The 57,671-nt window shown below is 41.0% G+C and carries 57 protein-coding genes (1 of these 57 running past the window's edge); 41 read left to right on the forward strand and 16 right to left on the reverse strand.

What is annotated here, in order from left to right:
• The first annotated feature begins 127 nt into the window (after positions 1–127).
• The 9 genes from H5163_RS14785 to H5163_RS14825 all read left to right on the forward strand — a co-directional run bounded on the left by H5163_RS14785 (position 128) and on the right by H5163_RS14825 (position 9,625).
• Entirely contained in the window at positions 128–1,192 is a 1,065-nt protein-coding gene (locus H5163_RS14785; RefSeq protein WP_404936314.1) for a hypothetical protein, read from the forward strand.
• A 2-nt stretch (positions 1,193–1,194) separates the two neighbouring features.
• Positions 1,195–1,557, forward strand: a complete 363-nt coding sequence (locus H5163_RS14790; RefSeq protein ID WP_182735442.1) for a hypothetical protein — start codon at positions 1,195–1,197, stop codon at positions 1,555–1,557.
• Positions 1,558–1,614: 57 nt separating this feature from the next.
• Positions 1,615–2,685 carry a hypothetical protein gene (locus H5163_RS14795; protein ID WP_404936315.1) on the forward strand — a complete coding sequence of 357 codons (1,071 nt, stop codon included), beginning with the start codon at positions 1,615–1,617 and terminating at the stop codon, positions 2,683–2,685.
• A gap of 435 nt (positions 2,686–3,120) precedes the next feature.
• A complete protein-coding gene (gene leuA / locus H5163_RS14800; RefSeq protein ID WP_182735444.1) occupies positions 3,121–4,674 on the forward strand; it encodes a 2-isopropylmalate synthase in 1,554 nt (517 codons plus the stop codon).
• A complete protein-coding gene (gene leuB, locus H5163_RS14805; RefSeq protein ID WP_182735445.1) occupies positions 4,671–5,747 on the forward strand; it encodes a 3-isopropylmalate dehydrogenase in 1,077 nt (358 codons plus the stop codon). Before leuA ends, leuB begins: the two co-directional genes overlap by 4 nt.
• 75 nt (positions 5,748–5,822) lie before the next feature.
• On the forward strand, positions 5,823–7,223 hold the full coding sequence (leuC, locus tag H5163_RS14810) for a 3-isopropylmalate dehydratase large subunit (RefSeq protein WP_145242429.1): 1,401 nt from the start codon (positions 5,823–5,825) through the stop codon (positions 7,221–7,223).
• The gene (gene leuD / locus H5163_RS14815) at positions 7,223–7,822 is read left to right on the forward strand and encodes a 3-isopropylmalate dehydratase small subunit (protein ID WP_182731715.1); all 600 of its coding nucleotides are present in this window, start codon (positions 7,223–7,225) and stop codon (positions 7,820–7,822) included. The genes leuC and leuD overlap by 1 nt, the downstream gene beginning before the upstream one ends.
• Positions 7,823–7,940: 118 nt before the next feature.
• Complete coding sequence (locus tag H5163_RS14820; RefSeq protein WP_182735446.1) at positions 7,941–8,906, forward strand: SRPBCC family protein; 966 nt, start codon at positions 7,941–7,943, stop codon at positions 8,904–8,906.
• A 125-nt stretch (positions 8,907–9,031) separates the two neighbouring features.
• Positions 9,032–9,625, forward strand: a complete 594-nt coding sequence (locus H5163_RS14825) for a hypothetical protein (RefSeq protein WP_182735447.1) — start codon at positions 9,032–9,034, stop codon at positions 9,623–9,625.
• 3 nt (positions 9,626–9,628) lie between these two features.
• On the opposite strand, the gene H5163_RS14830 is transcribed toward H5163_RS14825, so the two are convergent.
• The gene (locus H5163_RS14830; protein WP_145242437.1) at positions 9,629–10,000 is read right to left on the reverse strand and encodes a hypothetical protein; all 372 of its coding nucleotides are present in this window, start codon (positions 9,998–10,000) and stop codon (positions 9,629–9,631) included.
• Positions 10,001–10,096: 96 nt separating this feature from the next.
• On the opposite strand from H5163_RS14830, the gene H5163_RS14835 reads away from it, so the two are divergent.
• Positions 10,097–10,540, forward strand: coding sequence for a TerB family tellurite resistance protein (locus tag H5163_RS14835; RefSeq protein ID WP_182735448.1), 444 nt, complete (start codon positions 10,097–10,099; stop codon positions 10,538–10,540).
• A gap of 4 nt (positions 10,541–10,544) precedes the next feature.
• Here H5163_RS14835 and H5163_RS14840 read toward each other — a convergent pair whose 3' ends face one another.
• Positions 10,545–11,717: an MFS transporter gene (locus tag H5163_RS14840; protein ID WP_182731718.1), complete on the reverse strand. Its 1,173-nt coding sequence runs from the start codon at positions 11,715–11,717 to the stop codon at positions 10,545–10,547.
• Positions 11,718–11,792: 75 nt separating this feature from the next.
• On the opposite strand from H5163_RS14840, the gene H5163_RS14845 reads away from it, so the two are divergent.
• Complete coding sequence (locus H5163_RS14845) at positions 11,793–12,599, forward strand: helix-turn-helix domain-containing protein (RefSeq protein ID WP_182731719.1); 807 nt, start codon at positions 11,793–11,795, stop codon at positions 12,597–12,599.
• 59 nt (positions 12,600–12,658) lie between these two features.
• Here H5163_RS14845 and H5163_RS14850 read toward each other — a convergent pair whose 3' ends face one another.
• A complete protein-coding gene (locus H5163_RS14850) occupies positions 12,659–13,228 on the reverse strand; it encodes an NADPH-dependent FMN reductase (RefSeq protein ID WP_182731720.1) in 570 nt (189 codons plus the stop codon).
• 126 nt (positions 13,229–13,354) lie between these two features.
• Here H5163_RS14850 and H5163_RS14855 point away from each other — a divergent pair, with 126 nt between their 5' ends.
• On the forward strand, positions 13,355–14,251 hold the full coding sequence (locus H5163_RS14855) for a LysR family transcriptional regulator (protein ID WP_145242443.1): 897 nt from the start codon (positions 13,355–13,357) through the stop codon (positions 14,249–14,251).
• Positions 14,252–14,334: 83 nt separating this feature from the next.
• On the opposite strand, the gene rsgA is transcribed toward H5163_RS14855, so the two are convergent.
• Positions 14,335–15,384, reverse strand: coding sequence for a ribosome small subunit-dependent GTPase A (rsgA, locus tag H5163_RS14860; protein WP_182735449.1), 1,050 nt, complete (start codon positions 15,382–15,384; stop codon positions 14,335–14,337).
• A gap of 234 nt (positions 15,385–15,618) precedes the next feature.
• The gene (gene norR, locus H5163_RS14865) at positions 15,619–17,187 is read right to left on the reverse strand and encodes a nitric oxide reductase transcriptional regulator NorR (protein WP_182735450.1); all 1,569 of its coding nucleotides are present in this window, start codon (positions 17,185–17,187) and stop codon (positions 15,619–15,621) included.
• A 166-nt stretch (positions 17,188–17,353) separates the two neighbouring features.
• Here norR and H5163_RS14870 point away from each other — a divergent pair, with 166 nt between their 5' ends.
• Together H5163_RS14870 and hmpA are read left to right on the forward strand one after the other, a co-directional pair.
• A complete protein-coding gene (locus tag H5163_RS14870; RefSeq protein WP_182735451.1) occupies positions 17,354–18,586 on the forward strand; it encodes an NnrS family protein in 1,233 nt (410 codons plus the stop codon).
• A 10-nt stretch (positions 18,587–18,596) separates the two neighbouring features.
• Positions 18,597–19,778 carry an NO-inducible flavohemoprotein gene (hmpA, locus tag H5163_RS14875; protein ID WP_182735452.1) on the forward strand — a complete coding sequence of 394 codons (1,182 nt, stop codon included), beginning with the start codon at positions 18,597–18,599 and terminating at the stop codon, positions 19,776–19,778.
• A gap of 67 nt (positions 19,779–19,845) precedes the next feature.
• Here the strand turns inward: hmpA and H5163_RS14880 are convergent, their stop codons facing one another.
• Both H5163_RS14880 and H5163_RS14885 read right to left on the reverse strand, forming a co-directional pair.
• The gene (locus H5163_RS14880) at positions 19,846–20,499 is read right to left on the reverse strand and encodes an endonuclease (RefSeq protein ID WP_145242452.1); all 654 of its coding nucleotides are present in this window, start codon (positions 20,497–20,499) and stop codon (positions 19,846–19,848) included.
• 112 nt (positions 20,500–20,611) lie between these two features.
• Positions 20,612–21,328 (reverse strand): hypothetical protein, encoded by a 717-nt coding sequence (locus tag H5163_RS14885; protein WP_182735453.1) that lies wholly within the window; start codon positions 21,326–21,328, stop codon positions 20,612–20,614.
• Positions 21,329–21,495: 167 nt separating this feature from the next.
• Here H5163_RS14885 and H5163_RS14890 point away from each other — a divergent pair, with 167 nt between their 5' ends.
• A complete protein-coding gene (locus tag H5163_RS14890) occupies positions 21,496–21,876 on the forward strand; it encodes a hypothetical protein (RefSeq protein WP_145242456.1) in 381 nt (126 codons plus the stop codon).
• Here the strand turns inward: H5163_RS14890 and H5163_RS14895 are convergent.
• Complete coding sequence (locus H5163_RS14895; RefSeq protein WP_149980420.1) at positions 21,873–22,316, reverse strand: PaaI family thioesterase; 444 nt, start codon at positions 22,314–22,316, stop codon at positions 21,873–21,875. The genes H5163_RS14890 and H5163_RS14895 overlap by 4 nt on opposite strands.
• Before the next feature lie 121 nt (positions 22,317–22,437).
• On the opposite strand from H5163_RS14895, the gene H5163_RS14900 reads away from it, so the two are divergent.
• From H5163_RS14900 to H5163_RS14925, 6 genes are all read left to right on the forward strand, one after another.
• On the forward strand, positions 22,438–23,232 hold the full coding sequence (locus H5163_RS14900) for a hypothetical protein (protein WP_149980421.1): 795 nt from the start codon (positions 22,438–22,440) through the stop codon (positions 23,230–23,232).
• A 74-nt stretch (positions 23,233–23,306) separates the two neighbouring features.
• On the forward strand, positions 23,307–23,924 hold the full coding sequence (gene lexA, locus H5163_RS14905) for a transcriptional repressor LexA (RefSeq protein ID WP_145237778.1): 618 nt from the start codon (positions 23,307–23,309) through the stop codon (positions 23,922–23,924).
• Positions 23,925–24,345: 421 nt separating this feature from the next.
• Positions 24,346–25,488: a cytochrome c oxidase subunit II gene (gene coxB / locus H5163_RS14910; protein WP_145237781.1), complete on the forward strand. Its 1,143-nt coding sequence runs from the start codon at positions 24,346–24,348 to the stop codon at positions 25,486–25,488.
• Positions 25,488–27,086: a cytochrome c oxidase subunit I gene (ctaD, locus tag H5163_RS14915; RefSeq protein WP_145237784.1), complete on the forward strand. Its 1,599-nt coding sequence runs from the start codon at positions 25,488–25,490 to the stop codon at positions 27,084–27,086. Before coxB ends, ctaD begins: the two co-directional genes overlap by 1 nt.
• Complete coding sequence (locus H5163_RS14920) at positions 27,086–27,613, forward strand: cytochrome c oxidase assembly protein (RefSeq protein WP_149980422.1); 528 nt, start codon at positions 27,086–27,088, stop codon at positions 27,611–27,613. The genes ctaD and H5163_RS14920 overlap by 1 nt, the downstream gene beginning before the upstream one ends.
• A 35-nt stretch (positions 27,614–27,648) precedes the next feature.
• Positions 27,649–28,524 carry a cytochrome c oxidase subunit 3 gene (locus H5163_RS14925; RefSeq protein ID WP_145237792.1) on the forward strand — a complete coding sequence of 292 codons (876 nt, stop codon included), beginning with the start codon at positions 27,649–27,651 and terminating at the stop codon, positions 28,522–28,524.
• Here H5163_RS14925 and H5163_RS21470 read toward each other — a convergent pair.
• Positions 28,424–28,738: a DUF2909 family protein gene (locus tag H5163_RS21470; RefSeq protein ID WP_145237795.1), complete on the reverse strand. Its 315-nt coding sequence runs from the start codon at positions 28,736–28,738 to the stop codon at positions 28,424–28,426. The genes H5163_RS14925 and H5163_RS21470 overlap by 101 nt on opposite strands.
• 12 nt (positions 28,739–28,750) lie before the next feature.
• On the opposite strand from H5163_RS21470, the gene H5163_RS14935 reads away from it, so the two are divergent.
• The 13 genes from H5163_RS14935 to H5163_RS14995 all read left to right on the forward strand — a co-directional run bounded on the left by H5163_RS14935 (position 28,751) and on the right by H5163_RS14995 (position 41,270).
• Complete coding sequence (locus H5163_RS14935) at positions 28,751–29,491, forward strand: SURF1 family protein (RefSeq protein WP_145237798.1); 741 nt, start codon at positions 28,751–28,753, stop codon at positions 29,489–29,491.
• Complete coding sequence (locus H5163_RS14940) at positions 29,488–29,982, forward strand: transmembrane cytochrome oxidase associated protein (RefSeq protein WP_145237802.1); 495 nt, start codon at positions 29,488–29,490, stop codon at positions 29,980–29,982. The genes H5163_RS14935 and H5163_RS14940 overlap by 4 nt, the downstream gene beginning before the upstream one ends.
• Before the next feature lie 17 nt (positions 29,983–29,999).
• Positions 30,000–30,989, forward strand: coding sequence for a heme A synthase (locus H5163_RS14945; RefSeq protein WP_145237805.1), 990 nt, complete (start codon positions 30,000–30,002; stop codon positions 30,987–30,989).
• An 8-nt stretch (positions 30,990–30,997) separates the two neighbouring features.
• Positions 30,998–31,906, forward strand: coding sequence for a heme o synthase (cyoE, locus tag H5163_RS14950; RefSeq protein ID WP_179959138.1), 909 nt, complete (start codon positions 30,998–31,000; stop codon positions 31,904–31,906).
• Positions 31,903–32,526 carry an SCO family protein gene (locus tag H5163_RS14955; RefSeq protein ID WP_145237811.1) on the forward strand — a complete coding sequence of 208 codons (624 nt, stop codon included), beginning with the start codon at positions 31,903–31,905 and terminating at the stop codon, positions 32,524–32,526. Before cyoE ends, H5163_RS14955 begins: the two co-directional genes overlap by 4 nt.
• 169 nt (positions 32,527–32,695) lie before the next feature.
• Entirely contained in the window at positions 32,696–32,968 is a 273-nt protein-coding gene (locus tag H5163_RS14960; RefSeq protein ID WP_145238313.1) for a lipid asymmetry maintenance protein MlaB, read from the forward strand.
• A gap of 9 nt (positions 32,969–32,977) precedes the next feature.
• Positions 32,978–33,340 carry a response regulator gene (locus tag H5163_RS14965; RefSeq protein ID WP_145237813.1) on the forward strand — a complete coding sequence of 121 codons (363 nt, stop codon included), beginning with the start codon at positions 32,978–32,980 and terminating at the stop codon, positions 33,338–33,340.
• 15 nt (positions 33,341–33,355) lie between these two features.
• Entirely contained in the window at positions 33,356–35,458 is a 2,103-nt protein-coding gene (locus H5163_RS14970) for a chemotaxis protein CheA (protein WP_182735454.1), read from the forward strand.
• Positions 35,455–35,940: a chemotaxis protein CheW gene (locus H5163_RS14975; protein ID WP_145237819.1), complete on the forward strand. Its 486-nt coding sequence runs from the start codon at positions 35,455–35,457 to the stop codon at positions 35,938–35,940. The genes H5163_RS14970 and H5163_RS14975 overlap by 4 nt, the downstream gene beginning before the upstream one ends.
• A 47-nt stretch (positions 35,941–35,987) precedes the next feature.
• Complete coding sequence (locus H5163_RS14980; RefSeq protein ID WP_182735455.1) at positions 35,988–38,675, forward strand: methyl-accepting chemotaxis protein; 2,688 nt, start codon at positions 35,988–35,990, stop codon at positions 38,673–38,675.
• 121 nt (positions 38,676–38,796) lie between these two features.
• Entirely contained in the window at positions 38,797–39,618 is an 822-nt protein-coding gene (locus H5163_RS14985; RefSeq protein ID WP_145237825.1) for a protein-glutamate O-methyltransferase CheR, read from the forward strand.
• Entirely contained in the window at positions 39,611–40,228 is a 618-nt protein-coding gene (cheD, locus tag H5163_RS14990; protein WP_149980431.1) for a chemoreceptor glutamine deamidase CheD, read from the forward strand. The genes H5163_RS14985 and cheD overlap by 8 nt, the downstream gene beginning before the upstream one ends.
• A gap of 10 nt (positions 40,229–40,238) precedes the next feature.
• Positions 40,239–41,270, forward strand: coding sequence for a chemotaxis response regulator protein-glutamate methylesterase (locus H5163_RS14995; RefSeq protein ID WP_182731731.1), 1,032 nt, complete (start codon positions 40,239–40,241; stop codon positions 41,268–41,270).
• A 64-nt stretch (positions 41,271–41,334) separates the two neighbouring features.
• Here H5163_RS14995 and H5163_RS15000 read toward each other — a convergent pair whose 3' ends face one another.
• A complete protein-coding gene (locus H5163_RS15000; protein WP_145237834.1) occupies positions 41,335–42,366 on the reverse strand; it encodes a polysaccharide deacetylase family protein in 1,032 nt (343 codons plus the stop codon).
• Between H5163_RS15000 and dinF the strand changes: the two genes are divergently transcribed.
• The 3 genes from dinF to H5163_RS15015 all read left to right on the forward strand — a co-directional run bounded on the left by dinF (position 42,343) and on the right by H5163_RS15015 (position 45,956).
• On the forward strand, positions 42,343–43,677 hold the full coding sequence (dinF, locus tag H5163_RS15005) for an MATE family efflux transporter DinF (protein ID WP_182735456.1): 1,335 nt from the start codon (positions 42,343–42,345) through the stop codon (positions 43,675–43,677). The two genes, H5163_RS15000 and dinF, sit on opposite strands and share 24 nt — an antisense overlap.
• Positions 43,678–43,793: 116 nt before the next feature.
• On the forward strand, positions 43,794–44,408 hold the full coding sequence (locus tag H5163_RS15010) for a trimeric intracellular cation channel family protein (RefSeq protein WP_145237840.1): 615 nt from the start codon (positions 43,794–43,796) through the stop codon (positions 44,406–44,408).
• Positions 44,409–44,441: 33 nt separating this feature from the next.
• Positions 44,442–45,956, forward strand: coding sequence for a YifB family Mg chelatase-like AAA ATPase (locus H5163_RS15015; protein ID WP_182735457.1), 1,515 nt, complete (start codon positions 44,442–44,444; stop codon positions 45,954–45,956).
• A 13-nt stretch (positions 45,957–45,969) separates the two neighbouring features.
• Here the strand turns inward: H5163_RS15015 and H5163_RS15020 are convergent, their stop codons facing one another.
• Positions 45,970–46,677, reverse strand: a complete 708-nt coding sequence (locus H5163_RS15020) for a response regulator transcription factor (RefSeq protein WP_182731734.1) — start codon at positions 46,675–46,677, stop codon at positions 45,970–45,972.
• A 154-nt stretch (positions 46,678–46,831) separates the two neighbouring features.
• A complete protein-coding gene (locus tag H5163_RS15025) occupies positions 46,832–49,327 on the reverse strand; it encodes a S9 family peptidase (RefSeq protein ID WP_182735458.1) in 2,496 nt (831 codons plus the stop codon).
• Positions 49,328–49,498: 171 nt separating this feature from the next.
• Between H5163_RS15025 and H5163_RS15030 the strand changes: the two genes are divergently transcribed.
• Positions 49,499–50,575, forward strand: a complete 1,077-nt coding sequence (locus tag H5163_RS15030) for a CNNM domain-containing protein (protein WP_145237853.1) — start codon at positions 49,499–49,501, stop codon at positions 50,573–50,575.
• Here H5163_RS15030 and H5163_RS15035 read toward each other — a convergent pair.
• Positions 50,572–51,792, reverse strand: coding sequence for an EAL domain-containing protein (locus tag H5163_RS15035; RefSeq protein ID WP_145237856.1), 1,221 nt, complete (start codon positions 51,790–51,792; stop codon positions 50,572–50,574). The genes H5163_RS15030 and H5163_RS15035 overlap by 4 nt on opposite strands.
• A 144-nt stretch (positions 51,793–51,936) precedes the next feature.
• On the opposite strand from H5163_RS15035, the gene H5163_RS15040 reads away from it, so the two are divergent.
• The gene (locus H5163_RS15040) at positions 51,937–52,953 is read left to right on the forward strand and encodes a metalloprotease (RefSeq protein ID WP_182735464.1); all 1,017 of its coding nucleotides are present in this window, start codon (positions 51,937–51,939) and stop codon (positions 52,951–52,953) included.
• A 51-nt stretch (positions 52,954–53,004) separates the two neighbouring features.
• Here the strand turns inward: H5163_RS15040 and H5163_RS15045 are convergent, their stop codons facing one another.
• Positions 53,005–54,318: a short-chain fatty acid transporter gene (locus tag H5163_RS15045; RefSeq protein WP_182735459.1), complete on the reverse strand. Its 1,314-nt coding sequence runs from the start codon at positions 54,316–54,318 to the stop codon at positions 53,005–53,007.
• A gap of 165 nt (positions 54,319–54,483) precedes the next feature.
• Positions 54,484–55,434 carry a chemotaxis protein CheV gene (locus H5163_RS15050; protein WP_145237870.1) on the reverse strand — a complete coding sequence of 317 codons (951 nt, stop codon included), beginning with the start codon at positions 55,432–55,434 and terminating at the stop codon, positions 54,484–54,486.
• A gap of 168 nt (positions 55,435–55,602) precedes the next feature.
• Here H5163_RS15050 and H5163_RS15055 point away from each other — a divergent pair, with 168 nt between their 5' ends.
• Together H5163_RS15055 and H5163_RS21385 are read left to right on the forward strand one after the other, a co-directional pair.
• Entirely contained in the window at positions 55,603–56,670 is a 1,068-nt protein-coding gene (locus H5163_RS15055; RefSeq protein ID WP_145237873.1) for a potassium channel family protein, read from the forward strand.
• Positions 56,670–56,879: a PLDc N-terminal domain-containing protein gene (locus H5163_RS21385; protein WP_145237876.1), complete on the forward strand. Its 210-nt coding sequence runs from the start codon at positions 56,670–56,672 to the stop codon at positions 56,877–56,879. Before H5163_RS15055 ends, H5163_RS21385 begins: the two co-directional genes overlap by 1 nt.
• A 62-nt stretch (positions 56,880–56,941) precedes the next feature.
• On the opposite strand, the gene H5163_RS15060 is transcribed toward H5163_RS21385, so the two are convergent.
• Positions 56,942–57,671 carry the 3' portion of a cytosolic protein gene (locus H5163_RS15060; protein WP_182735460.1) on the reverse strand. 302 nt of this gene lie beyond the right edge of the window, so 730 of the gene's 1,032 nt are visible here — the last part of the coding sequence; the start codon falls outside the window, past its right edge; the stop codon is at positions 56,942–56,944.

Genomic DNA, 57,671 nt, shown 5'->3' on the forward strand with positions numbered 1-57,671 from the left:
GTAATAATGGCAGAGATAACAGAAGGGTAAGTGCATTCATTTTGCCTTCATTATAAAAGGTTTTAAATAATGAGTTTGTTTACAGCAATCCAATAAATGGGCTCATTCAGTAAAAGGATAGTTTTTGATGTTTTTTAAAAAATACAGCATGTTTTGCGTGCTCTCTCTTTGTGCCAGCTTGGTACTAGGCGGTTGCTCAGAGCCATCTTCACAAGGCTCTGAGCAGGCAGAGGTTGATGTTGCTAAATACCCATGGGCAAAAGAGCATCAAAACCACCCTGAGTGGCCGATGGAGATACGTGAAGAGGTGTATGGCGATGCAGATACCTTCTCAACCCCGCGGTTAATGTTTTGGAATAAATACAAATACAGTGAGGTACGCACGCTGTGGTCATCTCGTTTAGATGGCTCTGACAGGCGCCGTATTATTCCAGAAGAGGTATTTATGCAATTTAGACCCGTAGGGCTACATAAACCAAGCCGCTCCCCAGATAACCGCTATATAGCTATTTCGGGTTATATCAATGATAGAGCGACACGCCAGCTTTACGACACCAAAGAACAAAAACTAATCACCATGTCAGGCGGGGGGGGGCATCCTTCATTTAACTGGACCTCAGATAGCGATAATGTAATTTTTTATGCAGATGGTAAACATTACAACTACAAAGTATCAACAGCAACACTTACACAGCGCGAAATAATTTACTCTGACGAGTTATTTTTACTCCCAGGCGATAAAGAGTTTTTAGCGATAAAGCACGACGGCTTTTGGATACATAAGTTTAATGGTGAAGTAGTACGCAAAGTTGATTTTGGTTTCCCAAAAGAGTGGGAGATGAAAAACCACCGTATTTCACCGGATGGAAAATATTTGGCGTTCATGACTCAAGGCAGACCAAAAGCGCATTTTCATTGGGTGAATATTGCCAACCCTGAAATAGAGCACTCAGAAATAGGGGAAGGTAATGGCGTTATTTTTTCTCTGGATGAAAATGCCACCCTTAAATTTGGTTATAACCCAATGGGCGAGGTTGATGAGCTTGGTAAGCCTGTTACTTATAGCATTATCACTAGAACCAATATTTTAACAGGTGAGCAACAGGTAACGCGTACTAAAGAAATGAGAATTTGGGGAATGAGGTCAATATACCCTATAGCAATTACCAACCAAAAAGCACAGGGTAACTAGTTATGCATGAAATGAGCAAAGGATCTGCAAGCCCGTTAGTGTATTTACTAACTGGATATGTTGAGAATAATAAACCGGTGGGTAAATTAACGCCGGTAGCAAATCGAATCGTGGTGGCCGAGCAGCCTGAGTCAGCCACTTACGATACAAAAAAGCCTATTGTATTAAAAACAAATAGTGCTGGTATTTTATCGACAATAAACAGTGAGTCGTTAGAGGTACGCCTGCCATTTCATGCCTACACGGCTAATAATAATCAACGGCCTATTATTATTCCGCCAATGGAGTCCATTGGGCTTATTGCCAATAATAGTCCTAGTGGATGGGCGAAAGAGTTTGTTGATAATTTAAAAAGTTTTAAATAATGAGTGTGTTTACAGCAATCCAATAAATAGGCTCATTCAGTAAAAGGATAGTTTTTGATGTTTTTTAAAAAATACAGCATGTTTTGTGTGCTCTCTCTTTGTGCCAGCTTGGTACTAAGCGGTTGCTCAGAGCCACCTTCACAAGGCTCTGAGCAGGCAGAGGTTGATGTTGCTAAATACCCATGGGCTAAAGAGCATAAAAACCACCCTGAGTGGCCGATGGAAATACGCGAAGAGGTGTATGGCGATGCAGATACCTTCTTAACCCCGCGGTTAATGTTTTGGAATAAATACAAATACAGTGAGGTACGCACGCTGTGGTCATCTCGTTTAGATGGCTCTGACAGGCGGCGTATTATTCCAGAAGAGGTATTTCAAAAGCTTGAATCTATTAGTATACATGCACCAGCTCGCTCACCAGATAACCGTTATATCGCTATTTCGGGTTATATCAATGATAGAGCCACGCGCCAGTTATACGACACTAAAGAGAAAAAGCTAATCACCATGTCAGGTGGTGGTGGCTACCCGTGGTTTAATTGGACGTCAGACAGTAAAAATGTAATTTTTTACTCAGATGGCAAAAACTTTAATTACCATGTTCCAACAGGCGAGCTAACCCCACGACCACAAATTCACCACAGTGGCGCTGCTTTTTTACTCCCAGGCGATAAAGAGTTTTTAGCGGTAAAGCACGATGGCTTTTGGATACATAAGTTTGATGGTGAGGTAATACGCAAAGTTAATTTTGGTTTTCCACGTAAGTGGGAGATGGTGGACCACCGTATTTCACCGGATGGAAAATACTTAGCGTTTATGACTCATATCAGACCAAAAGCGCATTTTCATTGGGTGAATATTGCCAATCCGGAAATAGAGCACTCAGAAATAGGGGAAGGTAATAGCGTGATTTTTTCTTTGGATGAAAATGTCACTCTTAAATTTGGTTATAACGATTTTAAAGAGCCAACTAGTCGAGATGAAATACCTGACATATACAGCATTATTACTAAAACGAATATTTTAACAGGCGAACAAAAAATCACACGAGTAAAGGAAATGGGTATTTGGGGTTTGGACAGATTATCACCAGTAGCGATTACCAACCAAAAAGCACAGGGTAACTGATTATGCATAAAATGAGCAAAGGATCTGAATAGAGTGGAGACAACAGTGGGAATTAAAATAGAAAACTTATCTAAGCAGGATCGGCCATAAAGTAAAGTATATTATGGTTGCTTTAGGTTTGGTTTGAATTATATAACCGTAAAGTTGGCTTTATACGAAATTTATTTTCTTTTATTGTGGTTTTTCATTCCATTTAAAGGTGAGATTATGCTTGCATGCGCAGTTTTGAAGTGTTAAAAATAGGGCTCACTGAACACACACATTTAGTAAAGACGATGCAAAACACTCATTTAATTACATTAAAACTGAACCTCTTACTGCAAGCGCACGTGAGCGGGGATTAGTGTATTTGCATTAAGTAAACACAAAAAACCCCGCATATCGCGGGGTTTTTTTTATCTCGCATCCAGGGCAGCAGAGAATTAAGGGTAGATTATGCAAGAACAAGATAAAGTATGGATTTTCGACACCACTTTACGTGATGGTGAGCAAGCGCTTAAAGCGAGCCTGACTGAAGAAGATAAAATCCAGCTGGCGCATACTATTAGCCGCCTAAATGTGGATGTGATGGAAGTAGGTTTTCCGGTTTCGAGCCCTGCCGATTTTCGTTCAGTGCAACGTATAGCGACAGAAGTGAAAGGCCCGATTATTTGTGGTTTAGCACGCGCTGTTGCTAAAGATATTGAAGCCTGTGGCGAAGCACTTCGCACAGCACAACAAAGTCGAATTCATACTTTTATTGCTACCAGCCCTTTGCATTTAGAACACAAGCTACGTATGAGCTTAGATGATGCGACAGCCATGGCGGTTAAATCAATTAAGCTTGCCCGTAATTATACTGATGATGTGGAATTTTCATGCGAAGACGCAGGCCGTACGCCGCATTGGGATTTATGCAAAATTGTTGAGCAGGCGATTAATGCTGGTGCATCAACCATCAACTTACCAGATACAGTTGGTTTTGTTACGCCAGACGAATACGCGGCGATGATCCGCCATTTAATGAATAACGTGCCAAATATTGATAAAGCGCGGTTAAGTGTACATTGTCATAATGATTTAGGTTTGGCTGTTGCCAATTCTGTTGCAGCGGTGCAAGCCGGTGCACGGCAAATCGAATGTACTATTAATGGTATTGGTGAGCGTGCGGGTAACTGTTCACTTGAAGAAGTGGCGATGATCATGAAGATGCGCCAAGACCACTTAAAAGTGTATACCAATATTCGCAGTGAAGAAATCTATCGCGCTTCACGCCAAGTGGCGAAAATTTGTAATATGCCAGTGCAACCTAACAAAGCGATTGTTGGCGAGAATGCTTTTGCCCATAGTTCAGGTATTCATCAAGACGGTGTATTAAAAGCGCAAAATACCTATGAAATTATGTCACCAGAAAGCGTCGGCGTACCAAATAACCAATTAAATATGACCTCACGTTCGGGTCGTCATATTATTGAGCACCGCCTTGAAGAATTAGGCTATCAAAAATCTGATTACGATATGGATAGCCTATATGAAAGCTTCTTAACCCTTGCAGATCAAAAAGGTACAGTGTACGACTATGACCTTGAAGCGATGATTTATTTTAACCAAATCAGTGATAAAGACGACAAATACCAATTAGAGTTTGTTAACTCAACGTCTAACTCGCAATCAGTAGCAAGCTCAACTATTGGTATGACGATTAATGGTGAGTCTAAACAAGAAGCAGCCACTGGTAATGGCCCTGTAGAGGCATCATTCTTAGCGATTGAACGTTTAACGGGTATGACTGTTGAAATGATTGAATTTAATCTAGAGGCGACCGGTGAAGGCGCCAGTTCATTAGGTGAAGTAAATATAATAGCTAAATACGATGGCCGCCCTTATCACGGCGCGGGCATTGCCGCGGATGTGGTTGAGGCGTCAGTACGCGCCATGATCCGCGTTTATAACTTAATTTATCGCGCACAAAAAGTGTCTGATTTAAAACAACAAAGGAAAGCAGGATGAGTCAATCAAATTATAGCGTTGCCGTATTAGCAGGCGACGGTATCGGCCCAGAAGTAATGGCAGCAGCAGAGCAAGTATTGGATGCTGTGAGCAGTAAATTTGGTTTCACTTTAACTCGTCATCATCATGCCATTGGCGGCGCTGCGATTGATCAATTTGGTAAAGCGTTACCCGATCAAACCCTTGCAGCGTGTGAAAGTGCCGATGCAATTTTGTTTGGTTCAGTGGGCGGTCCAAAGTGGGAGCATCTTCCTGCCAATGAGCAACCAGAGCGCGCATCACTTTTGCCACTACGTAAACACTTTGGTTTGTTTTGTAACTTACGCCCAGCGCAACTATTACCAGCACTGAGCGCTGCATCGCCATTACGTGCCGATATAAGCGAAAAAGGCTTTGATATTTTATGCGTGCGCGAGCTAACGGGCGGTATTTACTTTGGCGAAAAAGGCCGCAGTGGCGAAGGGGCTGAAGAAGTGGCGTTTGATACACAAACTTATTCACGCAAAGAAATTGAACGCATTGCACGTTTTGCCTTTGAAGCAGCAAAATTACGTAATAACCATGTAACGTCGGTTGATAAAGCCAACGTATTAGCATCAAGTGTATTATGGCGCGAAGTAGTAACCGAAGTAAGCAAAGACTTCCCAGAAGTAAGCCTTGATTATATTTACGTTGATAACGCGGCAATGCAGTTAGTTAAGCAACCAAGCCAGTTTGATGTGTTACTGTGTGATAACTTATTTGGTGACATATTGTCAGATGAATGCGCGATGATCACCGGATCTATGGGCTTATTGCCATCGGCAAGTTTAAATCAGTCAGGCTTTGGTATGTATGAACCTGCTGGTGGTTCGGCACCTGATATTGCTGGTAAAGGGGTGGCAAACCCAATCGCACAAATTTTAAGTGCCGCGTTAATGCTACGTTATTCACTAGGCCAAGATGAAGCGGCGCGCAGCATTGAAAAAGCAGTAGCCGAAGCGGTCGAAGCAGGCGTAGGTACACCGGATATTTACCCAAATGCAGGTTATACAACGCAAGACGTTGCCGCAGCAATTGTCGCTCGTATATAAAACAGCACGTATTTAAACAATTATTCACTCGCTGCACCGTCACGCGGCGAGTCAAACAAATTAGGGGATCAGCAAGTGGCCCAAACGTTATACGATAAAATCTGGCAAGCACATGTAGTTGCTAGTATTAATGAGCAAACCGATTTACTTTATATTGACCGTCATTTAGTACACGAAGTGACATCGCCGCAAGCTTTTGCTGGCCTGCGAGAGAAAAACCGTAAAGTGCGTTGTCCTGAAAAAACCATCGCAACGATGGATCATAATGTATCGACCAAAAGCCGCTCATTAGATGCCGCCAGTGAAGTATCAAAAAACCAATTGATGGCGCTTGATGCCAACTGCAAAGAGTTTGGTATTGTACTTTACGATTTAAACTCAATTAACCAAGGCATAGTGCATGTAATGGGGCCTGAGCAAGGTATTACTTTACCTGGCACTACCATTGTTTGTGGTGATAGCCATACCTCTACTCACGGTGCATTTGGTGCGCTGGCCCATGGTATTGGTACGTCTGAGGTTGAGCACGTACTCGCGACGCAAACACTACAACAGAAAAAAGCCAAGTCATTAAAAATTCAAATTAATGGTGTACTACGTCCAACGGTTACAGCCAAAGATTTGATCATGGCGGTGATTGGTAAGCTAGGTACCGCTGGTGGTACAGGTTATGTGGCAGAGTTTTGTGGTGAAGGCATTGCAGCACTGTCAATGGAAGCGCGTATGACATTGTGTAACATGAGTATTGAAATGGGCGCTAAAGCGGGTTTAATCGCTTCAGACCAAATCACTTATGATTACTTAAAAGGCCGCCCATTTGCTCCACAAGGCGATGATTTTGAAGCTGCAGTTGCCTACTGGGAAACCTTAAAAACTGACGAAGGTGCGCAGTTTGATTTAGAAGTTGAACTAGAAGCGAGTAGCATTCAGCCGCAAATTACTTGGGGCACTAGCCCTGAGCAAGTTATTGGTGTTGATGAATGCATTCCAGATCCAGATCAAGAGCCTGATTTAATTAAAGCTGATGCGATTCGCAGCGCGCTTAAATATATGGGTTTAACGGCCGGTGATAAGTTATCGTCAGCGAGCGTAGATACGGTATTTATCGGTTCATGTACCAACAGCCGAATTGAAGATTTACGCGCCGCCGCACAGATTGTTGAAGGTAAAAAAGTGGCTGCTGGTGTTGAGGCGTTAATCGTACCAGGCTCTGGCTTGGTGAAAAAACAGGCTGAAGATGAAGGCCTAGCTGATATTTTCAAAGCTGCTGGTTTTGAGTGGCGTGAACCGGGTTGCTCAATGTGCTTAGCCATGAACGATGACCGCTTAGGTGCAGGCAAGCGCTGTGCATCCACCTCAAACCGTAACTTTGAAGGTCGCCAAGGCCGTGGTGGTCGTACACACTTAGTAAGCCCTGCAATGGCCGCTGCGGCAGCTATTCATGGTCGCTTTGTTGATATTAGAGGAGAAGCCTAATGAGCATTTTTTTTAGTGGCTTAATGGCCCCACTTGATAAAAACAACGTCGATACCGACCAAATCATTCCAAAGCAGTTTTTAACCTCAACCAGCCGTGATGGTTTTGATGCGGCGTTGTTTTATGATTGGCGCTATTTAGATAACGACGAGCCAAACCCTGAGTTTATTTTAAATCGGCCATGTTACCAAGGCGCGCAAATATTACTAACTCGCGATAACTTTGGCTGCGGCTCATCACGTGAGCACGCTCCATGGGCGCTTAAGCAATATGGTTTTGAAGTGATTTTAGCGGAAAGCTTTGCCGATATTTTCTTTAATAACTGTGGCAATAACCAGATGTTAGCTATTGCACTACCAGCACAAACATTGGAAGACTTATTTGTACTGAGCGAGCAACACGACGATATTCATATCGACATCGATCTTGAAAACCAAACGCTGACCAGCAATAAGTTTGCCCCAATTAGCTTTGATATTCGCAAAGACGTAAAAGAGCGTTTATTAAGTGGTTTAGATTTTATCGGTGTCACCGAAACCCTCAACCCACAAATCGATGCCTTTGAAGCAAAGCTTAACGCCGAGCGACCTTGGCAGTAAAGGTTTAAAAGTCATTAAACAATGAAACGCGGCTAAGGCCGCGTTTTTTATTGCTGCGGTTAAAAATAGTTGTTAACTTCGGAACATTATTGGCAATTAAACATTGAAAGAACTATTTATGCGAACGCTTTCTCCAAAATATATAGGCATTATTTTAGGTGTGCTTTACGGCATATCTATACGGGTATTTCTAGAGTTTAGTGATGCGTTTAACTTCGGCAGTTTAGTCACTATTTCTTTTATGTTTTTAGTCCCCATTGCGATTGGCTATATTCGTATTTATTTTGAATGCAAACTCAATAAATCAATGTCTTATAAGCAAATGGCAGTTAAGGCTTGGCAGCCTATTTTTATATTTTTACTGGTCAGTGTAGTCACTCTTTTAGAGGGGAGTATCTGTGTCGCCATGGCGCTACCAGCATTTATGTTATTTGCAAGTATAGGAGGAGTCTTAGCTGGATTTGTACATCGTAAATTAGAAAAAGAAAGTAAAAAAGTCGTCATGTCAGTGGCATTAATACCTTTGATTTTATCACCGCTAGAGGTGAATTTTTTAAAGCTATCGCAAACATACGAAGTTAAAAATTCAGTTGTTATCAATGCACCAATAGATGTTGTTTGGCGGCAATTGGCGAATGTAAGTTACATTGCAGACGAAGAGTTCCCAATGTCATTTTCGCAATTAATAGGTATTCCTCGCCCTTTGCAGGCGGATATGGATGCACAAGGTGTAGGTGCAGTGAGAACCAGTAAATGGCAAAAGAACATTGTATTTAAAGAAGTTATAACCGATTGGCAGCCAAATAAACAAGTGCTCTACCAGTTTGATATCGACCCTGATTTGATTCCAGACAACGCACTAGATAAACATGTAAAGCTAGGTGGAGAATATTTTTCTCCTCTTTATGGAGGCTATTATTTAGCAGAAACCGCTAATGGACAAACCGTTTTAACGTTAAAAACCACTGTTGAAGATAATACCAACTTTACTATTTACTCTCGATTATGGGGTGAGGTTATTTTTCAAGACTTTCATAATTCACTATTAAAGTTGATGAAAAGCCGAGCTGAAAAAGCCGTTTAAGCTATTTTATGGTTGGCTTGCCAACTTTTTTAGCTTACTCACCGCTGGACCACCATTCACCGCGATTACTTCCTTTGTATTTATTAACAGGCTAAGCTGCAACTTTATACTTTTAGGAACATGCTATGAAATTATTAACTGCGGCAACTTTATTGCTGGCGTCTACGGCGGCGTTTGCTCGCCCTGCGCCTTTGGTATCTATCCCAACTCATGATGGCTTTTTTGATAATATTGCCGCCTATTGTGGTAAAGCTTTTGAGGGTAAAGTAACGGTTGATAATGCCACTGGTCCTAGCTCGTTTGCGGGTAAAAAATTAGTCATGCATGTTCGTAAATGCACTGATAGAGAGTTACAAGTACCGTTTCATGTAGGTGATGATGCATCACGTACGTGGATCATTACCAAAACCGGTAGTGGTTTGAGTTTAAAACACGATCATCGCCATCAAGATGGGACTGATGATGTATCGACTATGTACGGTGGTCATACGGTTGATGCTGGGTTTGCTAACGTGCAGTCGTTCCCTGCGGATCAGTACTCAAAAGAATTGTTTGTTAGCCAAGGTATTCCACAATCTATCGGTAATACATGGCAGATGTATATTTACCCTGAAAAGTTTACTTATCGTTTAATTCGCCAAGGCCGCGAGTTTCGCGTTGATTTTGATTTAACAAAACCAATTACACCACCGCCAGCGCCTTGGGGTTATAAAGACTAAAGATTAGTCTTTGCTGGGCTTTGTCTCACATTGTAGTAATACCGTTAAAGGTGGCTGATAGGCGCGGGGTTTGGTTGGGAAACGATCATACTCTTGTACACCATCAGTCACTTTTAGCATAAACGGATTACCACGGCATAAACGGTCAGCATGGCGCAATAAAAATACACTTTGATTTTTAAAGTGCTGATAGTCGTCAGATTGAATTTCTAGATGATAGTTATTTGCGTCTAATTTTGTTTGGTAATAATGGACTTTTTCATCAAAGTCATAGAGTTTTTCGGTTTCACCTTTTTCTGCTAATACCGCATTACTGCCTATTAATAGTGCCAGTGCACTGATAATTACTAGCCTATTTGCTGTTTTTCCTTTCATAAACCTTTAACTCCATTATTGTATTGAGCGCACTATTTAATTACAGTGATGCAACGAGTTATGCTGTAAGTCTAACACCCAAAAAGGGAAAATGTGATGTTCAAACAAATAAAACAACTATTTTCAGCTTTTGATGAGCAACCAGCTCAGCTGCAAGAGCATGATTTGAAAACGGCTATAGCGGCATTATTGATTGAAGTAATGCGTGCTGATCGCGAGCAGCAAGACGATGAATTGAAAACGTTATCCCTGACTTTAAAAAAGTATTTTAATTTGAGTGATGAAGACGTTAGTGAGCTAATGCAAAGCGCAGGAAAAAGTTTGGATGACGCGATTGATTACTTTCAGTTTTCTAAACAAATTAATGATCAATGCAGCGCAGAGCAACGCATTGAAATAATTGAATTGCTGTGGCGTTTAGCCTTTGCAGATGGTGAGTTAGATCCGCAAGAAGAGTATGTAATTCGCCGTGTTTCTAACTTGTTGTATGTCGCGCATGAGGATTTTATCGCTGCCAAGTTGGCAGCGACAAAGCTGTAAGATATTAAGCAATACTTTTAATGCGTTGAAGATGCCCAGTAATAAACTGGCTGAACAGTAATGAACATGCTGCTAACGCTGCGCCGAAATAAAAGACTAATACTTGGTCGTATAGCCAAACTAAACCAAAAGCAGCAGGGATGATAACTGCGGCAATATGATTAATGGTAAAACTGACCGAAGCTGTTGCGGCAATATCTTCAGGTCTAGCTATCTTTTGAAAGTAGGTTTTTAAGGCAATAGCCATGGCAAAAAAGAGATGATCAACGACATAGAGGGCTGCTGCGAATAGTGGAGACTCAACTAGTGCGTAGCCAATAAATACCAGTATTAAGCCGCTGTATTCAAGAGTTAAGGTTTTTTGCTCGCCGATGCTACTAATCATCTGCCCTATTTTTGGAGCAATAAAAATATTAATAACATGATTTAGCATATACAAGGCGGTAATTTGGGCAACATCAAAGCCAAATTTTTCGACCATTAGAAAGCCTGCAAACACCATGAATATTTGCCTGCGCGCGCCTGAGAAAAACAAGAGTAGATAGTACAAGCTATACTCTTTGCGCAAGATGATTTTTTTGTGTTGTATTGAATTAATTTTAAAACTTGGGAACGCTAAAACTAATACCGCTGTTAATATAAGCCCACCCCCACCGAGTACAAAATAGAGCGCTTTATAGTCAGTGGCTAAATAAGTAACACTCAGCCAGATGGACCCATAAGCGAAGAGTGAAGCGATTGACTTTATTGAGAGTAACTTACCTAATTTGAGAGGCGCTTCTTGTTTATTAAACCATTGTAGGCTTAAAGATTGGTTGATGGTTTCAAAGTAGTGATAGCCTATCGACATTAATACAGTGGTGGCATACAAGCCATAAACAGTGGGGAAAAACCCTGTAAGCGCGATTCCAATCGATAATAGGCACAGGCTGATCAGCGCAACTGTTTGTTCTTTTAATACGAGTAAAATAAATACGGCTGTAAAAGCTAAAAACCCCGGTATTTCACGTAAAGATTGCAACATGCCCATGTTGGCGCCAGTAAAATTAGCCGCCTCTATTGCAAAGTTATTAAGTAGCGCCATCCAACCAGAAAAGGTGATCGCCATTATAGCAGTGGCTAATGCTAAAAAATTGAACGGCGACTGCCAGGTTTTGGCTCCAGTTTGTTCTTTCATTTTTTTCCTAAGTACATTTGTTGATATTGCAGCCCCTAGTGTAAGATGTTTTTAAAATGGCCAAAATAGCATAGTATGACACAAAGTTTATCTGATCAGACAAATTGCTGGGTGAGTATCAAATCACGCTTTAAGCGCACTAAGCTCGATAGGCCTATTCACCCAAGGGCAGGGCCAATGCCGCCTTGGCAGCATGTGCAAACTCATCAGCATACATGGGGGCAGTTAGCTTATGCCAGCAGAGGGGTCTTGACGGTGGCTACTTCACAAGGGCGCTTTGTTGTTCCGCCAAATCAAGCAGTGTGGTTACCACCGCATTTGCCTCACGAGACCTTCTGCCGTTACGGCGGTCAATTTAGCAGTGTCTATATTGATACGTCTTACGTTGCACGTTTGGGCTTGAACGCGAAGGTACTGCATATTGATGACTTATTAAAAGCAATGGTTTTAATGATTTGTAGTTGGCCAGAAGACTATAATCTAGACGCACGAACTATGCGGTTTATTGATGTATTTATTGATTGTTTAGAGTGCGCGCCAACAAGTCAATTTTTTATACCAACAGCGCAAGATAACCGTTTGACGCCAATTTTAAGTGAACTACATGCACATCCTGGATGCCATAAAACGCTTGAGCAATGGGGGCTTGAAGTTGGTGCATCGAGTCGAACATTAAATCGCTTATTTAATAAAAGTTTTTCTATGAATTTTAGCCAGTGGAAGCAAAAGCTTAGAGCATTACGCGCGGTCGAAATGTTGGAGAGTGGTCACTCTCAACAATATATTGCACAGCAGCTTGGGTTTGAATCAAGCTCGGCATTTAATACTGCTTTTAAAAAAACATTAGCAACAACGCCGGGCCAGTATCTTAAAAATAGATAATGTGCCAACTGTTTAACGTTAGCGCTGGCTTTTATTAAATATTCATCTCGAAATAGAGGTTATTTATTAAGTTTGCTGGCTAAGCTGACAAGCTGCTGAGCAAGGCCTGCAATTCGTTCTGCTGTCACAGGGTCACTAATGCGGCCATTTTCATCAAGCAAAGTGTGAATTGCAGGTACGGCAAGTTGATCTGCCAATACCAAGCTGCCGATACCCGATAAAATATCGCGAACGTGATTTAGACCACGCAAGCCACCTAAGCCTCCCGGTGATGAGGCGTATAAAGCCGTTACCTTGTTACGAAATGCTGGAACTGCGCCTTGCTCAGTACGTGATGCCCAATCAATGGCATTTTTTAGTACCGCGGTAATTGAACCGTTATATTCAGGGCTGGCAAGTAAGATGCCATCTGCAGCGCGTAGTTTGTCTTTTAATAACTGAGCGCCTACTGGTGTGCCTTGCGCTTCAACGTCTTCGTCAAACATGGGTAAGTTTAGATCTGCCAGTTTAATTACTTCAACTTCTGCACCGCTTTCTAATGCAAAGCGGGCTGCTTCATTGATCAATTTTTGGTTAAAGCTGTCTTTACGTAAGCTGCCTGCTAAGGCAATAATTTTTGGTGCTGTCATGGTGGTCGCCTTCAATAACGTAGTTGGGTTTGCCTGTTAACTACTTTAGCAAATATTTACTTGCAGAAAAGCCAAATAAACGCAAAACTTATGTGCATATACGCACAGCTAAGGTTAAGGGCAGGTATGGCGATTCAATTTGATGACTGGCAAGATGTAAAAGTAGCCTATGAAGTTGCGCGGTTAGGAACGTTAACAGCGGCGGCTGAAAAGCTCAACGTTCATCACAGTACGGTACTTAGGCGCATTAATAACCTAGAGCAAAGTTTAAATGCACGTTTATTTCATCGTCATGCCCGGGGTTATAAAGTAACTGAGATTGGCGCTAAACTCTTTACAGCAGCGCAGTCTATTAATAGTGAACTTGAACGCTTACACAATGATATTATTGCCGCAGATAGTACTTTGCGTGGTAGTTTATTGCTTACAACGGTCAGTGGTTTTATTGATGTACTGAGTGATGTGTGTGAACAATTTCAAAGTTTACATCCGCAAGTGCAGCTGGAAGTGATACTTGATCAAAACCGGTTACGTCTTGATCACGGCCAAGCACATATAGCGGTACGCGCAGGTCCTCGTCCTGATGAAGGTGATTATATCGCCCAGCATTTGGCGCATTTGTCGTCAGGATTTTATGCATCAAAGCGTTATATTGATAAGCATGGCGTGCCAAAAAGTATTAAGCAATTGCCGTTGCATAATTTTGTTTCGGGGGTGGCCGGCTATAATGGCAAAGTGCCTTATTTTGTTTGGGTTGATGAAAATATACCAACTTCACAAGTGAAATTACGCGTGTCTGAAACCTCAGAGGCAACCCGTGCGATTGTTAAAGGCTTGGGAATTGGCGGGATGCAGCATGACGTGGCGGCGCAGTATGCTGATTTAGTACCAATACTAGCGGATGAACTTAGTTGGCCAACGGATTTATGGCTAGTAACCCATCACTTAGTGCACCGAACAGCTAAGGTACAGGCGTTCAGTCAGCTTTTAAAAGCGTATTTTAAGGAGCATAAGCTCGCGTAATTTAGCTGGTTAATCTTTCTATCAGCAAAAACGTGGCTAAACAGTATTTAGCCACGTTTTGTTTAACGACTGAGAAAAATTAATTAACGTCCTTTTAAATTACGCATGTCTGCTTGTACGTTACGATAAAACCGACCTAAGCTTCTATCTTGGCTACGTAATTGCGCAAGGCTCTTAGTATTGCGTTGCTGCTCTTTTAACAGTTTTTGATAATTAGTGATACGCCGCTGCGTTAATAAGCCTTTTTGTAACGCAGCTAGCACCTGACAACCGGGTTCTAGCTGATGACTACAATCGGCAAATCGACACTGCTGCGCCAGTTCACTTATATCGTTAAAAGTAAGCTCTACACCTTGTTGACAGTCACTTAGTTGCAGCTCTCGTATGCCGGGAGTATCGAGTAACAGCGCTCCTACGTTAAGAACATGCAATGCTCGATGAGTCGTGGTGTGGCGACCTTTGCTGTCGTCCTCACGAATTGCACCAGTGTCACTTAGCTGCTGTTCACATAAGCTATTAACTAAGCTGGATTTACCTACACCCGAAGACCCAACAAAAGCTAATGTTTGACCTTTGCCGCACCATGGCATTAATTGCTCAACACTGCCACGCTCTAATGCATTAACAGACAGCACGGTTAAGTGATTATCAAGCGCTGTTAGTTGTGCTATATGTTGCTCTGGCTCTGCACATTGATCGCGTTTGGTCAGTACAACAACGGGTAAACACTCACTTTGATATGCTAACGCTAAGTAGCGCTCAAAGCGGCTTAGATTGAAATCTTGATTATGCGAGCTGACAATAAACAAAGTATCAATATTAGCGCCAATAAGCTGTTCACTTAATTTACTTCCCGCACTTTTGCGACTGAGCAATGTTAAGCGTTCAAGCAATCGGGTAAACAGCCAGTGTTCGTTGTGTTGCGTAAGTAATATCCAGTCACCCACAGTTAAGGGGGGATGATCTGAATTTACCAATACCTTGTGGCAACCCTGCTCACTCTGTACAACAAAGTGGTCGCGATGGTAGGTAATGATCCGTGCAATCAGTGTGTGCTCTAAATCATTGAGCGTAAGTTGTTGTTGGAAAAATGCGCGCCAACCCAGTTGGCTTAAACTTAAATTAGTATTCATATAACCCCATTACTGCAAAGAGTAAAAATAACAAAGGGGTTTGCTGTTAAATTTTAGCTATCAACAGCGCCCCGGCTAATGGCCGGGCAAAACTTAATATTAAAAAATAAAATTAAGCACTTACTTGCCCAGCAAGGGGGTTTAATACAATCATCAAATATCTCCTGTTTAGATGTTTATTGTGGTTTTACACCAGTTGGCACTATAGCCAAGTTTGGGTGTATAAAATACACATTAAATAGATTTTTTTACTGTAATACCGAGACGTTTGGCTAATCGCACTAAGTTAGCGCGATCAACTTTTAATGTTCGTGCTGCACTGGCCCAGTTGTAATTATGTTGTTCTAGCTGTTGGCTGATTAAATGCTGAGTAAATGTATCCGTTGCTTGTTTGAGCGAGAAATTTTGTTTATTTATGTTATTGTTATCGGCAGTTGTTAATGCGACAGGCGCTGGGTTATTTGTACTTAGGTTAAGTTCACAATGAGCAGGTTCAATAGTAATTATTGCTTGCTGCCACTGGCTTTGTTTGGCTTTTAATGCTGCACGGCTGATCACATGCTCAAGTTCTCGCACATTTCCCGGCCAGTCATATTGAGTGAGTAGTAGTTGCGTTTCGACGCTGAGTTTGAGTTGTTTGATAGCTAGCTTACGGGCTGTTCTTTCAACAAAGTAACCTGCAAGTAGAATTACATCGTTTTCGCGTTGTTTAAGTGGCGCAACGTTGAGCGGGTAAACACTTAACCGATGATATAAATCGGCTCGAAAACGCCCTTGAGCGACTTCGTTTTTTAAATGCCTGTTTGTAGCCGCAATAACCCTTACATCGACGTATTTTACTTCATCTTCGCCAACCGTTTGGATTTCACCACTTTGTAAGACGCGCAATAGTTTACTTTGCATGACAAGTGGTAGTTCACCAATTTCATCTAAAAATAAGGTGCCACCATCAGCCAGCTGAAACTTGCCTTGACGTGCATTATGGGCGCCGGTAAATGCGCCTTTGGCGTGGCCAAAAAATTCACTTTCGGCGAGGTTCTCTGGTAATGATGCACAATTCAAGTGAATTAACGGCATTTCGCTACGCTTTGAATGAAGATGGATATTGCGTGCTACTAGCTCTTTACCTACCCCGGTATCACCTTGGATCAAGACACTAAACTCAGAAGCCGCCACTAGTTTTATATCGCTTCGAAGGGCTTGCATGGCCGTGCTTTGGCCGATGATCTCTGCACCATCGCGGGTAAGCGCTTCGCGGTTTAGCTCTTGCACTAAAGCGCTACTATGTTGCGCGTGGTTTTGATATTGCTGCAGTTTTAATACAGTTTGCAAATGCGCGGTGCAAAGCGTACCTAGTTGAGTAAATAGCTCAAGGTCAAAACTGTCGAATGCATTTGCATCGAGACTGTCGAGGGTGATCACACCGAGTAAGTTATCTTCGCTATCAAGTAGGGGGATGCCTAAGCAAGCATGAACAGGGATATCGCCAGTTTTGCTCGATAGTAAACCGTCGTACGGATCAGGAATTGGGCAATCATGGGCAAACTGTAATGGTTGCTTAGCGTTGCAAATGGCATGTAAACGTGGATGCTCGTTTATTACAAAGCGTCGTCCTAGGGTGTCAGGCGTCAGTCCATGAATAGCTTGTGGTTTTAACACATCGCCTTGTAAGGTAAGCAGTGCAATAGCGTCACTGGGTATTACTTGCTTGATACACTGAATTAACTGCTGAAAAGGCTGCTTTTGGTCGCTCACTTTAGCAAGCACAAGGGCGACATTAAGTAAGCTTTGTTTATCTGCCATGTCAAAATGACTCAAATGTGTTTTTATCTTATTTAAAGGTGAGTCATAAAGACTTTTTTGTCAATAGTAAAATAGTTAATATGTTGAATAATAAGCAGTTTAAATCTTGGCTCGGCTTGTGCAGTAGCGTGTTATAAATACCTAGATAGATAAGTCTAATACGCTGATGCGAGCAATCAATTTAACCGAACCAATGCCCAAAAAAGTGCGTTTTTATCAAGTCAGTCAATGGCCGTTATGGATGTTAGCATTTCGGCCCTACTTTTTAGGAGCTGGCTTGTTGGCCGTTTTGTCGATTAGTTATTGGTTACTCATTTTAACAGGCCATGCCAGATGGCAATTGACTATGCCAGCAACACTTTGGCATGCCCATGAAATGATGTTTGGCTTTGCAGGCGCTGTAGCTGTGGGGTTTTTATTAACCGCAGCACAAACTTGGACCGGGGTTGCGAGTATTAATGGTCGTAAATTGATGTTGCTAACCCTAGTGTGGCTAGCAGCTCGTGTTGCGTTTTTTATTACCAGTGCAGGTATTGAAAACTTTAGTTTATATGCGGTGTTATTGTTCCAATTGCTTTGGTGGTTAGGTGCAGTTATGGCGCTGGCTAATATGCTCCTTAAAGCTGGCAATAAAAATAACTACCAATTTTTACCGATGCTAAGCGCATTGTGTGTGCTCAATATTATTTATTTATGCTTAGCAATACAACAAAACATGCTACTTGCATTGGCAGTCGCCGATACCGCAGTACTAGTAATTACCTTACTTGTCGGTGTGGTGGCTGGGCGGGTATTACCTTTTTTTACTGCTCGTGGTCTTGGTTTAGCGGAGCAAGTGCGTACTCCTCATTTAGATAAAGTGCTGCTTTACAGCTCATTGTTTGCTGTCGCGCTTTATTTTATCAGCCAATTATTTATAGCAAGCGTTAATCCTGGTTGGGCATTGGCTGTTGTTGCTGTAGTGCATTTAAGTCGCTCATTGTTGTGGTGGAATAATCAAATGCTCAAAGTACCACTGTTATGGTCGTTGCACTTCTCCTATCTAGCTCTTGGGCTTGGTTTAGTATTGCTTGCGCTGAGTTTTTACAGCTCGGTTATTTTGTTTAAAGACGCGCTGCATATGATCACTATAGGTACGATTGGCATGATGATCTTAGCGATGATGACGCGGGTATCTCATGGTCATACTGGCCGCCCTTTAACTATTCCTCACTTTATGGCTGTGGCGTTTGCTTTAGTGTTTATTGCAGCAATTATTCGTTCGTTATTACCTGTTGTTATTGGGCCACACATCGCATGGCAGCTGAGTGCTGTACTGTGGATCGTGGCATTTTTATTGTTCTTATTCCACTGTATTCCTATTTTAACGCGGCGTCGTGTTGATGGGCGTCGTGGTTAAAGGAAGTTGTATGTTATCTGATAAAACCATTGAAATAGTAAAAAGCACAGCGCCTTTATTGGCGCAGGCGGGCACCGTTGTCACGGAGCATTTTTATAACCGGCTGTTTAGTCATAACCCTGAGCTGCAGGATATTTTTAATATGGCCAATCAACGTAGTGGCCGTCAGCAATTTGCATTATTTAATGCCTTGGCTGCGTATGCTCAAAATATTGATAATTTAGCCGTATTAAAAGAGGCGCTGGCACGCATTAATCATAAGCATACCAGCATGCATATTTTACCTGAGCATTATCCAATTGTTGGCGGACACCTGATTGGCACTTTAAAAGAATTGATCCCTGAGCAATTTACAGCTGAAGTTGAATATGCATGGCGTGAGGCTTACGCACTACTTGCTGATATTTGTATTACCGAAGAAGCGGCACTATACGAGCACAGTAAAAATAACCACGGTGGCTGGTCGGGTACTAGAGCATTTGTTATTGCTAAAAAACAGCCTGAATCAGAGTTAGTAACCAGTTTTACTTTAGTGCCAGTCGATGGTAAAGCGGTAATGACTCATAAACCAGGGCAGTATTTAGGTATCAAAGTAAAACCAGCTTATGCACAGTATAGTGAGATACGCCAATACTCTATTTCTCAGCAAAGTAATGGTGAAAATTACCGTATTAGCGTGAAAAAAGAGTTATTGCCAGCAGCGGGGATTGTATCTAATTATTTGCACTCACTTGATGAGGGCAGCGTTGTGGAGCTTTATCCACCGGCTGGAGACTTCTTTTTACGCGCAAATAAAAAACCTGTGGTATTAATTTCTGCGGGCGTTGGCCAAACACCGATGCTGGCAATGCTACAAACATTATTATGTGATACATCGAATCAAGCGGTCACCTATTTACACGCCTGTGAAAATATCCTGCAGCATTCATTTAGTCAGTTTTTGGCAGAGCAAGCCGCGGCGCATACTCGATTAAATTACTACACTTGGTTTAATCAAGGTGGCGAGGGAGCTGAGTTTACTGGATTGATGAATGTCAGCGCTGTTGCTGAGCAGCTACCGCTTGAAGAAGGTGATTTCTACATCTGTGGCCCAACGGGGTTTATGGCTGCAATTAAACAGCAATTACTCGTATTAGAAGTTGCTGCTGAGCGTATTCACTACGAGGTGTTTGGCCCACATCAAGATATTTAATGACGAAACTAAATGTAGGTTTTAAGTGAAAAGGCGCGAAATGCGCCTTTTTTATGGTTTTGGCTATTTAAAGTACAGCATTGCTATTTTTCGCTGCCAAAGCTTGGTTTTGCCATGCGGTAAATAATTTTTGTTGCTTGTCGGAAATTTTTAAACCATAGGTTTTTTGCATATAAAAATAAGCATCGGCAATGCGTTTTCGTGCATAAAAGGGCGGCTCTACCACACGCTGTTTAAAATCTACCTTTACTTGGCAGCGACCATATTGGCTTGCATTACCTGCAATCATGCCAAAGCTATAATTAGAGCGGTCTGCGTTTATTTCACCAATTGCCGGAGCGAGATTATTTATATCAGCTTCCATTTTCCGAAATTGCGCACTGACTTTAATGCAATTTTTTCGGCCGCCATCTTGCCAGCATTGTAGCTGGTGACCAAATTCCCATGCAGACACAATATGTTCCCACTCAATCCGAGTTGCGCGCGCATTTGGTTTGCCTGAACGAGTAACCGCATTGCGAGGCACATAACCACATGCATTTGGGTCGGGCACCAGTTTTTTACCTTGGCGTTTAATATTACAGCCACAATAGAGGCTGGTGGCGTTATCAGGAAGGGTTTTGATGAGGTGTTTTTTTGCGCTGTAAAAACTGGTGAATTGTTCTGCATAAAGGTTAAAACTCACACAACACAATACCAGCGCAATAATTAAATGCGGCATATCCAATCACTTTAGTGAACTACAGGAAGCGCTAGTTTAGAGCGATTATTCAAAAAGTAAATCGCTTAACTGTGTGATGTAGTGGGAATTTTAACTCATCTACAAGGTAAGGTTAGCTACTTGGGCGACGGGAAGTACGTTTTCTAAAACGGATATTTTGTAGTAATAAAATAAAGCCAGTTAAACAAAACAATATGCTACTGGCTGCAAAACTAATTAATAATGGGTTATTAAAATCTTCACGTTGATCATAGTCCATTATGTGTAACATCCAGAAAAAATCGAAAACTCGCCAAATTGTGCTGCGAACAGTAATAACTTGGCCACTATCAGCGGATAAATATAGTGTGGTGTTAAACGTATCGTCAAAATTTACTTGCCAAATATTTTCTTTAAAGCCAACTTCGCGAGTACCTTTAGCTAGTTTGATCGCGTCTGTTACTTGCGCATTAATTAATAGATGAGCTTGGGCATTGGCAATAATTTGCGCTTTACTCGGTGCTACCAAAGGACTGCCAGTAACTCCGTTAAAGCTGTACTCACCGTTACTGTTGCTCACAATAATGGTAGGGATTGTTAAAAAGTGACTATAACTAATTTGTCTTGGTTGAATAATTTGTGAAACGATATTATCAACTGAGGCTAGATAATCAGCTTGTTTGAATGGGTTATTTAATTGCCGCGCAGCTAAATGTTTACCGTGAACTTTTTCAAGCGGTATAGCACTCATAATTAAACCACCGAGTAACCATGCAAAAATTTGTAGCGCTAATAAGTAACCTAACCATTTGTGAAACTTACGCGCATGTTTAAAAATGCGTTTATCCATAGTGACTACCTGTTTGTTATTAGTGCGGTATTCTATAAATTATATTGAGTTTGCCAATGTGGCAAATTGTCGCATCAACAAAATAAAACTAGCTACTCTAGATTTGGTATATACGCAAAATTAGGTTAAAGTTTGCGTTGTTATTAACGCAGGGTAAAAATGAAACAATGTCGGAAATTCAATTTTTAAATGTAGATCTAGAGCTTGAATCAAAGCAAGATATTAGTTTGTTAGTTGCAGACTTAAAAAAAAGTGCTGTGGTTTTGCATTACGATAAAGATGAGTACCGTCAACTAGCACGTATTGAGTCTAATGAAGACGTTATCTCACCAGATAAAGCGATTAACCACTTATGTGAGTTAATTGAATCTTGCTCACGCAATGCATTAAAGCAGTGGTTATCATGCTCAAAGCGCACCTTTGATATTGGCTTTGAATCAGGCACTTCGCCAAAATGCTTTAATCAAGCGCTCAGTGCCGATACTTTATTGCGTATTTCTGCTATTGGCGCAGGTATTGAAATTACAATTTATCCACTTTCAAGTTAGCCTTTTCGCTCTACAATTGCTGCGGTCATTCTTGATACGCAGCACAGTTCTCCACGACTATTGGTGATTTTTATTTCCCATACGGATGTACGCTTGCCTAAGTGTAGTGGTGTTGCTATCGCGGTTAATATACCATTACGTGATGCTTTTAGATGATTGGCATTGATCTCCTGGCCAACACAATAAAACTTTGTAAAATCAACAGCAAAGTTTGCAGCATAACTCGCCACCGTTTCTGCAAGTACAACATTTGCGCCGCCATGCACCATACCCATAGGGTTATGATGAGCTGGGATCGCGGGCATCGTTGCTACTAAATAATCATCGCCTATTTCACTTATTTCAATGCCCATGGTTTTCATCAATGTGCCTTGACCACTTATGCCGTCATCAAGTTGCTTACATTGTGCTAGGGTGATCGGTTGATACCAAATACTCATCTGTCTACCTCACTAAGTTATTTACTAAATCAGTCTACACTTTTAAACATTTTCCTACAGTTAAGATCATAAAAATAGATAAAATGTACCTATATTATCTAACTGTTAATGGATCTTAAGGATGAAAGTAAAGGTATTTGGATGTGGTGCAATATTATTAATGAGCCTTGTTGCTCAGCCGCAGGCTGTTGCTAGTACCCAACATCAACTCGATATTGGTTTTACCGATTTAGCTGGTTTAGATGAATCTTTTTTAGGCGCACGATACCGATATTTTGCGCAAGATCTTGAATCTTTGACTGGTCCATACGAGCTAAAAGCGTATTTAAATCAAGTCAATAATTATGCTATTGGTGGGTTTGCTAATGATGATTTTAGCTATTTAAATGCCGATGCTGCCATCTATGGTCCCGCAGGATTAGTTATTAGTGCCAGCGCGCAGCGCCTCTGTGAGGATAATAGCTATTGGCAAAATACTGATTATTTAGTGAGTGCCGCTGTTGGTAAGCAAATGAATGAGCAGTTACAACTAGGGTTCAATGTATATTACAGTCGCTTAGAGCGCCATGATATGTGGTTTGGCAAAGATAATGAAAGAGTCGCGGTTGAATGGACTTATGCTCCTTATGTTCGTTGGACAAATATAGTTAGCAATCAAGGTTGGGATTTAGAGCTAAAGCAATTGGCAGGGCGTTATCGTTATGTGCAGGGGCAGGCGGTTTATTATGTAAATCAAGCATGGTCAGTGGGAGTCGTTGCCAATATTCGGAATCAGAAAAATCTAAAAGACAACTATGAACTGCAAACGCAATATTGGTTTAATCAACATGTAGCATTAAAGTTTGGTCTTGGATCTGCGCTTGATTCTGGAAGTGGTTTAAATAGTATGAGCTTGTTATTAACGGCGCGATTTTAAGCCAATTTATATTTGCGATTTTCAGATAACTGTATATACTCACAGTTAAATGTACTGTATGGAAAACCAGTTGTATGCGCCCATTAACGAATCGCCAAGCTCAAATTCTCGAACTTATTAAAGTTTTTATTAAAGATACCGGTATGCCGCCAACCCGTGCTGAGATTGCGCAAACGTTAGGTTTTAAAAGTGCTAATGCAGCGGAAGAACATTTAAAGGCATTAGCGAAAAAGGGCGTTATTAAAATGAAGCCCGGTGCTAGTCGAGGTATTCAGTTAGTTGAAGAGGATGAGCCGGAACAACTTGGTTTACCTCTAATAGGCAGAGTTGCCGCTGGTGAGCCTATTTTGGCAGAGCAGCATGTTGAAAGTCATTGCAAAATAGATCCACTCTTGTTTAAACCGGCTGCTGATTTTTTACTGCGTGTGCAAGGCATGAGTATGAAAGACATTGGTATTATGGATGGCGATTTATTGGCAGTACACAGCACTCAAGTTGCTGAAAATGGCCAAGTGGTGGTTGCCCGTGTTGATGACGATGTAACAGTAAAACGCCTTGAAAAAGCAGGTAAAAAAGTTTTTTTACATGCTGAAAACGATGAATTTTCACCGATTGAAGTGGATCTTGAACATGAATCTTTCAATATTGAAGGGTTAGCTGTTGGGGTGATCCGCAACGCTGATTGGATGTAAATTTTTTGATCTATATTTTGCACCAAATTGGTGAAGTTTGGTGCATTTAATTTTTTACCGCTTTAATGGCTAGATTTTATACTTAGCTATAGCGTCCTAAGCCCTATCAAATCTACTTGTCAGCTACTTTTAGCCCTCTAATATTATCCCTAATTACAAAATAACGCGCTGATTTTTAGCTGTTATTTATGCACCAAAAAAGAATTTAATTGCTCTTAAAACTTGCTAATTGTTCATTTTTTAACTAATTGGTTAATACACTGTGTTAACAGCTACTTTAAAAGTCTAACAATTTTGCTCAATAGCATAATTTAGGGTTGCGTTAATATTCAGTAACAATAAAAAATAACGAATTGGCGCGAATAAAGCTGTGCCGCCTTTTCGCTTTGCGTTTTGCAATAGCATTTAAAGGAGCCGTCACATGGGTAAATTGAGCTCTACCTTGTGGCTTATATTGTTTGTTCTACCGCAGCAAGTATTGGCTAATAGCCAGTTTAATATGCGTAAGGGCGTAACAGATATAAGTAATGATGTTTATCAGCTGCACATGACAATATTTATTATATGTTGTGTGATTGGGGTCATCGTGTTCGCCGTGATGTTTTGGGCACTGATCCACCACCGTAAATCTAAAGGGGCAAAACCAGCCCAATTTCATGAAAGTACTAAAGTTGAAATCCTTTGGACGGCAATCCCGTTTGTGATTTTAATTGGTATGGCAATTCCTGCGACAAAAACTTTGATTGCAATGGAAGATGCTAGTAAAGCTGATCTCACGATTAAAATTACTGGTTCTCAATGGAAATGGCATTATGAGTACATGGGTGAAGATGTTGAGTTTTATTCAATGCTTGCTACACCTCAAGATGAAATAACTAATCTTGCAAATAAAAACCCTAATTACCTGCTTGAAGTTGATAAACCTTTGGTGTTGCCAATTAATCAAAAAGTACGATTTTTAATGACCTCAGACGACGTTATTCATTCTTGGTGGGTGCCTGATTTTGCAGTGAAAAAAGATGCTAACCCTGGGTTTATCAATGAAACTTGGACCAGAATTAATGAAGAGGGCATTTATCGAGGGCAATGTGCAGAACTATGCGGAAAGGATCATGGCTTTATGCCTGTGGTGGTTGAAGCTAAATCTGAGCAAGCATTTGCAAACTGGCTGAGCGAAGCTAAGCAGGCAAAAGCAAACGCTGCAATTGCTGATGCTGCATTATTAGATCAAACATTACCAAAAGAAGAATTAATGACACTCGGCGAGCAAGTCTATATGGCCAGTTGCGCTGCGTGTCACCAACCAACAGGTATGGGCTTACCGGGGGTTTTCCCGGCGCTCAAAGGCAGTCCGGTAGTATTAGGAGATATTAAAGATCATATTGATGTAGTGCTTCATGGTCGCCCAGGTACCGCTATGCAAGCATTTGACAAGCAGTTATCAATCAAGCAGCTAGCAGCTGTGATCACCTATAAGCGTAATGCATGGGGCAATGACACTGGGGATGTAATTCAACCGAGTCAGATACAAGCCGCGATTGATGCAACTTCGGAGGCTAAATAATGAGTAGCGTAACAGAGCAACAACATGATCAAGCTGCACACCATGATGGACATCATCATCCTGCGAAAGGTTTTAAACGCTGGCTTTATACTACTAACCATAAAGATATCGGTAGCTTATATTTAATTTTTTCGTTGACGATGTTTTTAATTGGTGGCGCCATGGCGATGGTGATCCGCGCAGAGTTATTTCAACCTGGCTTACAGTTAGTAGAGCCTCACTTTTTCAATCAAATGACCACAGTACATGGCTTGATCATGGTATTTGGTGCCGTTATGCCGGCCTTTACAGGATTGGCTAACTGGATGGTACCACTCATGATTGGCGCACCAGATATGGCATTACCACGGATGAATAATTGGAGCTTTTGGATTTTACCTTTTGCTTTTATTATTTTACTGGCATCCCTGTTTATGCCAGGTGGTGGCCCGGCATTTGGCTGGACTTTTTATGCACCACTGTCAACAACTTACAGTAACGATAATACCGCATTATTTGTTTTTGCTATTCACATCATGGGTATTAGCTCAATTATGGGCGCAATCAATGTGATTGTAACTATCGTTAATTTACGTGCGCCAGGTATGACTTGGATGAAGCTGCCGCTGTTTGTGTGGACATGGCTTATCACCGCTTTTTTATTGATTGCTGTGATGCCGGTATTGGCCGGTGCTGTGACTATGGTATTGACTGATAAGTATTTTGCAACCAGCTTTTTTGATGCTGCTGGGGGCGGTGATCCGGTGATGTTCCAGCACATATTTTGGTTTTTTGGTCACCCTGAAGTGTACATTATGATTCTGCCAGCCTTTGGCATTATCTCGACTATAGTGCCGACCTTTTCACGTAAAAAATTATTTGGTTATGCCTCTATGGTATATGCCACATCTTCGATTGCTTTACTTAGCTTTATAGTTTGGGCGCATCATATGTTTACCACAGGTATGCCTGTCGCTGGCGAATTATTTTTTATGTATGCAACTATGCTGATATCGGTGCCAACTGGGGTCAAAGTATTTAACTGGGTAGCCACCATGTGGCGTGGTTCGATTAGTTTTGAAGTGCCTATGTTATTTAGTATTGCGTTTATTGTGTTATTCACTTTAGGTGGTTTCTCTGGGTTGATGCTGGCGATTACTCCTGCTGATTTTCAATACCATGATACTTATTTTGTGGTGGCGCATTTTCATTATGTGTTAGTGACTGGGGCGATATTTTCAATTATGGCCGGGGCGTATTATTGGCTGCCAAAATGGACGGGAAATATGTTCAATATCACCTTGGCTAAATGGCATTTTTGGTTGTCTTTAGTGAGCGTGAATGTATTGTTTTTCCCTATGCACTTTGTTGGTTTGGCCGGTATGCCGCGCCGGATTCCTGACTACGCACTGCAATTTGCAGACTTTAACGCGATTATTAGTATTGGTGGCTTTGCTTTTGGTTTATCACAATTGTTATTTGTGGTTGTAGTATTTAAGTGTGCACGAGGCGGCGATAAAGTGCCCGCCAAAGTGTGGGATGGTGCTGAGGGTTTGGAATGGGAGGTGGCATCGCCTGCGCCTTATCATACTTTTGAAACGCCACCGGAGATTAAGTAATGAGTCATGCACCACTGCTTAAGCGCTTAGTTTTAATATGTCTTGGCATGTTCGCTTTTGCGTTTGCTTTGGTGCCGTTGTACGACGTTTTTTGTGATGTAACAGGCCTTAATGGTAAGCCTTCGTTAGAGCAAGCAAAGCAAAGTACGAGTGTTAATGAGGCACGAGAAATCGACGTAAGCTTCACAACTCATGCGCAAAGTGGAGCGCCATTTGAGGTGCAATCACATGAGTATAGTGTGGTAGTAAAGCCCGGAGCTATGCGCGAAGTGCTGTTTAGAGCAAAAAATACCAGTAATGAAGATAAAGTTATGCAAGCGGTACCGTCGGTGTCTCCAGGCAAAGCAGCTAAGTATTTGCATAAAATGGCTTGCTTTTGTTTCGATCAACAACCTTTGAAAGCAGGTGAAGAAGTGGAATTTAAACTGCTTTTTTATGTTGATACGCAATTACCTGAAGATGTTGAAGAGTTAACTTTGTCTTATACCGTGTTTGATATTAGCGGGCAGATAGTGGCTAGTAATTAGGTTGCCAAGCTAATAGCTAATTAGGAGCAAACAAAATGGATAAAAATTACGAAAAATATTATGTTCCCGCGCAAAGTCCGTGGCCAATAGTTGGCGCATTTGCGATGTTTTTTATTGCTGTTGGTGCAGGTCTTACCGTAATGCAAGCAAGCAGCGGCGGTGGTGCTGGCCATTATGTGCTTTACGCAGGAATTGGTGTGTTGCTGTTTATGCTATTTCGCTGGTTTAAAAATGTCATTGAAGAGTCTGATCAAGGCTTATATTCAGCGCAAATGGATCGCTCGTTTCGTCAAGGCATGAGCTGGTTTATTTTCTCTGAAGTAATGTTTTTTATGGCTTTTTTCGGTGCCCTTTTTTATGCCCGGATGATCTCTGTGCCTTGGCTTGGCGGCGCCGGAAATAATGCCATGACCAATGAGGTACTGTGGCCTACTTTTGAAGCAATCTGGCCATTAGTTACTACACCCGGTGGTGGTACGACACAGGCTATGGGTTGGCAGGGATTGCCGCTGATCAACACATTAATATTACTAACCTCGTCGGTTACCTTACATTTTGCTCATGTAGGCATGGAGAACAATAAGCGTGGGCCATTAAAAGTATTTATGGCACTGACAATCGTATTAGGGGTCTGTTTTTTAGGGCTGCAAGTCGTAGAGTATATGCATGCTTATCAGGATTTAGGACTGACCTTAGATGCTGGCGTATATGGCAATACTTTCTTTTTACTAACCGGCTTTCATGGCATGCATGTGACCTTAGGAACTATTTTATTATTAGTCATGCTGATCCGCATTTTAAAGGGCCACTTTAGCCCAGATAAACATTTTGCGTTTCAAGCCGCAGCTTGGTATTGGCATTTTGTTGATGTGGTGTGGTTGTGTTTATTTGTGTTTGTATATGTGCTGTAACTTTATCAATTGGTGATGAGTTACTGTGGATGAAACCTAGTTTAAGGGCTGCAATAACAACCACTAAGACGATAACAGAAAACAGCACACGACGGCCTAAATAGTGAGACATAGGCCGTCCATCTGTTTTACCCGATACCATAATAAATAAGGCACGGAACAAGTTAAAAAGTATAAATAGTAGCAACAGTACGATAATAATTTTAATAATCACTGGGTCACCTTTATGCAGTTAATTTTATGGCGTAAACAAAAGCTTAGCTCAATTATTACCATTTGCGTGGTAACCATTGTGGTATTGGTGTGTTTACGCCTAGGGTATTGGCAATTACAGCGAGCTGAAAGTAAAACTGAGCAATTAACACAAATAGCAGCCCTGCAAAGTCAGGGAGTAATGAGCTGGCAGCAAATGCAGCAACTGCCTAGTGATTGGAATAAAACGGGCTTGCAGATAAGTATCTCTGGAGTGCTAGATACGCAGCAATATTGGTTGTTAGATAATCAAGTTTACCAAGGTCAGGTTGGCTACGATGTACTTACCTTGCTGCGTTTACAGCAAAGTAAGCAAACTCTGTTGGTGAATTTGGGTTGGGTTAAAGCACCACTTACTCGCCAGCAACTCCCTAGTATAAACCTACCATCGACTCCTTTGGCAATGACCGTGCAATTAAAGCAAGGAAAGCTCAGTGGCTTTACTTTGCAAGATGCACAACACAAGACGGATACAGCATGGCCCAAGCGCGTACAAATTATCGATTTAGCATTGTTTTCACAGCAAACAGGTCGCGACATGATTGACTTTATTGGTTATCGGCAAGGTATCGCGGATGAGATTGCTGCGCCGCATTACCAAGCTGTGGTGATGAGCCCCGAAAAACATCAAGCCTACGCAGTGCAATGGTTATTGATTGCGATTGCCTGCCTTGTTATTGCTGTATTTGCTTTTAAAAAGAAGGAATTACAATGAAAAACAATCCGTTATTAATATTTATTGGCTGTTGTTTAGTGCCTTTAATACTGGCGTATTTGGCGTTAAAGCTTGAGTGGATACCTAGTGCATCGAGTAATAAAGGGGAATTTTTAACACAGGAAATAAAACTACAAGATTGGAAAAAAACGGAGCATAAACAATGGACTATTGCTTTAAATCACCCAGCACAATGCCAACAAGCTTGTGCACAGCAGTTACAAGCACTAGAGAACCTCTACATCGCTCTTGGTAAAAATCAAGGTAAAGTCGATGTAGCCATCCTTGGCCAGACACAGCAAAAAGAGCTGCCATGGCGTCAGTTACCTGAGGTTGATGTACTGCAACCAGCTAGTTTATATCTAATTGATCATATGGGCTTAGTGGTCTTGCAGTATCCCTACCATAGTGAGCCACAGCAAAACCGTTTGACTCAAAAAGGACTGTTAAAAGATTTAAAAAAATTACTTAACTATTCGCGTTCTAGCTAAATTAAGGAGTGCCAATTATGTATAAAAACTATAAACATTTGGTATTAGCCACTTTTATGTTATCGATCTTAGTTGTTGGCTTAGGGGCTTATACGCGCTTGAGTGATGCCGGATTGGGTTGTCCGGATTGGCCCGGTTGCTATGGCTTTTTAACGGTACCCAAGCATGAGGCTGATTTAGCCCATGTAGAGCAAACCTACCCTGATATGATGTTCGAAACCGCTAAAGCGTGGAAAGAAATGATCCATCGCTATTTTGCCGGCACGTTAGGTTTACTTATTTTAGCGTTATTTATATTGGCTTTATTAAAACGTCAATATCCAACCACGCCAATTAAATTACCCTTACTATTACTAATACTGGTGGTGTTCCAAGCGGCTTTAGGGATGTGGACCGTCACCATGAATTTACAGCCGCTGATTGTATTGGGGCACTTATTAGGTGGATTTAGTATTTTATCATTGGTTACATTATTGTATTTACGGCTAACGGCAAAACCAATTTTTGGCGGCGACGCCCCAGCTCGGCGTTACTTTAAACTTAGTCTAGTCGCATTAGTGGTATTGGTATTGCAAATAGCGCTAGGCGGTTGGCTTGCTGCTAATTATGCGGCGCCGCACTGCAATGGCTTGCCATTGTGTAGTTACGGACAGCCGTTTTCATTGAGTAGCGTATTTCAGTTGCCATTAGAGCAAAGTACTTATGAATATGGTGTACTTTCACAGCAGGCTAGGATGTCGATCCATTTATTACATCGAATGTGGGCGTTAGTTACCTGTGTAGTATTAGCGCTGATCATGTGGCGCATTTATAGCCGTGCTGTGTCGAGAAAAATAAAGCATTGTACAGTCTCCGTATTGGTCGCGTTGCTGTGTCAAATTTGTTTGGGCTTGGCGGTTGTGCACTGGCATTTCCCGCTCGGCGTTGCGCTGGCACATAATTTAATGGCTGCCATACTATTGTTAACAGTCGTTCGTTTATGTTTTTACTTAAAAGCACGTACATAGGGGCAGTTATGACACCATTAATAGCAATAACAAAGTTAGCACCTAGCCAAATTAGCGGCTTAATAAATGATTATTTAGCGATCAGTAAATTTAAAGTAGTCGCGATGTTGGTATTAACAGCATGGGTTGGTTTAGCGCTGGCACCCGATGTTGGTCGTGGTATTGGCGTACAGTTTATTAGTTTACTGGGGATTGGCTTGTTATCCGCTGCAGCTGCGGTGATCAATCATGTAGTTGATAGCGAAATAGATAGTAAAATGGCACGTACACGCCATCGGCCAGTTGCTAAGGGGCGGTTATCTAAACTGCATGCTTTAAGTTTTGCCGCTGTTATTGGGGTGAGTGGTTTCATTATGTTGATGATCTGGGCTAATACTTTAACCGCTGTATTAACCTTATTTGCGTTAGTTGGTTATGCGTTTATTTATACCTCCTTTTTAAAGCGTGCAACGCCACAAAATATTGTTATAGGAGGACTAGCAGGGGCCATGCCGCCGTTGTTAGGGTGGGTATCAGAAACCGGGCACATGGCAGCTGCTCCTTGGTTATTGGTGATGATCATATTTACTTGGACTCCGCCGCATTTTTGGGCGTTGGCAATTGCTCGCAAAAGTGATTACGAACGCGCTAAGATCCCCATGTTGCCAGTCACTCATGGCATTGATTTTTGTAAAACCTGTGTAGTTGCATACTCTATTTTATTGGCTTTGGTATGTGTATTGCCTTATTTAATTGGTATGTCGGGGCTCATTTATTTAATTGCTGCGACATTACTTAATGGGATTTTCATCTATAAAGCGGTAAAACTAAAAATAGCGGGGAATGACGATACAGCAATGGATTTATTCCGTTTTTCAATTATTCATTTAATGATACTCTTTGTCGCCTTATTTATAGATAAATGGTTCGTTATATGAATAGCTTAGCAGTTAAGCGTGGGGCGAGAGTGTGGTTGGCGTTAAGTTTATTGCTGTTAACAGCTTGTAGTGACAGCGCTATGCCTGACGTTGAAGCTTTGGTATATGAACAAGCCAAACCTTTGAGTGATTTTACTTTACAAGATCAAAATGCTCAGCCAGTAACTAAGCAAACATTGCAAGGTCAATGGAATTTAGTGTTTTTAGGTTATACCAGTTGCCCAGATATTTGCCCTCTGACATTAGCTAAACTCAATGGCGTTTATAAAGCGTTGAAAGATGAATACCCATTGCAAATTTGGTTTTTAGCGGTCGATCCAAAACGCGATACAGTCGCTAAACGCAAAGCCTACATTGATTATTTTAATCCTGATTTTTTAGCGGTCTCAGGGGAACATAAAGATCTATTTCCACTAGTTAGAGAGTTAGGTTTGATTTACGCAATTAGTAATAGTGATGAGCAAGAATATGCCGTTGACCATAGTGCTTCAATTGCGATGGTTGATCCTCAAGGGGCGGTAAGGGCCATATTTAAACCTGAATTTAAACAGGGCAGTGTGCCATTAATTAATGCTAAATTATTAATAACTGAGTTTAAACAGATTGCGGATCATTATTAATAGAAAAGTATATTTTAATTATTTTCGAGGAGCGTTTAGCTCCTTTTTTGTTTTTCTTTTATCCCCCCTGTAAATAATTTCACTCTTTTTTCAACGCATTTATGGCATTTTTACTAACTCAGTCTAAGCTTTTGTTATGAATTGGTTAAACATGGAAAGTGCGAACAATATGATGAAGCTTCCCGCTGAACTAGCAATCACCCAAGTTGAAAACTTACACCAAGATTTATTACAAGAATTACACCGCAATGATGATGTTTGTTTAGACATTAGTGAAGTTGTACGCGTAGATACTGCCTCGATTCAACTATTGTGTGCTCTGCAAAAGCACTTGCTGTGCGTACATCACAAAATTATTTGGGTTGGGCAAAGTGAGCCTTTAAAAAATGCCATTAATCGCTTAGGCCTGAGTGAATATCTAATACTAGAAAATGCAGATTAAGGAGTTCATATGAAAAGAATTTTAGCCGTGGATGATTCGGCATCGATGCGTCAAATGGTGAGTTTTACACTGAAAAAGGCGGGTTTTGATGTCACTGAGGCAAAGGACGGAAGTGAAGCACTTAGCATCGCAAAACAACAAGGTTTTGATGCTGTGATTTCCGATGTCAACATGCCAGTGATGGATGGTATTACTTTGATCAGGGAGTTACGCACCTTACCAAACTATAAATTTACGCCATTGCTAATGCTAACAACAGAATCAGGAATGGACAAAAAAGTAGAAGGGAAAGCTGCTGGTGCAACAGGCTGGATAGTTAAACCTTTTAATCCTGAACAGTTATTAGCGGTTTTAAAAAAAGTAATTCGCTAATCTAGGGGATGGGGTATGAGTATAGATTTAAGTCAATTTTTTGAAGTCTTCTTTGAGGAAAGTTTTGAAGGCTTAGATGCGATGGAAGCTGAGTTATTAAACTTGGTACCTGGCGAAGAAGATTTAGAAACAATCAATACCATTTTTCGTGCTGCGCATTCTATCAAAGGCGGCAGTGGTACATTTGGTTTTAACTCTGTGTCTGACTTTACTCATGTGCTAGAAACCCTATTAGATCAAATTCGTGAGGGGAAACGAGAGCTTACCGCAGAGCATGTTAACCTATTACTTAAATCTGTTGATTGCTTGCGGGAGTTACTTCGTGGCTTACAAGCAGAGCAAGAACCTAATTTAGACGAAGCTATTGCACTGAGAATTAAGTTTGAACAGATTTTAGGGGTAGATCAAGCCGAAAAAAATAAACTGGAAGTCACTGCTAGCCCCGCTCAACTTGCGCTAAACACCTATCAGATTGATTTTAAACCACATCATCATTTATTTAAAACAGGCAATGAGCCACTGTATATGATCAGTGAGTTGGCTGAATTGGGCGATTTAGAGACTCAAGCTTTCAATAATGAGATCCCTGACATTGCTGATTTAAGTCCCGATGATTGTTTTTTATCTTGGCGATTCTTTTTAAACACAGCAAAAGATGAGAGTGCGATTCGAGAAATATTTGAGTGGGTTGAAGATGATGCTGATATTACCATCGCGTTGTGCGGAGGGTTATTTGCTGATGATGATGATGATGATGATGATGCGCAAATTACAACACCTGATGTAATTGAGGAAAACCCTAATTCAACTTCAGCCCCTGCAGTTGTCAATGTTGCTGCGGTTAAACCAATAAAAAAAGGCACTGCGGTCAAAGCAAGCACTCCAGCTGCAGAATCTACTTCAATCAGAGTAGGCATAGATAAAGTTGATTCATTGATCAATATGGTTGGAGAGCTGGTTATCACTCAAGCCATGTTGAGCCAAATTGGTCAACAAGAGATCACCGAAGCGACTATCGCCTCTTTGCAGGAAGGTTTAGCGCAATTGGCTCATAATACTCGTGATTTACAAGAAAATGTAATGCGTATCCGAATGCTGCCAATCAGCTTTGTATTTAGTCGTTTTCCGCGTTTAGTACGAGATATTTCACAAAAGCTAAATAAGCAAGTTGAGCTAAAACTGTTAGGTGAACAGACCGAGCTTGATAAAACTGTAATGGAAAAAATATCAGATCCTATGGTGCATTTAGTGCGAAATTCGCTGGATCATGGTCTAGAGACTGTTGAACAGCGTCTTGCTGCAGGTAAAGACCCAGTCGGTACAGTCACACTTAATGCATTTCACCAAGGTGGCAATATTGTTATAGAGATCATGGATGACGGACAAGGCCTTAATACTGTAAAGATTAAACAAAAAGCGGTTGCTAATGGGCTAGTAAGTGAAGCTGATGAGTTGGATGATGATGAAATTAATGAACTCATTTTTATGCCCGGTTTTTCAACCGCGGATGAGGTAAGCGACATATCCGGACGTGGGGTAGGTATGGATGTGGTCAGGCGTAATATCCAATCACTCAATGGCTCGGTTGAAGTTTCATCTGCTGCAGGTGTTGGGTCTACCTTCACTATTCGCTTGCCACTTACGCTGGCTATTTTAGATGGTCAGTTAGTGAGGGTTGCAAAGCACACCTATATTATTCCATTAATTTCTATTGTTGAATCATTACAAATAGATATCAGCAAAGTCAGCCGAGTGGGTAAAGACCTAGATGTACTTAGGCTGCGTGATGAATACATTCCTATCTTGCGTTTATACAGTATTTTTAATCATCAAGGTGCGATAGAAACGCTTGATAAAACCTTGTTAGTGGTGGTTGAAAGCGATAACCAAAAAATTGGTTTGTTAGTTGACGATTTATTGTCACAGCAACAAGTAGTGATTAAAAGTTTAGAAGCTAATTACCAAAAAGTAGATGGCGTGTCAGGTGCCACTATATTAGGGGATGGTCGGGTTTCGTTGATTGTCGATATCAGCGGCTTAATTAAATTATCAGGATTAAGAAAACCCGGTAGCCAAGAATTGATTATTGAATCGCAAGCCAACTTGGAGGCTTCATGATCTCTGCGCACAGCGAATTAGATAACAAAATAATGCTTGAACAGGCCCAAGGAGTTAAGCAGTTTTTAACCTTTATTATGGCTGATGAAGAATACGGTGTTGATATTTTAACTGTTCAAGAAATTCGCAGTTGGGAGGAGATCACCGAGATCCCGAATGCCCCAGATTATGTAAAAGGGGTGATTAATCTACGTGGCACCATAGTACCTATTTTAGATCTTAGATTACGGTTTGGCTTAGCGACGATTGACTATGGACCTTTAACAGTGGTGATCGTAGTGAAAGTAATTTTTGAGCAAAATAGCAAGATTATGGGAATGGTAGTCGATGCCGTATCTGATGTTTACAGTATTGTAGAGCAAGATGCGAAGACGGTGCCTAACTTTAGCGGCTCAGAGAATGCTGAATTTATCGCAGGGTTAGTGAATGTCGGTGAGAAGATGGTCGCGTTATTGGACCTGCAAAAAACAATGGATATTTAGCCAAATACTAAATATAGCAAATGGTGATCAACAAGAAGGTGATGGGCATGGGGTGGTTTAGTAATTCTAAAAAATCAAATAATGATTTAATCGTTACGGCATTAAATAAGTCACTTGCGGTGATTGAGTTTGAACCTAGCGGCATAATTATTACGGCGAATAATAACTTTTTAGATGTAATGGGTTACCCCTTAGAAGAAATTCAGGGCCAGCATCATTCAATGTTTGTATCTAAAAAAGAAGCTCAGAGCAGTGAATATAAAAGCTTTTGGCAAAGCTTGAAAGGCGGAGAGTTTATTGCTGATGAGTTTCAGCGGATCAGTAAAAGCGGCAAAGATGTGTGGATCCAAGCAACTTATAACCCCGTTAAGGATGAGCATGGAAATGTTATAAAAGTTGTGAAATTTGCCAGTGATATTACGGCGCAAAAGATGGTTGCTGTTGAAGCTGCGGGTCAAATTGCTGCTATTAGTAAATCTCAAGCGGTGATTGAGTTTGGTTTAGATGGCAGCGTGTTGACCGCGAATGACAACTTTTTGCAGACATTTGGTTATCAGTTAGAAGAAATAGTCGGGCGGCATCACCGTATATTTATTGAACCTGAGGTTGCTAAAAGTGAGCAATACCAACTGTTTTGGCAAAAATTAGGTCGTGGTGAATTTGACTCAGGTGAGTACTTACGTATCGCTAAAGATGGCAGTGAAGTATGGATCCAAGCATCTTATAACCCAATTTTTGATCTCAGTGGCAAACCTTATAAGGTGGTTAAATATGCGACAGACATCACAGCTCAAAAAGAATTAGAAAAAGAATCAAAAAGGGATGCTGATCTATCGAGCGCATTAACGATCTGCCAGGCGAGTGTGATGATGGCAGACAATGATTTACAGATAGTGTTTGCTAACAATCAATTAAAACAAATGTTCCAAGCCAGACAAGGTGAGCTGCAGAGTGTACTAGGTGATTTTTCCGTCAATAGTATAGTGGGCTCAAGTATTACGGCATTTTTTGAAAATACAGCACAACAGGTTCAGTTGTATACAAACTTGACCGACTCTATTGAGTCAAAACTAGAAATTGCATCGTTAATTTTTAATATTATTGCGACCCCTTGGTTTAATAAAGAAGGTAAGCGCTTAGGAACAATAATTGAGTGGCAAGATTTAACCGAAAGTATTAAAAAATCGACTGCTGAAAAACGTGCTGCTGAAGAGAATTTACGTGTACGAAGAGCGCTGGATCGGGTTGCCACAAACACCATGATTGCAAATACTAAAAACGATATTATATATATGAATGAAGCGGTGCAAAATATGATGCGCGCCGCAGAGCAAGATTTACGACGCGACTTACCTAATTTTGATTGTAGTCAGTTAATGGGGCAAAACATTGATGTATTTCATAAAAACCCAGCTCATCAACGCAATCTGTTAAGCAAGCTAACCGATACTTACAGTGCAGAGATACTTGTAGGTGGGCGCACCTTTGGCTTAGTTGCGAACCCTATTTTTTCCCCAGAAAATGAACGTATTGGCACTGTGGTGGAGTGGGAAGATCGAACAGCCGAAGTCGCAATAGAAAAAGAAATTGCTGACTTAGTCAGCTCTGCACGCAAAGGTAATCTAGACGCTCGTGTTACAGAGCAAGGTAAGGGCGGTTTCTTTTTACGCTTAGCTAAAGGTCTAAATGGTTTAATTGGTATTGTTGATGATGCTGTCACCGGTACTGCTAATATGCTTGATGCGATGGCCAATGGTGATTTATCAAAACGGATAGAGCAAGAGTATCAGGGGTCGTTTGAAAAACTCAAGCGTGATGCCAATACCACGGCTGATAAATTAACGGAAGTCATTAATCGTATTAATACCTCGGCAACCTTAGTGGCAAGTGGAGCAGAGGAAATATCTCAAGGCAACGCTGATCTAAGCCAGCGTACAGAAGAGCAGGCCTCATCGCTTGAAGAAACAGCATCTAGCATGGAGGAAATGACCAGTACAGTACGTCAAAATGCTGATAATGCAAAAGTGGTTAATGAATTAGCAGAAGAAACGCGCGACAAAGCGCAGCAAGGGGGCGAAGTTGTTAATCGCGCGGTGATCAGCATGTCGGCAATTAATGAGTCGAGTAAAAAAATTGCCGATATTATTAGCGTGATTGACGAAATAGCATTTCAAACTAATTTATTAGCTCTTAATGCCGCTGTTGAAGCTGCTAGAGCTGGTGAACAAGGGCGTGGCTTTGCTGTCGTTGCCGGCGAAGTGCGTAATCTAGCGCAGCGTTCCGCGGGGGCTGCAAAAGAAATTAAAGAGTTGATCAGAGATAGCGTTGGTAAAGTTGAAGATGGCACTTTATTAGTTAATGAATCAGGAGCCACTTTAAAAGAAATTGTTATTGCAGTACAAAAAGTAACTGAAATGATATCTGATATTGCAGCAGCATCCGAAGAGCAAAGTTCAGGTATTGAGCAAGTCAACAAAGCTATTTCGCAAATGGATGAAATGACCCAGCAAAATGCGGCCTTAGTTGAGCAAGCATCCGCGGCCAGCGAGTCAATGTCAGAGCAAGCGAATGATATGACCCGGTTACTGAACTTTTTTACTATAAGTCAGCAAGACGCTGTAATTAATACTGCATCAGTAACTCCTACTACCGCGCCACCACGTAGTAATAATATCCGTAGTAAAGCGCGAGGTAATAACTTTGCTAATTCAGCTGATGAATGGGAGGAATTTTAACGTTTTTTGCAATCGCATTACTAGTTAAGCCTCTGTACTTTGAAAAATCCAGAGTCTTAACTTTTAGCAATTTTGTTAATATTCAATCGCAGCTCAGTCACGCCTATTGCGAGTAATTGTAATGAAAGAGTTTTTACTAACCGACCATGATTTCAAGCAAATAGCTGCAATAGTTTATGACGCGTGTGGCATTGTATTAGGTGATCATAAACGAGAAATGGTCTATTCACGTCTTGCTCGTCGGCTCAGAACATTGCAGCTGACAAATTTTAAACAGTATTTAGCTTATTTAGAGGCACATAAAGAGCAAGAATTTAGTGATTTTATCAATGCAATAACAACTAATCTGACTTCTTTTTTTCGTGAATCACATCATTTTGATTATTTGCAATCCCATGTAATACCCAAGTTATTAGTGACAAATAAAAGCACTCGGCGAGTTCGGATATGGTCTGCAGGTTGTTCAACTGGGGAAGAACCCTATTCTTTAGCTATGACCTTACATGGGTTATTTCCAGCCGATTGGGATGTGAAAATTTTAGCCACTGATTTGGATTCAAATGTATTAGCTAAAGCACAATCAGGTACCTACACTGCGGCTAATGTGAATGGACTTGAACAACATCAATTACAGCGCTGGTTTTTAAAAACTAAAGATGGTGAGTTATTCAAAGTTAAACCTGAATTACAGCAAAAAATTCATTTTAAGCGGTTGAATTTATTACAAGACTGGCCAATGAAAGGGCCTTTTGACGTGATCTTTTGTCGTAATGTGGTGATTTATTTTGATAAAGAAACAAAAGATCAGTTATTCCACCGTTATTGTCATATTTTAGCTGAACATGGGTACCTATTATTAGGTCATTCTGAAACCATGGGAAAGGAGCATAGTGAGTTTAAAAACTTAGGTAAAACTATGTATCAGAAGGTGATTTATGGATAGTCATTTTAAGCCAGTATTACATGGGTTTGAGCATATTAAGCGGTTTTGGGACTCAGGTCAGCGGCAAGTTATTGCTAAAGTATTGCCCGGTGAGTTTTACGTGTCAAAAAACGATGAGGTGATTTCCACTGTGCTAGGTTCATGTATTGCTGCTTGCATTTATGATGACAAGCTTGGTGTGGGTGGCATGAATCACTTTATGTTACCGATTGAAAAAGGCGTAGAGCCAACTAGTGCGCATAACTTAAATTGTCGTTATGGTAACTGGGCGATGGAGTTTTTAATTAATGAAGTACTTAAAAATGGCGCCTCTAGGCAAAATCTAAAAATAAAACTGTTTGGCGGCGGTAAAATTATTCGCTCGATGACAGATATTGGCCTTGGTAATATTCGCTTTGCTTACTCTTATGTGCAAGAAGAAGGGCTAGAATTAGTGTCTCATGATGTGGGGGGGCCTTGGCCGCGTAAGGTCAATTTTAACCCTCAAACAGGCAAAGCGCAGGTTAAAAAATTGCGCGACATGCACACTGATGTGATTGAAAAACGCGAAGTCCGTTATTTACATGATATCGAAGAACAAGATTCTAAAACCGATATTGAGTTATTTTAAGGGGTAAAAAATGGTCAAGGTGTTAGTGATTGATGACTCGCCATTGATTCGACGAGTATTGACGGAGGTACTGCACCAGGCTGATGATATTCAGGTCGTAGGGTGTGCAGAAGACCCTTATCAAGCACGAGAAATGATTAAGCAACTTAATCCCGATGTGCTGACTTTAGATATTGAAATGCCGAAAATGGATGGCATTAGTTTTTTGAAAAACCTAATGCGTCTACGGCCTATGCCTGTGGTAATGATATCAACGCTCACTCAAAAAGGTTCACCGATGACTTTGGAGGCGCTGGAATTAGGGGCAGTTGATTTTATAGCTAAGCCGACAGTCAATGTATCTGAGCAATTAAGCCAGTATGCTAAATTAGTGCAACAAAAGGTCCGTACGGCAGCGTCGGCAAGAGTACGGCCTTTTAAATTAAGCCAAGTACAACCTATCGAAACGTTAAGTAATGCACAGTTTAGTATCAATAAGGTTTTGGCGATTGGAGCTTCAACAGGAGGAACAGAGGCGATTAAAGAGGTGCTAATAAGAATGCCAGAAAACTGCCCTCCGATCGTTATCACGCAGCATATTCCACCTGTGTTTAGTAGTTCATTTGCTTTGCGCATGGATAGGACATGTACTATCAATGTCAAAGAGGCGCAGCAAGGCGATAAGTTAAAAGCTGGCTGGGCGTTTATCGCCCCGGGTGGTCAACACTTAAGCGTTATACAGCAAGGAGGCAGCTTATATTGTCAGCTTGATGAGAGCGAGCCGGTTAACCGTCATCGTCCTGCGGTTGATGTATTGTTTAACTCGCTGGTTAAAGTGTGCCCTAAAAATACCATCGCAGCTTTATTAACGGGTATGGGGAGCGATGGTGCGCAAGGTTTACTGGCGCTAAAACAGCATGGTGCTTATACCGTAGCGCAAGATGAACTATCGTCAGTGGTATGGGGCATGCCTAAAGCCGCTGTAGAGATCGGAGCAGCTTTAGCGGTGGTCTCGCTTGATAAAGTGACGCAGCATCTACTAAACCAAGCAATGAAAAAGTAGTCACCTTATAAACTTGAGCTGATTATCCCGGGCTCAGGTTGATAATTATCAAGGGATTATATTTTTACTGCACAATTACCCACGGTTGTGAAAACCAATAATAGCTATTCTTATGAGCAATTGATGGTGCTGTGCAGTTAAATCGTGATCGCCCTTGAGCTAAATTTTTCGGTGAATTTATGGTCACAGTATCAGCTGCTGACCAGTTTAGTTTTGCCTGACCGATGCCCGATACATAACAAGCTAGCTGACTTTTATGAAAGTCTCCCATATTAAATTTAATGCTGATCTGAGGTGGGTTTTGGCTGGTCACGCTATCAATATAAGTAAGCTCTTGGATTGAAAATGCGCGAGAGTTTAGTTTGGTCACTAGCGTATCAAGCTTGCTATAAAACCCAGAAGCCGGAAAGCGTGGTAAACGGCTAAAATCAGAGTCTTTGTTGATGGCACCAGAGTGTTGGCCAATACCAATAAAGCCCAACTCTTTCACTAAACTTTGTAATTGGTTATTAAACTCGCCATATGGATATGCTAAGTATTTATAGTCATGGCCAATTTCTTCTTTGATCCGTTGTTGTGATGACAAAATATCTTGCTTAATACGCGCCTGCCATTGTTGGGGTGTTTCATCGGCTAATTTACGATGTAGGTAATCATGTTGTGCGCTGTGATTGCTGATCAGAGCACCTTTTTTGGCAAGTTCTCTGAGTTTATTCCAGCCCATTACATAGCCTTTACCTTCATCAATCAATTTTGGATTAACGAAAATAGTATAGGGGTAAGCAAACTTTTCTAATATCGGCGCTGCTTGTTCATAATTATTGTTGTAACCATCATCAAAGGTAATAGCGACGGTTTTATCTGGTAAACTTTGGCCTTGTTGTAAAGCAGATAGTAATTCATTCAGTGGCACTACGTTAAAGTCATGCTGTTTTAGATAGTTTAAATGCTCAGTGAAGGTTTCTGCACTGACACTGGTGACTGCTGGCAGGGTCTCACTGACATGATGATACTGTAAAATAACTGCGCTGTGAGCAGGTAAAGATAGACAAAAGAGGATCGATAGCAGACTGTGAAAAAATTTCTTAATCGTCATAAAGCACACCATAAAAGCTTGCTGTTGTTAGCTGGTCCAATGATATTATCAAATATAACCGTGCCACTGTTAGGAATAGTTGATACTGCAGTAATAGGGCATCTTGGTAGTGCTCATTTTCTTGCCGGAATTGCCTTGGGCGCCACGGTAATTTCATTACTATTTTGGTTGGCGGGCTTTTTACGCATGAGTACCACAGGGCTGGTTGCGCAAGCTTATGGCAAGAAAGATTATCCTCAATTAGCCGGATTATTAAAGCGCAGTTTAGTATTAGCGCTTATCGTGGCATTTTCTTTAATTGCTTTATCGCCACTTATTAAAAATGCCATAGCTTACCTTTCTGGTTCCAGTGCGCAGGTGCTCGCACAAGCTTATAGTTATTTTGAAATTCGTATTTTTAGTGCACCAGCGGCATTATGTAACTTGGTATTATTAGCTTGGATGTTAGGGATTCATTACGGTAAAGGGCCTTTTTATTTATTACTAGTTACTAATATCACCAACATTGTTTTAGATATTTATTTTGTTGTGTACTTAGATTGGCAAGTCGCCGGAGCTGCTTGGGCATCGTTGATTGCCGATTATACCGCGCTATTATTTGCATTATTCTTGGTTTTTAGGTTGGCGAAAAAAATGACTGTGCCGCTATTTTTAGGTGGGTGGTTTAGCCGAGATAAAATGTGGGCGTTATTAAGTCTTAACCGTGATATTTTTATTCGCTCCTTAATTTTACAACTGTGTTTTAGCTTTATGACCTTCTATGGTGCACGCATTGGCGAGGTAACGCTTGCGGTAAATGCTGTATTACTGAACTTTTTAATGCTAGTGAGCTTTGCTCTTGATGGTATTGCCTATGCAAGTGAAGCAAAAGTTGGCCAAGCAAAAGGTCAACATAGCGTACGGCGTATAAACTTATGGGTAAAAATAAGCGTATTTTGGGGAATGCTATTTGCTTTTTGTTATAGCGTGTTTTTTGCATTGTTTGGTTCGCAAATTATTACCTTATTAACAGATATTCCTGAAGTGATCAAAGCCGCCAATGAATACTTACCATGGTTGATTTTTATGCCATTAGCGGCAATGAGTTGCTTTTTGTTTGATGGTATTTTTGTTGGCCTAACTAGAGCTCAAGATATGCGAAATACCATGCTAATTTCAGCATTAGTTGGATTCTTTGGCGTGTTTTGGGTGTTTAATGCTTGGCAAAATCATGCGCTTTGGTTCGCAATGACCTGCTTTATGCTACTGCGTGGCATTACATTGGTCGTACGTTATAAGCAGTTGCAAACAGCGCAGCAGTTACTGAATTAATAGAAATAGCAATAAATCTAAAGTTCACTTATAACTTTGGATTTATTGTGCTAAAACGGCGTCGTTAAGCACTGTTTATTTTAACTTCGATTCGCATCTTGGGATGGCTTGGATATATGACTGAACTTTATCATTGGTTTGATTTAATTGGCATCGCCGTATTTGCCATGTCAGGCACTTTAATTGCCTATGATAAAAAAATGGATGGTTTTGGAGTCGTGGTACTGGCGACGGTCACCGCGATAGGTGGTGGCACAATTCGAGATTTGATTTTAGATGTTCCGGTATTTTGGTTACACGACCAAAGTTATTTTATCGCGATATTTGCGTCTGTCTTTGTTACCACGCGATTGATCAATAAGCAAAAATCAATTCCTTTATATCATTTACAAGTTGCAGATGCGTTTGGTTTAGCGTTCTTTGCTGTAATGGGGGCGCAAAAAGCATTGCTCGCGGGGATGCCAGCTACAACCGCAATTATTATGGGAGTGATCACCGGTTGCTTTGGCGGAGTAACGCGAGATGTGTTGGCAGGCAATATTCCTATGCTATTAAAAGGTGAGCTATATGCAATTACTTGTATTGCTGGTGGTATTGTTTATACCCAAGCAATTGTATTGAACATTGAGACAGAGATAGCGATGGTGTTAGCGATGTTAACCACCTTGCTGTTACGCCTTGCAGCAATGAAATGGCAACTAACACTACATATTTTTAAATATCCTGACTAGACTGTAAAGAACAGAACGTTACAGGGACAAAGGATGTCATTAGCTCGAATTTATTCTCGTGCCCAAGTGGGTATTCAAGCACCTGAAGTGATCGTTGAGGTGCATCTAGGTAATGGTTTACCAGCATTTCATATTGTAGGTTTGCCCGAAGCCTCAGTAAAAGAAGCCAAAGATCGTGTACGCAGCGCATTAGAAAACTCTAAATTTGGTTTTCCAGACCAACGCATTACAGTCAATTTAGCACCTGCTGATTTACCCAAAGAGGGGGGGCGTTTTGATTTAGCGATTGCGGTTGGTATTCTCATCGCTTCAGAGCAAATTGTTTGCACTGATATTGAACGCTATGAATTTTATGGTGAGCTGGCACTGAATGGCGAAGTGCGTGGCGTGAATGCAATACTCCCATCAGTTTTAGCAGCTAAAGCACAAGGGCATTGTTGTTTTTTACCTTTAGTAAATGACAGTTTAGCGAGTTTAGTAAATGGCGTTGAGCGCAAAGCGGTCTCTTCTATCCAAGAAGTATGGAGTGATTTACTCAATCAGCAGCCTTTACCTCTTAATATTAGCTACCCAGAACAGCAACATAGCGGTGTTGAATTCTTAATTGATTTAAGTGATGTAAAAGGCCAGCCGGGCGCGAAAAGAGTGTTAGAAATCGCTGCGGCGGGTGGCCATAATTTACTTTTTTTGGGGCCACCTGGTACGGGGAAGTCAATGCTCGCGCAACGTATGCCGACTATTATGCCGGGCATGTCCGATGATGAGGCACTTTCCACCGCAGCGTTGTATTCAATTATTGGTCAAAGTGTCGATCTAACTAACTGGCGCAAGCGACCATTTCGTAATCCTCATCACACATGCTCCGCTGTGGCGCTAGTCGGAGGCTCTTCAAACCCAAAACCAGGGGAGATTTCACTGGCACATAATGGCGTATTATTTCTTGACGAACTACCTGAGTTTGAACGTAAGGTGCTTGACTCATTACGCGAGCCAATGGAGACAGGCACTGTAACGATTTCAAGAGCGGCAAGGCAAATGGAGTTTCCTGCACAGTTTCAATTAATTGCGGCTCTTAATCCAAGTCCTACGGGTTGTCATAATGATAAGCGCGCAACTCCGGATCAAGTTATGCGTTATTTATCGCGGGTATCAGGACCATTTATTGACCGTATTGATTTACAAATAGAGCTACCACGTTTAAGCAGTGCGCAATTGCAAAGCACTCAAGAAGAACAAAGTAGTGCGACTGTGCGCACGCGGGTCGAGGCGGCATATAATCTGCAATTGCGTCGCCAAGGTAAAGTCAATGCGCGACTTAATAATAAAGAAATGAGTGTGCATTGCGCGCTTGCAGCGCCGGAGTTACAGTTTTTAGCTAAAGCCAGTGAAAAGCTATCATTATCGCCACGCTCTTATCATCGAGTGATCAAAGTAGCGCGAACAATTAGTGATCTAAAAGGGCAAGATAATATTAGTTTAGATGAACTAAAAGAGGCACTCAATTATCGTGCATTTGAACGTTTGTTATCACAATTAACCCAGTATTAGTGGTTAGATTGCATTAAATTGACAGCATGTAGCCTTTACCGCGTACCGTAACGATGCGTTTTTGGTCTTTTTCATCGCTCAGTTTTTTACGTAAGCGGCCAATTAAAACATCAACAGTTCTGTCATTTGGACTCCAATCTGGCTGGCCAATTTCTTCTGATATTTTTTCACGAGACGTGGCTTTTCCTGCGTTTGAGATCAAACAAATTAACACTTTATGTTCCGCTTCAGTGAGCCTAGATTCAATGCCATTAGCAGTGATTAAAGTGCGGTTGTCTGGATGCAGTTTGAAGTCAGCATATTCAATAAATTCTTCGCTTTCATCGCTACTGTTATTATTACTTTTTAAGCGCTTATAAAGTGCTCTTATACGTAGTTCAAGCTCTAATAAATCAACTGGTTTACAAATATAGTCATCAGCGCCTTGGGCAAGTCCGGCAATACGATCGGCTTGAGAATCTCTGCTTGAAAGCATGATCACACCAATGTCTGTGAGGGTGTTGAGTTCTTTTGCTAAATGTAAGCCATCACGTTTAGGTAATACTATGTCAATAATTGCTAATGATATGGCATCATGATTATTAGCGCGAGATTGCACTATTGCTAAGGCATCAGCGCCAGTCGCATCATTTTCAATGCAAAATTCAGTCTCTGCAAAATGATTGAATATACGTTTTACTAATAGTTCGTCATCTTCAACCAATAAAACATGAATAGTCATAGTATCTTAATTACCTTTAATGATGCCTCTATGTTATCACTCATTCGTAAAAGGTGAGAAGGGCGATTTTTAGTATTTATGCACTATTTAGGTGATTATTTAATTATTATCAACAGGTAAACATACTAGGTTTACCTGTTGAACAGAATAAAAGCTACTTTTCAGGGTATAAGTACTGCCACCACTGTGGTTGCTCTTTTAAATGCTTATCGAAGTAGGCAAGCATAGTATCCCACCAATCAAAGCGTTGATCGCGAGCAAAAATTTGATGGTCCGCCCCTTTATATTCAATAAGGTCAACATCTTTGCCTAGTAGTTTCAGCGCAGTATACATAGTGTGACTTTCGCCTACAGGTACATTGGTATCAGCATCACCATGTAATAGCAGTAGCGGTGTGGTTACTTTGTCTGCATGGAAAACCGGACTATGTTGGCTGTATAGTTCACTATTATTCCAAGGATAGCTGTTTTTAGAGGCTTCGCCAGAATATAAATAGCCCCACCAACCGTGACCCCAATACGAGGTAATATTAGAAATCCCCGCGTGTGCGATTGAGGCACTAAACATGTCTGTTTTAGTGGTCAGTAACATAGTCATAAAGCCACCGTATGATGCGCCTAAATTACCTAAACGATTTTTATCAATAAATGGATACTGTTTTAATAGTGCTTGGGTACCTTGCATAATATCGTCAGCAGTATATTGACCCCACGCATTCACATGCTTAGCAGAGAACTGTTGGCCAAATCCAGTTGCACCGGTCGGTTGCACTACATAAACCACATAGCCATGCTCTGCCCATAAATTGAAAGGATAACGCCCAGTAAAACCACGAGTAACCGGTGATGTACCGCCATAGTAATATACTAATGCTGGGTAGTGTTTGTTCTTATCAAGATTGCTTGGAAAGTAAACACGACCTTTAATTTCAACACCTGCGGTATTGATGAAGTTAAATTCATCTAAGCTGGCTATATCGGTATTTGCATACGCTTGTGGTTTAGAATCCCACAATGTGGTTGCGGTGTTTTTATTAATACTTAACTGTTTTAATTGCTGTGGAGATGATGCATTAGAGCCGCTAACTAAAATAGCTGGGCTGCGGTTGTGTGAAAAACTGAATTGTTCAACTACATCAAAACCTGTTTTGAGTTTGCTAAAGCGTTGTTTGCTTTTATCGTACAGGTACAAAGCAATCGTATCTTGCTCAGTGACTTTAACGAGGGCATCGCCATTAGCGAGCACTTCAAGTTGACCAATGGCAGGATCAAATTCACGACTTAATGGTGCTGCATTTTTACCATGATCAGTTAATAGGTAAAGCTGTCCATCATAGTTGTTAGCAAGCATATTCTCAGGTAGGTTTCTGCCTAAACCATCTTTAAAATCAGGACCCGCAGTGACATAAATGTCATCACCTGTGTATTTAGCTTGATTAAACGTAGCAAACTGACCAATAACTGTGTTGCTCGCATTGGCAATATTCAATTCCACTAACTCAGTGGTGGGGTGAGTCGACGCTTGCATTACTTGCACACCACGACTCAGTAATACCGTACCACGTTTGCTATTAAAATCTTCAATACTGTGACTAAGTGGTCCTTGGCTTATTGTTTTACTCAGGCCTGTACTTATATCTAATAAGTAAGCTTGTGAGGTTGTGCGGGCATATGACCAACGATCTTGTAAACCTTGGTAGTGTTTAGTTAGGCTGTTATCAGCTGCTGGTGATTTGGACCAGCTGAAGATTAAGCTGTTGTTATCGTAATATGCAAAGTCACCCGCGCCCTCTAGGTTGCTGGCAATCACTTTAAGATTAAGGGTTTTTCGATTTAATTGCTTTAACTTTCCATCTAATAGATAGACTAAATAATTATTATCGGGGCTCCAAATAATGTTACTCGGTTGACCCGACTCAAAACGGTAAACTGTTTGATTATCATCATTTTTTAGCTCTGTGATCACATTTGCTTGATTGCCAGTGCTATCCTGATAATGACGTTTTGCCACTAAATAGTGTTTGGCATCAGGTGCTAAAGATAGTGAACTAACCGTTGTGGCATCAAACAGTTGTTTAGCAGATAAACCGTGTTGCTCTTTATTGCTAAAAGTTAATCTATCAATTGCTGCTTTAGGGTTGAAATCAACGTCAACATCGTGCCAATTAGCAACTTGTTCAGCAATAATCACTATTTGGTGATCGCCTTGCGGTAATGCCAGTTCATAGCTTTCTTTTGTGACTGATTGTTTTTCACCATCGATAAACAACTGCGCTTTTTCGATACCTTTAAGTGTCAATGTGCCTTGGCTAAAGCGCTCTGCATGAGCGGTAAACTTTAATGCTTGTAGACCACCAAGAGTTAACGCATTTACTTTGTCTAAGGTTTGCCACTTTAATTTTTCGCCAAATACCGTAATACTTGTTGTTGGTTGTTGAATGCTAGGTAATAGTGCGTTAATAATCGCATCTTGATGCTCAGTTTGATATGGCTTTAGCTGCATGTCGGCTGCAATTGGGCCAATAAACTTAATATCTGCTTTATCTAATGGTGCAGCGACTAAAGCGCTACTTAATGTGCTTAAAGTTAACACCGCGAATGTGGTTGTTAGGCGAGGTGCTTTACCGCGCCATAGTGAACTAAAATTCATTATTGAGCCTGATGTAGGGAATTTAATTTAATATAGCATGTGGTTGTGGTGCCAAAAAGTGCTCTGCGATGGATTTCATTGCTCAGCAGCGTAAGGTTTGAGGTTAGGGGCTACACTTGGTAAGGTGTATACCTAAGGGGGTATAATTGACTGACTGGCTAAGGGGTAACAGTGACATTATTAATCGTTTACATGGTTGCGGCGATTACGATTTCTTTTTTATGTTCGATTATGGAAGCCGTACTATTGAGTATTACGCCAAGCTATGTCGCAGTATTGCGTAAAAAAAAGCCTAAGCTAGCCAAACGTTTTGAGCAATTAAAAACCAATGTAGATCAGCCTTTAGCTGCTATTTTAACCTTAAATACGGTTGCCCATACTGCAGGTGCTGCCGGTGTAGGGGCACAAGCCGCGGTGGTTTTTTCTGATGCGGCGGTGGGAATTGCTTCGGCGATAATGACATTGTTAGTATTGGTGCTGTCAGAAATTATTCCAAAAACTCTGGGCGCAAAGCATTGGCGAACGCTTGCACCTATGGTGACCCAAGCATTACAGTATTTAGTCATCGCACTAAAGCCTTTTGTGTGGCTTGCTGAAAAACTCACCGGTATATTGGGCCGTAATTACAACGAAGAGTATTATATTCGTCAAGAAATTGAAGCTATGGCTGATATGGGGTCGCAATCAGGTGCTTTGCATCAGGAAGAGTCTGAAATCATCCGTAGTTTATTGCATTTTCGCCACGCTAAATTAGATTCATTACTTACCCCGCGTACCGTCTTGTTTAAAGTGCATAAAGATTTAACTGTAAATCAGTATTTAGCTGAGCATGGTTCAGCGTCGTTTTCTCGAGTGTTGGTATATGATAAAAATGGTGATGATATTATCGGTTTTGTACATAAAAACGATATTATGTTGGCGTATCATCGATTGGGCGAGAACTATAAAATCAGCAAGTTGATAAAACCTATTTATACTGTGCCAGAGACCTTATATGTACCTACTTTATTACATACTTTGTTAGCTGAGCGCACTCATATTTGCTTAGTGGTAGATGAATATGGTGATGTGCAGGGGATTGTGACGCTCGAAGATATGATTGAAGCGTTAATGGGCTTTGAAATTGTAGACGAGCATGATCAATCAGCTAATATGCAAGCAGTTGCTAAGCAAATGTGGCGTCAGCGCTTGGAAAGTAGCAATAAATTGTTAAGCGCTGAGAATACCATGGCGAAACGAAAAAATTAACGTCGGCTATGACTATTTAATGAAACCATATGTAGCCATGATTGCGCCCAGCGAATAAATTCAGTTTTGCCTTTTGGGCGACTGATCAAAAAGCCCTGCATTAAAATGTGCTCTTTAAAACGCTCCAAGTATTCAAGCTCCTCAACGCGCTCAATGCCTTCAGCGACAATTGTTAAGTCATCTTGAATAGCTATATTCACTAAGCTACTAACAATGACCTGAGAAAATAAATCACTTTCAATATTACTGATCAAGGTACGATCTATTTTCACCTCAGTAAAAGGCAGTGTTTTTAATTGTTGTACATTGGTAAACCCAGTGCCAAAATCATCAAGAGAAATACCAAAACCACGCATTCGCAAACGGTTTAGAGTTTCTAGCTGTGCTGAACTGGATAAAGCATGCTGTTCTGTGATCTCTAAAATAATTTCACTTGGGGTCAATTGATTAAGATGTAAAATTAAAGCCAGCTTATCTGGGCAGCTTAAATCTTCTAGCTGGCAGGGAGACAAATTAAAAGCCAGTTTAAGTTTGTAGCCTAAACGAGTTTTTATTTCTGAGAAATCGCCTGTTGCCTTTTCAAACAACTGAAATGTGATTAGGTTAATTAAATCTAGATCTTCAGCGACACAAATAAATCGCTCCGGTAAAAGTACTGCGCCTTGTTCCGCGGTCACTATTCTGGCTAATACTTCTATGCTTTCAACTTTATTACTATTACGGTTTACTTTTGGTTGATAAAACGGCGTTATCTCATTATGACTTATTGCATGCAGCAATTGCGTTTCAGAAATTGGTTCTGTGGGTTTTTCAGTATGACAAGCTAAATACTCTAGTTTTTGTAGCAGTGTATAAACTTGGTTGAGTTGCACTGGTTTGGCGATGTTACCAATTAAATGTACATTATTTTTTCGGGCTAAATCAGCCGCCAAATCAATGATTTTTGAATTCATTTCCGAAATAATGACAATTGCGCCTGGATATTGGATATCGCCAAGGTGGCGAATAAGCTCCATGCCATCCATGTCTGGCATATTCAGGTCAGTAAACACGGCGTCAAAAGTATATAGATTCGTTTTTACTTTATTAAGAGCGTCTTGAGCATTCAAGCACGTAGTTACATTGGGCACATTAAGCTCATTTAAGATAGCCTGCATCACTACTAAAATAGCTTTTGAATCATCAACGACCAGAATGCTGCGTGCTAATTTTGTCATTTTCTTCCCTGAAATAAAATTTACTTGTTAACTAAAAGTAGTCGAGAATAGCGAAGGTGTCAGCTTTATAGTTGCAAATATATTCCATAATCTCGTTAAAAAAATGGGTATACTAACGATATAATTTTTAAGGTTTAAAGTGACATCATGCAAATACAGCTGACCCTCGCTGATCAACAATTTAGTTTAGTGCTCGCAGGGCAACAAATTGTAAAAATTTTTCAGCAACAACAAGCGATTGGGTTTGATAATCCGCGCGAAAATTATTTTGAATTTAAACTTGACGATCAAGTAATTGGCTTAGACACCAGTGCTGTAGTTGAACAAAGTTTATCACTTCATATTAATAATCAATTTGTACAACAGCTCACCTTGCCAGCAATTGAAAAAACCAAACCTAAGCAGGGGCTGCTTGGATTATTTGCGCTTGGTTTTAAGATCTTTAAAAGTGCCAAAGTTGTTAAAGTGGCGTTAGCTGGCGCCTCAGTGGCTGGTTATGCGTGGCTGTTCACCTTTGAATTTGCCTTGATGCTGATTGCCTGTTTAGTGATCCACGAATACGGCCATGTCAGAGCAATGCAATATTTTGGGATTAAAACCAAAGGCATTTACTTGATCCCGTTCGTCGGTGGTCTTGCGGTGAGCGACGATAAAATTACCACCCGCTGGCAAGATGTGGTGATTTCTTTAATGGGGCCCGCATTTGGTTTGATCACCTCCGTAATGGGGGTGGTGCTTTATTACGCCACTGAGATGGAAATATTCGCCGGGGTCGCAGTACTCAGCGCATTATTGAATTTATTTAACTTGTTACCTATCTTGCCGCTTGATGGCGGGCATGTATTAAAAAGTATTAGCTTCTCAATGCGTTCATGGGTTGGATTGAGTATTTGTATTTTAGGCGTGTTATTTGGCTTATGGCTAAGCTACACCTTTGGCTTAATGCTATTAGTGTTTTTCTTATTTATCGGTGCACTGGAAATAGCCTTTGAATGGCGCGGCCGCCACTATTCACATTTACTGCCACTAGATAAATATGGGCAAGGTTTTTCGGCCGTGATGTACGCTTTAGTAGTTGCAGGCCATGTGGCTGTGATGATGCATTTTGCTGACTCTGAAAATGCAATTTTAAGCCTGCCGATGAAGATATTGTCGAGTTAACAAATTTAAATAGCGTGAGGTGTTACTCACGCTATATTTTTGCAGCAAGCGTTACGGATAAAAACTCAACACCAAGGATATAAACACGCCGGTTATAATTAGCTGCACTAAACAAAAGCCCATAATGTCTTTGGCTTTTAGGCCGGCAATTGCTAGCACTGGCAAGGCCCAAAATGGTTGAATCAGGTTAGTCCACGCATCACCCCACGCTACCGCCATAGCCACGCGTGGCATATCTGCACCCAGAGCTTGTGCTGCGGGTATCACTATCGGTGCTTGTACCGCCCATTGTCCACCGCCAGATGGCACAAATATATTGACTAATCCCGCGCTTAAAAAGCTCCAAAACGGCAGTGATTGTGCACTGGCGATGGCGATAAATCCTTGTGATATTTGCTGCGCCAAACCTGTTTGTACCATGATTGCCATGATCCCAGCATAAAATGGAAACTGGATAATAATCCCTGCGCCGCTGGGGACTGCTTGCTGCAGGCTATTAAGTAAATTATACGGCGTTTGATGCAGTAAAATCGCAGAAAATAAAAACAGTGCAATCACACTGTTTAAATTAAGTGAGCCGCCACTAAACACAAAATAATTAGCTAAATAAACTAGCCCAAGCACTCCAATGCCTAGTCCTAATAACTTACTGTGTTCAATTTTATCGGCAGGGCGAGTAACATTGTTGGGTTTAGGTATCGGTTCTGCTAATAGCGTTTTATCAACATAAATGCTGTCTTTGGCGCTGGGTAACATATAACGATTAACCAGTGGCATAATGATAAATAAGCCAATAACTATGGCTATATTAAATCCTGAAAAAAGTGTTTCGCTGGTGTTTATCACACCAATGCTTTGCTGTGAAAAATGCCCTGACGTTGCGATAGTTAAAGGAATTGAGCCTGCCAAGCCACCATGCCAAACAATAAAGCCAGAATACGCACTGGCAACCAGTAAGCGATAATCAACTAGTATGTGGCGGGCAATGGCTTTGGCAAATAAAGCGCCAATAACTAAGCCAAATCCCCAGTTAATCCAACTGGCGAGTAATGATACAAAAGTCACTAATAAAATAGCTTTTGGCGCAGTATTGGCAAGTTTTGCTAATTGCGTGAGCAGTCGGCTCATCATCGGTGTACTTGCCAGCATATATCCGGTGAGTAATACCAACAGCATCTGCATGGCAAAACTCAGTAAGTTCCAAAAACCACTGCCCCACGCGCTCAGCACTTGTTGTGGGTTTGAAGGTGTCACTACACACGCAATTATAAAGGTAAGTAGTGTGAGTAAAATAACAAAAATAAATGGATCGGGTAGGTAACGTTCCACTAATTTAGTGAACGGTTTGGCAACATGATTTAGCATAATGATTGTGTGTTTTGATTATTGCTACATATTGCCAATTAATCACGAAAGTGTTTAATTGGCAAATAGAGTTGTAGTCGTGGTGTTAAATCGCGTATTTCTTCGTCATTATAACAAACGTTAATTCAAGCACTAGCGTGGCATAAGCCACGCTTAGATACAGTGCTATTTCTGTGGTGCGAGGACCGCTTTTAAACGTGTTTGTACTTCTTCTACGAGTAAGTCTGGTTGAAATTTAGATAAAAACGCATTGCAACCCACTTTCTCGACCATGGCTTGGTTAAAGCTGCCACTGAGGGATGTGTTAAGTACCACATGCAGATTTTTTAAGCGGTTATCGTTACGGATCTCGTGCGTTAAGCGGTAACCATCCATTGCTGGCATTTCTGCATCGGTGATCACCATCAGTAACTCTTTTTCTACGTCCATGCCTTTATCAGCCCAGGCTTTAAGCATATTGAGTGCTTCAAGACCATTACTGGCTGGGATAATCTCAATACCCAACTGCGTTAATGTATCGCTCACTTGTTTTCGTGCTGTAGGTGAGTCGTCAGCATGGAGTATTTTTCGGCCAACAAATTCGTTTACGATACTTTGATCAAGCACCTCATCAGAAATTTGTACTTCGTACTCAACAATTTCTGCTAGTACTTTTTCTACATCAATGATCTCTACTAACTGCTCTTGGCCATCACGTTGAATTTTAGTGAGCGCAGTTAGATAATGATTTTTACCGATAGAGGAAGGCGGTGGCATTATATCTGACCATGTCATATTAACGATTTGATCAACCTTACCAATTAGAAACCCTTGTACTGTGCGATTGTATTCAGTGATCACTAAGTTACTATCTTCAGTGTTCTTAGCCGCAGACATGCAAATCGCTTGGCGTAAATCAATAACAGGGATTGATTCACCACGAATATTGGCCACGCCTGATATTTTAGGATGGGCATGTGGAATGATACTAAGATGCGGCAGTTTCACTACTTCTTTAACTTTAAAGACATTAAGAGCAAACAAGTGGCGACTGTGCAAATAAAACAATAATAACTCTAAGCGATTTTCACCAACGAGTTGAGTTCGTTGATCAACAGAAGCTAATACACCTGACATAACACGCTCGACTTTATAATTAATAATTCAAGTATAGCTTACACTGTTCTACTTTAAAAAAGCAGTCTAGATAATAATCTTGATCCTCAAAAGTATTTCAACCATTGCCTTCATTTAAGCATTACAGTAACTTATCGATAATTGATAGCTGAATAACCAAGTGTGGGCATGCCTTTTATATTTAAACGATTATTTTTACTAGTCAGAAACCATATTGATCAGGTTAGTTGGCAAGCTGTCGCTATTGCGACATTATTACATATGGTCTTGATCTGGTTGTTGTTAATCTTCGCTGAAGAAGCCGCACTGAGGCCAATTAGCACTTTTGTTTATTACTATATCGTTACTACCTCAACGGTAGGATATGGTGATTTTAGTGCAACTACAGATCTGGGTAGATGGATTGTGGCGATACTGCAAATTCCATTTGGTTTAGCTTTATTTGGTGTCCTGTTAGGTAAAACAGGGCAAACAGTTACTTATTTAATTAGGCGCGCTATGACGGGTGATAAAAGTTTTGCACATTTTCACAATCACATTATTATTTTTGGCTGGCATCAAATTCGTACTAAAAAAATGATTGATTATATTCTCGCTGACCAAAAGCGTTTGGATCGACGAATTTTGCTTGCGGTCACAGAGTCAATGGAGCATCCGTTTTTAGCTAATGCCCATGTTGATTTTGTGCGCTTAACTAGTTTTACAGATTTAAGCGAGCTGGAAAGGGTCGCAATTAAACTGGCAGATAAAATTATTATTGACGGGCAAGACGACGACGAAACTTTTACGACCGCCCTGCGCATTAGTAAATTAGTGAAAGATGACTGCCATATTAGTGCGCACTTTAACGATGAGAGTAAAGTCGAAATGCTACTAGAACATTGTTACAACGTGGAATGTTCAACGGCTAAGTCAGCCGAAATTCTAGTACGTTCAATGCAAGACCCCGGCTCAAGTCGTGTACAAGAGGAATTATTATCTACTTTGCATGGTGATACCCAGTTTAGTTTAGCTATTCCTGCTGATTTAGCGGTAATGGAATTTGGTAAATTATTTCATCATTTTAAACACGACCATGATGCTATTTTACTTGGTGTTGCTCACAACCTGAGTGCGCAAAATATGGATTTAAATCCACCACTGGATTATCCGGTTAACAGTGGTGATATTTTACATTACATTGCGGTTGATCGTGTTTTAAGCAGCGAAGTTGATTGGCAGGGGCTTGCTAAGTAATGAATGAAGTGGCGTTTTTAATTCTACTTTTGAGCGCATATATACTCCCAGTAGTGATTGTGCTCAATAGTAAACGTACGCAAGGCCACGAAAAAAATGGCTGGTTAATCGGCATCATTTTCTTTTCATGGCTCGCACTGATAATGTACTTTGCGATAGTGCCCAAGCACGGGCACAAAAAGAAAACTACCAAGAAAAAGAAAGGTTAAAATTGAGTTGTCAGTTTACATATAAATTTGCCAACCGTGCTTGATTAAACAAGCACGGCTTTTTATTTTAACTGTTTTAGTTTGTGCTCCACTAAAGGATCATCAGGGGCAAGTTGCTGAGCAACTTCCAGCAGCTGAATAGCATCCTTAGGGTGTTCATCTTGGTGCTTTAGCGCGACATCAATCAATGGTTGAATATCAATTTTGGCTTGATGCTCTTGCACATGCGCTGCTTTTTCATCAATCAGTATGTTGTGTGCTTTACTTAATAATACTTGGCGGTGTGCCGATTTAGCATTCGCCTTGTTGAGCCTTCTATAATAGTCTTCTTTAAAGCGCAGGATTTTGGTTTGTAGGCGAAATTGCGCAATATCGACTTGTTGATGGCTAATAAAGTCGACGGCCACTTGTTTATAAAAGCCAAATTTATTTAGGTAGGTGGCATGGGTACTATGACCCATACCAAACACGCGTAAGTGGGTTAGTTGCGAATAGCGCTTAGCATGGCCACGGTCAATACGATTGGTCGGGTCGTAAATTATATAGCCTTTAGCATTGCCTAAATCGAGATCGTGGTAATCTTGCTCCCAATCGAATTGTTGTGCTATATCCGTACTTGAGCGGTCATCCCAAGGAGCAAGTGCTTTATTTTTGGTGCTAACAGGGTGAAATAACAGTACCTTATCTAGCTTTAGTAAATTAGCAAATGCACCCACAGCAAAGCCACCTCGGCTTAAGCCGTAGCCTAATCGCTGGGTAAAGGGTGTTAGCAAGGGAGCGAGTTGCTCGAGG

It is taken from the genome of Pseudoalteromonas sp. SG44-8, assembly GCF_014164125.1.
Taxonomy (GTDB): Bacteria; Pseudomonadota; Gammaproteobacteria; order Enterobacterales; family Alteromonadaceae; genus Pseudoalteromonas; species Pseudoalteromonas rhizosphaerae.

Bases quoted from the DNA above. Each gene is read 5' to 3' on its own strand.
- H5163_RS14785 (WP_404936314.1), top strand. From the start codon at position 128: ATGTTTTTTAAAAAATACAGCATGTTTTGCGTGCTCTCTCTTTGTGCC.
- H5163_RS14790 (WP_182735442.1), top strand. From the start codon at position 1,195: ATGCATGAAATGAGCAAAGGATCTGCAAGCCCGTTAGTGTATTTACTA.
- H5163_RS14795 (WP_404936315.1), top strand. From the start codon at position 1,615: ATGTTTTTTAAAAAATACAGCATGTTTTGTGTGCTCTCTCTTTGTGCC.
- leuA (WP_182735444.1), top strand. From the start codon at position 3,121: ATGCAAGAACAAGATAAAGTATGGATTTTCGACACCACTTTACGTGAT.
- leuB (WP_182735445.1), top strand. From the start codon at position 4,671: ATGAGTCAATCAAATTATAGCGTTGCCGTATTAGCAGGCGACGGTATC.
- leuD (WP_182731715.1), top strand. From the start codon at position 7,223: ATGAGCATTTTTTTTAGTGGCTTAATGGCCCCACTTGATAAAAACAAC.
- H5163_RS14820 (WP_182735446.1), top strand. From the start codon at position 7,941: ATGCGAACGCTTTCTCCAAAATATATAGGCATTATTTTAGGTGTGCTT.
- H5163_RS14825 (WP_182735447.1), top strand. From the start codon at position 9,032: ATGAAATTATTAACTGCGGCAACTTTATTGCTGGCGTCTACGGCGGCG.
- H5163_RS14830 (WP_145242437.1), bottom strand. From the start codon at position 10,000: ATGAAAGGAAAAACAGCAAATAGGCTAGTAATTATCAGTGCACTGGCA.
- H5163_RS14835 (WP_182735448.1), top strand. From the start codon at position 10,097: ATGTTCAAACAAATAAAACAACTATTTTCAGCTTTTGATGAGCAACCA.
- H5163_RS14840 (WP_182731718.1), bottom strand. From the start codon at position 11,717: ATGAAAGAACAAACTGGAGCCAAAACCTGGCAGTCGCCGTTCAATTTT.
- H5163_RS14845 (WP_182731719.1), top strand. From the start codon at position 11,793: ATGACACAAAGTTTATCTGATCAGACAAATTGCTGGGTGAGTATCAAA.
- H5163_RS14850 (WP_182731720.1), bottom strand. From the start codon at position 13,228: ATGACAGCACCAAAAATTATTGCCTTAGCAGGCAGCTTACGTAAAGAC.
- H5163_RS14855 (WP_145242443.1), top strand. From the start codon at position 13,355: ATGGCGATTCAATTTGATGACTGGCAAGATGTAAAAGTAGCCTATGAA.
- rsgA (WP_182735449.1), bottom strand. From the start codon at position 15,384: ATGAATACTAATTTAAGTTTAAGCCAACTGGGTTGGCGCGCATTTTTC.
- norR (WP_182735450.1), bottom strand. From the start codon at position 17,187: ATGGCAGATAAACAAAGCTTACTTAATGTCGCCCTTGTGCTTGCTAAA.
- H5163_RS14870 (WP_182735451.1), top strand. From the start codon at position 17,354: ATGCGAGCAATCAATTTAACCGAACCAATGCCCAAAAAAGTGCGTTTT.
- hmpA (WP_182735452.1), top strand. From the start codon at position 18,597: ATGTTATCTGATAAAACCATTGAAATAGTAAAAAGCACAGCGCCTTTA.
- H5163_RS14880 (WP_145242452.1), bottom strand. From the start codon at position 20,499: ATGCCGCATTTAATTATTGCGCTGGTATTGTGTTGTGTGAGTTTTAAC.
- H5163_RS14885 (WP_182735453.1), bottom strand. From the start codon at position 21,328: ATGGATAAACGCATTTTTAAACATGCGCGTAAGTTTCACAAATGGTTA.
- H5163_RS14890 (WP_145242456.1), top strand. From the start codon at position 21,496: ATGTCGGAAATTCAATTTTTAAATGTAGATCTAGAGCTTGAATCAAAG.
- H5163_RS14895 (WP_149980420.1), bottom strand. From the start codon at position 22,316: ATGAGTATTTGGTATCAACCGATCACCCTAGCACAATGTAAGCAACTT.
- H5163_RS14900 (WP_149980421.1), top strand. From the start codon at position 22,438: ATGAAAGTAAAGGTATTTGGATGTGGTGCAATATTATTAATGAGCCTT.
- lexA (WP_145237778.1), top strand. From the start codon at position 23,307: ATGCGCCCATTAACGAATCGCCAAGCTCAAATTCTCGAACTTATTAAA.
- coxB (WP_145237781.1), top strand. From the start codon at position 24,346: ATGGGTAAATTGAGCTCTACCTTGTGGCTTATATTGTTTGTTCTACCG.
- ctaD (WP_145237784.1), top strand. From the start codon at position 25,488: ATGAGTAGCGTAACAGAGCAACAACATGATCAAGCTGCACACCATGAT.
- H5163_RS14920 (WP_149980422.1), top strand. From the start codon at position 27,086: ATGAGTCATGCACCACTGCTTAAGCGCTTAGTTTTAATATGTCTTGGC.
- H5163_RS14925 (WP_145237792.1), top strand. From the start codon at position 27,649: ATGGATAAAAATTACGAAAAATATTATGTTCCCGCGCAAAGTCCGTGG.
- H5163_RS14935 (WP_145237798.1), top strand. From the start codon at position 28,751: ATGCAGTTAATTTTATGGCGTAAACAAAAGCTTAGCTCAATTATTACC.
- H5163_RS14940 (WP_145237802.1), top strand. From the start codon at position 29,488: ATGAAAAACAATCCGTTATTAATATTTATTGGCTGTTGTTTAGTGCCT.
- H5163_RS14945 (WP_145237805.1), top strand. From the start codon at position 30,000: ATGTATAAAAACTATAAACATTTGGTATTAGCCACTTTTATGTTATCG.
- cyoE (WP_179959138.1), top strand. From the start codon at position 30,998: ATGACACCATTAATAGCAATAACAAAGTTAGCACCTAGCCAAATTAGC.
- H5163_RS14955 (WP_145237811.1), top strand. From the start codon at position 31,903: ATGAATAGCTTAGCAGTTAAGCGTGGGGCGAGAGTGTGGTTGGCGTTA.
- H5163_RS14960 (WP_145238313.1), top strand. From the start codon at position 32,696: ATGATGAAGCTTCCCGCTGAACTAGCAATCACCCAAGTTGAAAACTTA.
- H5163_RS14965 (WP_145237813.1), top strand. From the start codon at position 32,978: ATGAAAAGAATTTTAGCCGTGGATGATTCGGCATCGATGCGTCAAATG.
- H5163_RS14970 (WP_182735454.1), top strand. From the start codon at position 33,356: ATGAGTATAGATTTAAGTCAATTTTTTGAAGTCTTCTTTGAGGAAAGT.
- H5163_RS14975 (WP_145237819.1), top strand. From the start codon at position 35,455: ATGATCTCTGCGCACAGCGAATTAGATAACAAAATAATGCTTGAACAG.
- H5163_RS14980 (WP_182735455.1), top strand. From the start codon at position 35,988: ATGGGGTGGTTTAGTAATTCTAAAAAATCAAATAATGATTTAATCGTT.
- H5163_RS14985 (WP_145237825.1), top strand. From the start codon at position 38,797: ATGAAAGAGTTTTTACTAACCGACCATGATTTCAAGCAAATAGCTGCA.
- cheD (WP_149980431.1), top strand. From the start codon at position 39,611: ATGGATAGTCATTTTAAGCCAGTATTACATGGGTTTGAGCATATTAAG.
- H5163_RS14995 (WP_182731731.1), top strand. From the start codon at position 40,239: ATGGTCAAGGTGTTAGTGATTGATGACTCGCCATTGATTCGACGAGTA.
- H5163_RS15000 (WP_145237834.1), bottom strand. From the start codon at position 42,366: ATGACGATTAAGAAATTTTTTCACAGTCTGCTATCGATCCTCTTTTGT.
- H5163_RS15010 (WP_145237840.1), top strand. From the start codon at position 43,794: ATGACTGAACTTTATCATTGGTTTGATTTAATTGGCATCGCCGTATTT.
- H5163_RS15015 (WP_182735457.1), top strand. From the start codon at position 44,442: ATGTCATTAGCTCGAATTTATTCTCGTGCCCAAGTGGGTATTCAAGCA.
- H5163_RS15020 (WP_182731734.1), bottom strand. From the start codon at position 46,677: ATGACTATTCATGTTTTATTGGTTGAAGATGACGAACTATTAGTAAAA.
- H5163_RS15025 (WP_182735458.1), bottom strand. From the start codon at position 49,327: ATGAATTTTAGTTCACTATGGCGCGGTAAAGCACCTCGCCTAACAACC.
- H5163_RS15035 (WP_145237856.1), bottom strand. From the start codon at position 51,792: ATGACAAAATTAGCACGCAGCATTCTGGTCGTTGATGATTCAAAAGCT.
- H5163_RS15045 (WP_182735459.1), bottom strand. From the start codon at position 54,318: ATGCTAAATCATGTTGCCAAACCGTTCACTAAATTAGTGGAACGTTAC.
- H5163_RS15050 (WP_145237870.1), bottom strand. From the start codon at position 55,434: ATGTCAGGTGTATTAGCTTCTGTTGATCAACGAACTCAACTCGTTGGT.
- H5163_RS15055 (WP_145237873.1), top strand. From the start codon at position 55,603: ATGCCTTTTATATTTAAACGATTATTTTTACTAGTCAGAAACCATATT.
- H5163_RS21385 (WP_145237876.1), top strand. From the start codon at position 56,670: ATGAATGAAGTGGCGTTTTTAATTCTACTTTTGAGCGCATATATACTC.